The sequence below is a fragment of the Stenotrophomonas terrae genome (assembly GCF_039674165.1).
Classification (GTDB): domain Bacteria; phylum Pseudomonadota; class Gammaproteobacteria; order Xanthomonadales; family Xanthomonadaceae; genus Stenotrophomonas; species Stenotrophomonas terrae_A.
This window is the reverse complement of sequence record NZ_JBDJMY010000001.1, coordinates 1-56,816: the sequence shown is the minus strand read 5'-3', so window position 1 is coordinate 56,816 and position 56,816 is coordinate 1. Positions and strand designations below refer to the sequence as shown.

Genomic DNA, 56,816 nt, shown 5'->3' with positions numbered 1-56,816 from the left:
AGTGCCGAAGATGCCTCCACCCGTATCTCGATATCCGGATGCTGGCCGGTAAAACGGCCCAAGCGCGGCACCAGCCAGGATGCGGCGAAGCTCGGTACCGTGCTTATCGTCAAGGTCTGACGCCCGTTGATCGCCTCGAGCAGCGCCATGCTGTCCTGGATGGTGTCGAATGCGCGGAGCAATGCCGGGTAAACCTGTGCGCCGGCAGGGCTGAGCGCAACCCCGTTGCGGTTGCGGATGAACAGGCTCACGCCGGTGCGCTCGGTCAACAGTTTCAGCTGCTGACTGATGGCACCGGGGCTGACCCCCATCACTTCGGCGGCGGCTTTGAGACTGCCGTGCCGGCCGGTCTCCACAAACGCACGCAACGCCAACAGCGGAAGGACTGCGCCCATGAGTTTGGATTTCCTGACGTTGTGCTTTAGAAAAAATCGGTATTGGCGCGGCCAATCGGCGCTCAGCATGGGCCATTGGACAAAGTAAGAAAAGCTAAATTTATGGATAGCCGGTTACAGGCCAGGCTCGCGCCGTTGAGTGGCGGCCACATTCACACGCCGCTGGGCCAGATGCTGGCCATCGTCGACCCCGTCGGGGCCTTGCTCCGTCTGGATTTCATTGATGACGAGCGCGCGGCGGGTTGCCAGGAGTGGGCGCTGCCGCTGCAACCGGACCCGCATGCGGTAAGCCGTGTGGCTGCCCAGCTTGACGAATACTTCAATGGCGAACGGAAGGTCTTCACCCTGCCATTGGCACCACGCGGAAGCGAATTTCTACGCCGCGAATGGCTGAAACTGGCTGAGGTTCCGTATGCCTCAACCACCACCTACGGTGCGCTTGCACGACAACTGCAGCCGGCCTCGTCGGCCCGCGCCATCGGCCGCGCCAATGCGCTCAATCCGATCTCCATCATCATCCCCTGCCACCGGATCATCGCTACCAATGGTTCCTTGTCCGGCTACAGCGCTGGCCTTCAACGCAAGGCGGCTCTGCTCACACACGAGGCCTCGGCCCGCCAACATATCCTGTTCAACAGCAAGTATCCGTGACCCCAGTTCACATCAGAAAAACTAACTTCTTACGAGAAGGAAAATCGTTTTTTCCAGCACCCGGTGACACCTAGACTGCGGCCATTCCCAGTCCCAGGACGTCAACTGAAATGAACTTTGCAACAACTGCGGGAGCACAGCGATGAGCGCCAACGCCCGCAATCACCGCACACGCGGCTTCGTCCTGATCGGGATTGCCGTCGGCGTGGTCATCCTGCTTGTTCTGCTCGCACTCTTTGATGCCCATCGCAAACGCAGTGCGGCCAGCGCTGCGGCCACTGCCAGCGCACCGTCAGCGGTAGCGGTTGTCGCCGAAGCCGCAAGACGCGAAACACTGCCCAGACAGATCGAAGCAATCGGCACGGTGGTAGCGGACCAGCAGGTACTGGTAGCGGCCGAGGTAGCCGGCCGAATCACGGCACTGCACTTCACCAGCGGCCAGTCCGTCAAGGCTGGCGCAGCATTGGCGCAGCTCAATGATGCGCCGCTGCAACGCGAGCTTGACCGCCACCGCGCGGCGGCAACGCTGGCGGACGCAAGCCTGGCACGCGCGCACCGCCTGAAAGACCAGATCCTTTCACGTGCCGAGTTCGAGCAGCACCAAGCCAGCCATGCCCAGCAACACGCGCAGGTCGCGGAGGTACAGGCGCAGATCGCACAACGACGCGTACGCGCACCATTCGAGGGTGTGCTGGGCGTGCGCCAGGTCAACCTTGGTCAGTTCGTTGAAGCGGGCACACCAATCGCCACGCTGACCGACCTTCGCCATCTGCATGTCGACTTCCGGGTGCCGGAGCGGTTCCTATCGCTGCTGAGCGAAGGTCTGGCAGTACAGCTGAGCGCTGATGGTGTCGCCGACAGCAGCACCATCGGCCGCATCAGCGCCATTGATCCACGCGTGGATCAGAACGATCGCATGGTCACCGTGCGCGCCACCCTGCCCACCGCTGACAAGGGCAAGTTGTGGCCAGGAACCTTCGCCCGGGTGCTGGTAACGCTGCCGCCCGAGCCACCTGCGGTGACGGTACCTGCCATCGCGATCAGCGCGTCGCTGTCTGGCGATTCGCTCTATGTCGTCCGTGACAACAACGGCAAGCCTCAGGCGCATCTGCTACCGGTACAGACCGGCGTGCGCCACGGGGACCGCGTAGCACTGCATAGCGGCAGCCTGCAGGCAGGTGAGCTGGTGGTCACTTCAGGCCAGATCAATCTGCAGGACGGCGCCCAGGTGAGCATGCCTGCCACTGCAGTCCCACCCGTTGCTGCAAGCAAGGGGCAGTGACGATGGCCTTTACCGACTTCTTCATCCGCCGTCCGGTCCTTACCACTGCCTTCGCCCTGCTGATCGTACTGGTGGGTTTGAGCGCACTGCTGGATCTGCCGTTGCGGCAGTACCCGCGCATCGAAAGCGCCGTGGTCACCGTAACCACGGAGTATCCAGGCGCCCCGGCCGACCTGATGCAGGGTTTCGTCACCACCACGCTGGCACAGGCCGTGGCCACCACGCAGGGCGTTGAATACCTCACTTCTTCATCCGAACAAGGGCGCAGCACCATCACCGCCCATCTGCGCCTGAACGCGGATTCCGATGCCGCATTGACCGAGGTGCTGGCAAAGGTCAACGAGGTTCGTTACCTGCTGCCAGAGGATGCATACGACCCGGTGGTCGTGCGCCAGGCACCAGGTGCGATTGGCGTGGTGTACGCAGGCTTCACTGCCCCCAACGGCCAAGCCGCTACTGCTACCACCGACTACCTCATGCGGGTGGCGCGCCCGCGTCTGACCACCGTGGAAGGCGTCGCTGCGGTGAATGTACTGGGCGGACAGACACTGTCGATGCGGATCTGGCTCGATCCGCTGCGGATGGCAGCCCACGGCGTAACCAGTGCCGATATCGACGCGGCCATCGCCGATAACAACTACCAGGCCGCACCCGGCCAGGTAAAAGGTGTGTTGGTCGTATCCAACGTGCGCACCGATACCCAGCTGGACAGTGTCGAAGGCTTCCGCCAGCTGGTGGTGAAGTCAGGCGCCGGTCTGGTGCGGCTGCAGGATGTGGCATCGGTGGAAATCGGCGCGCAAAGCCGCAACCAGACGGCTGGCATGAATGGTGAGGCAGCGGTGTATCTGGAAGTGATGGCCACGCCGGGCGGCAATCCATTGACCATCTCCCGCGAAGTACGCGCGGTACTGGACGGACTCGAGTTGCCGTCGGGCAGCACCATGGCGATTCCGTATGACGTCACGGTGTTCATTGACGCGGCGGTCGGCAACGTCAAGGCCAAGCTGATCATCGCCAGCCTGGAAGTGGTACTGGTCATCTTTCTCTTCCTGGGCTCGGTACGCGCCGTGGCGGTGCCGATGCTGAGCATTCCGCTGTCGCTGCTGGGTGCGGCCGCGATCATGTTCGCACTGGGATTCAGCCTGAACCTGCTGACGCTGCTGGCAATGGTGTTGGCGATCGGCTTGGTCGTGGACGACGCCATCGTGGTGGGGGAAACGTCCATCGTCGAATCGAGGATGGCGAAGCCCCTCGCGCTGCAGCCATCAACGGCGCGCGCGAGATCGCCGGACCGGTGTTGACCATGGCGGCAACCTTGATCGCGGTGTATGCGCCACTCGGTCTGGTTGGCGGGTTGACCGGCGCGCTGTTCCGCGAGTTTGCGTTCACCCTGGCCGCTGCGGTTGTGGTCTCGGCCATCGTCGCGCTGACGATCTCTCCGATGGTGGCGTCCAAGCTGTTGCGCAAAGAACACCCTGGCCGGTTCGGCCAGATCGTGGAGCGGACCACCACGCGCGTAGTGAGCGCCTATCACGATCTGCTTGCACGGCTGTTGCGCGACACCCGCCCGATCCTGCTGCTCGGTGCAGGGGCGCTGCTGTGCCTGCCGGTGCTGTTCAACGGACTGCAATCCGAACTGGCACCCACCGAAGATCAAGGCGAGATCGTCGTGGACATGAAAGCCCCGCAATCGGCCAACCTGGAGTTTCTCGAAAGCCAGTCGGCACGCGTGGCCGCCGCATTGAACAACATCCCGGAGGCCAGGAACACCTACATGGTGCAAGGCGTCGGCAGTGCCCTCAACCTGGGTTGGGGCGGCGTGATGTTGACGCCCTGGGCCGAGCGCGAGCGCACCTCAAGCGAAATCATGAACACGTTGCAGCAAACCTTGGCAGGCGTCGAAGGCATTGCCGGTTCCGCTTATCTACCTACGCCCCTCCCCGGCTCCGCAGGCGGCTTCCCGGTCCAGATGGTATTGGCATCGGCGGCCGGGCACGAAGCGGTGCATACCGCAATGCAGACGCTGGAAGCGGCTGCCGTGGCCAGCGGCAAGTTTGCTTTCGTTGATTCCAACCTCAGCTTTGCCAGCCCCACCGTCAACGTGCGCATCGATCGTTCACGTGCGCATGACCTGGGCCTGAGCATGAAGGAGATTGGCGACACGCTCGCTCGCCTGGTCGGCGAATCCTACGTCAACCGCTTTGGCGCACAGGGACGCGCCTATGACGTGATTCCGCAATCGCCACGTGATCAGCGCTTGACCCCTGAGGCATTGACGCTCTACCACGTACGCAGCGCCGCAGGCACCCAGGTGCCGTTGTCTTCCGTGGTCAGTCTGGAGCACGGCGTGGAAGCCAATGCACTTACCCAGCACAACCAGTTGAACAGCGCCACGCTGGTGGCGGTGCCGGCGGCGGGCGTCACCCTGGGGCAAGCCGTGGAGGTATTGCAGCTCGCCGCAGACAAACTGCCCGGCAGCTATCAGGTCGACTTCCTCGGCGAATCCCGCCAATACCTGCAGGAGCAAGGCGGCTTTGCGATCACCTTTGCGTTCGCTCTGGTATTTATTTTCCTGGTACTTGCAGCGCAGTTCGAAAGTGTCCGCGACCCGCTGCTGATCCTGACCACCGTGCCGCTGGCCGCGTTCGGTGCCCTGATCGCACTGTTCTTCGGCTTCGGCACGTTGAACATCTACACCCAGATCGGCTTGGTGACATTGATCGGCCTTATCGCCAAGCACGGCATCCTGATCGTCGAATTCGCCAACGCGCAGCAACGCAGTCAGGGACTCGACCGTACTGCGGCAGTCCTTGCAGCAGCACGTACCCGCGTTCGCCCGATCCTGATGACCACCGCTGCGATGGTCGGTGGTCTGCTGCCTTTGCTCTTCGCCACTGGTGCCGGTGCCGGCAGCCAACGCGCCATTGCGGTGGTGCTGGTCTCGGGCTTGATCGTGGGCACCACCTTCACATTGTTCGTGCTTCCGGCTGTGTACGCGCGATTTGCCCGGCAGCTGGCACCAACGGCTGCCGCCAACAGCGCTGCCGAGCCGGCATAGCCACAGCCAGCAACCTTCGTTGGCCTGCTCGCCCCGTCACTCGTCGTGTCGTTGACCAGTGATGGCGGCAGGCCGCTTGAACCCTTCCCGCTGCATGCCTGCCCTGACTCCCATCACGGTCGCTTGTCGACAAACCTTCTTCCCCTTCACCCAACGCGCAGTGTCCATCGCGCACGCAATGCCCCTACCTTTAATAAGGACAACCTCATGTCGAATCCGTCGCTTCGTCTGTACACCGACAGTTCGCCTAACGGCTTCAAGATCTCCATCGCGCTGGAAGAGCTGAGCGTGCCCTACCAGGTCCATCACGTCCGCATCGCAGACGGCGAGCACCAACAGGCCGCATTTCTGAAGCTGCATCCGCATGCACGGATTCCGGTTCTGGTGGACACGTCCGCCGGCATCACCCTCTTTGAATCCGCTGCGATCCTGCTGTATCTGGCCGAACGCAGCGGCCGCCTACTGCCGCAGGCGCCGGCACCGCGCTGGGAAGCGATCAGCTGGCTGATGTTCCATTCCGCCAGCGTCGGTCCGATTCTGGGCCAGCGCGTCCACTTCGAGATGTTTGCCGATACGCCGCTACCCGCAGCCATCGAGCGCTATCGCCGTTTGAGCAATGAGTTCTTTGCCACGCTAGACCAGCGCCTGGCTGATCGCCCCTGGCTGGCCGGCGAGGAGTACTCCATTGCCGACATCGCCGGCTTCGGCTGGACCCATATCGCCAATGTCATCGATATGGACTTCAGCCACTACCCGCACCTGAGCGAGTGGCATGCGCGGATTGCGCGACGTCCGGCGGTACAGCGCGGCGTATTGATCCCCGAACCTGCCACCGGCCCGTGAGCGAGATACCGATGACTTACTTGAACGACACTGCAGCAACGTCTGCAGCACTGGTTGGCGCCTCAGCACCGGCTTTCGCCCGGCATCCGGGCTACCAGCGCATGTTCCGCGAAGATGCCTTGAGTCTTGGAGTCTTCCTGCCGCTGCGCTTCTATCGCGGCGAAATGGGCGTGCTTGCAGGCCAGGCGGAACTCGTCAGCCTGCTTGACCGCGTCGGTTTCGCCGCGGTCTGGGTACGTGATGTCCCTTTGTTCGACCCTCATTTTGGCGACGCTGGCCAGCTGTTCGACCCCTTCACCTACCTGGCATTCCTTGCCGCACAAACCGACCGCATTGCGCTGGCCACAGGCAGTGCGATTTTCTCCTTGCGACACCCCATCGACCTGGCAAAGTCAGCGACAACCATCGATCAGCTCTCCGCTGGGCGCCTGGTAATGGGTATTGCGTCGGGCGACAGGCCGGTCGAGTTTCCGGCCTACGGCTTGGACCACGCGCAGCGCGGCGAGCGTTTTGCAGATGCGGTCAGTTATGTGCGCGAATTGATGCAACCGGGCGCAGCCAACATCAGCTCGCGACTGGGCAGCGCCCGTGGGGTGGAACTGCTGCCCAAGCCGGTGGCCGGAGCGGTACCGCTGCTGGTCACCGGCACTTCCCGGCAAACGCTGCAATGGGTGGCAGAGCACGCCGATGGCTGGCTGACCTACCCGGATGCAACCCACCACGCTGCCGGCCCGAAGCGACTGGCCGAGAAGATCCGCGCGTGGCGCGCACTCATCCCCGATGGTGGCTTCCGTCCGCATGTCACCAACGAATGGCTGGATCTGGTCGACGACCCCAACCATCCGCGCACGCCAATCAACGGTGGCTATACCTTGAGGACGGGCCGCAATGGACTGATCGATCTGCTCGGCGAATGGCAACGGGCAGGCGTCAATCACGCCGCGCTGGGAATCCAGTTCTCCGCGCGGCCCGCCGCCGAGGTACTGCAGGAACTGTCAGAGTACGTACTGCCGCTGTTTCCCTCGCATGCGACACCTGCAGTGGCAACGCCACGCTGGTAGCTGCTGTCCTGCCTGCAGGCACTTTGCTCGCGGGCGTGGCAACCATTGCGGCCCCGGCCCGGGAAGCGGCGCGCAACACGGGCAAGCTGTCCTGCCCTGCATAGCGCCTACAACCGCTTCGAAGCCCAAGCCCCAATGCAAGATGGGCCGGTGCCATCACAGCACCGGCCCATCAACGCAACGCCAGAGGGGCGTCACGCGCCCACCGCACTCAGGCAGACAGGCTGGCGTTGTCGATCACGAAACGATATTTGACGTCACCCTTGAGCATCCGCTCGTAGGCATCGTTGATCTCACTGGCAGTGATCATTTCGATGTCGGCCACGATCTGGTGCTTGGCGCAGAAATCCAGCATCTCCTGGGTTTCCGGAATGCCGCCAATCATCGAACCGGCCAGGGTGCGGCGCTTGGTGATCATGTTGAACACATTCGGCGAGGGATGCGGGGTTGCTGGTGCACCAACCAGCACCATGGCGCCATCACGCTTGAGCAGCGCGAGGAACGCGTCCAGATCATGTGGTGCAGCCACAGTATTGACGATCAGGTCAAAACGCTTGCCCTGCGCGGCCATGGCCGCTGCATCGCGTGACACCACCACTTCATCAGCACCCAAGGCGATCGCTGCTTCGCGCTTGGATTCGGACGTGGTGAACGCAACCACGTGCGCGCCCATCGCGCGGGCCAGCTTGATGCCCATGTGGCCCAGGCCACCGATGCCGACCACACCCACCGTCTTGCCCGGGCCGGCATTCCAATGCCGCAGCGGCGAGTAGGTGGTGATGCCGGCGCACAGCAGCGGGGCCACAGCGGCAAGCTGCGCTTCGGGGTGGCCGATACGCAGCACATAGCGCTCGTGCACCACGATTTCCTGCGAGTAGCCGCCCAGCGTCCAGCCCGGCGCATCTTCGGTTACGCCGTTATAGGTGCCGACCATGCCGTCGCAATAGTTCTCCAGGCCGCTGTCGCAATCCTCGCACTGCTTGCAGCTGTCAACGATGCAACCAATGCCGACCAGGTCGCCGGGCTTGAAGCCGCTTACATGGGCGCCCACCGCCGCTACCTTGCCGACGATTTCATGGCCGGGGACGCAGGGGAACTGGGTGCCAGCCCACTCGGCACGCACCTGGTGCAGGTCCGAGTGGCAGACGCCGCAATAGGCGATATCGATCTGCACGTCGTGCGCTCCCGGCGCGCGGCGGGTGATATCCATCGACTCCAACGGCTTGTCGGCGGCATGCGCGCCGTAGGCTTTGACAGACATGGGGAACTCCAACGTTCTAAGGGGGTGGCGCCATTGTCCACCCGGATCACTGGATTGATAAGGTAATCAATGCTTCTAGCCACTATTAGCTGAACTAATCAATCTGACATGCCACACTGCGCCCATGGCACGCCGCAACCTCAACGATCTACTCGCCTTTGTCTGTGTCGCCCGCGAAGGCAACTTCACCCGCGCCGGTGCGCTGCTCGGTGTCTCACAGTCCGCGCTCAGTCAGGCCATCAAGGCACTGGAAGAACGCCTGCAGATCCGTCTGCTCACCCGCACCACCCGCAGCGTGTCGCCAACCCCCGCCGGTGAGCGCCTGCTGGCCGCTATCGGCACCCGTTTTGACGAGATAGAAGCCGAGCTCGATGCCCTCAGCGCGATGCGCGACACCCCTGCCGGCACCCTGCGACTTACCTGCGGCGACCACTCGCTGCAGACCATCCTGCTGCCCAAGCTGTTGCCGTTGATGCACCGCTACCCGGACATCCACATCGAGTTCGATGTCAGCTATGCGTTGCGCGACATCGTCGCCGATCGCTTCGACGCCGGTGTACGCCTTGGCGAGAGCATTGACAAGGACATGATCGCCCTGCCGATCAGCCCGAAAGTCCGCATGGCCGCGGTCGCCTCGCCCGCCTATCTGGAACAGCATCCAGCGCCCAAGGTTCCCGCCGACCTCACCGGCCACAACTGCATCAACATCCGCCTGTCCAGCTCGGGCGGCCTGTATGTCTGGGAGTTCGAGCGCAATGGCCGGCAGGTCAACGTGCGGGTTGAAAGCCAGGCGGTATTCAACACCTCACCGCCCATCGTGCAGGCCGCGCTGGATGGCCTGGGCATCAGTTTTCTACCGGAAGGCGAGTTCGCGCCGTATATCGAGCAGGGCCGGCTGGTGCGCGTGCTGCAGAGCTGGTGCCCGCCCTTCCCCGGCTACCACCTGTACTACCCCAGCCGCCGCCAACATTCAGCCGCGTTCGCGCTGGTAGTGGATGCACTGCGGATCTGAGTATCGCCGCGCACACAGCGAGCGTGTATCGACTGACGCTGCTCGCAACCAACCCGCAATCAAGCGGTAAACACTGCTGCAGGTGCAGCGGCAGATCGGATCAATCCAGCCGGATCGGTGCCCGCAACCGCGCGTTCAAGCGGTCCACCAGCCACAGCAGGCCGCCGCGCCAGAAGCCGTGGATTCTGGCCTGATGGCTGCGGTACAACATGATGTGACTGAACTGCGCAAGCCGGCCGCGTATGGTGCCGCCCTTGAATATGCCGAATTTCCCCAGTGAACCAAAAGCGTCATAGTCGGCCAGGGACACCAATGCACCGAAGTCCCGATAGGTGAAATCTGTCACTTTTTCGCCGTTCAACTGCCTGCGCAGGTTGCGCACCAGATATTGCGCCTGCTGATGCGCCACCTGTGCGGTGGGCGGCAATGGTCGCTCAGCGTCTGGCAAGGTCAGTGCAGCGCAATCCCCTACCGCGTAGATGGCCGGGTCCTTGGTGGTTTGCAGCGTCGGCAGCACCAGCAGCTGGTTGTTGTGGTTGGTTTCCAGCCCGTCCATCTCGGCCAGGAAATTTGGCGCCTTCACCCCCGCCGCCCACACCCGCAATGCGGCCGGCAGCACACCGCTATCCAGCACCAGGCCCTCGGCATTGGCTGCCTTTACCTGCGTACCCAGCATCACCTTGACGCCCAGGCTCTGCAGCCTTGCGCTGGTTGCAACTGAGATGTCCTGCGGAAATGCAGCAAGCAGCCGCGGACCCGCCTCGATCAGATGGATGCTGATCCTGGCAGCCAGGCCCTTCGCGCCGTAGCCTTCGGCCACATCCACCAGCTGCACCAGTTCCGCCGCCAACTCAACGCCGGTGGCGCCGCCGCCGACTATGGCAATGGACAGCGGCTTGCCGTGCGCAAACGACTGCAGCACGCGGATCCGCAGCTCGCGGTTGAAGGCATCGGCCTGTACGCGCGAGTCGATCTTGAAGCAATGACTGGCCACGCCGGGGGTGCGGAAATCGTTGGCCTGGCTGCCGACAGCAATGACCAAGGCATCGTAGGCCGCGCGCCGTGCAGGCACCAGCACGCGCCCGTCAGCACTGCGCACCTCGGCCAGCAACACCTCGCGACGGCTGCGATCCACACCCCACAGCTCACCGGGTTGGTAGCTGAATCCAGCTTCCCGCGCCTGTGCCAGAAAAGTTGTCTGCTGCTGCGAAATATCCCGGGTGCCCGCCGCGATGGTGTGCAACATGGGCTTCCAGACATGGGCGACATCGCTGTCGATAAGCGTTACGGACGCTGCGCCTGGCCAATCACGACCGCGCCGCGCGAGCGAGGTTGCAATCTCGATCCCGGCAACACCGCCTCCAACCACCACAATACGTTGTTGTGTCTGCATCGCATCACTCATAGGAAATTCGCCTCCCTGCCCAGACGGAACACCTTCACTGCGCTTTCAAAGCATCAGTGTTCGAAGTAGGTAATCACCAAGCGGCAATGAAGCCGTCCCTCAACGCCTCGAAGCCTTGGTCCATCTGCCACAGTGCAATCGGCTTGGGCGTCAAGTACTGCAGCGGATCGGCCGAGCAGCACCATCCGTGCGTAGAACCGAATGTCCCCGCATTGAACAACCTCCACCTGCAACCACGTTGGTTTACAGAGGCAAGCCGACCTGCCGGAGCGGCAGCAGACAGCAACGCATCTGCCCCGATAGATGCAGGAACAGCTTGCCTGTTCACGGCAGACAAAACACCGGACCACGGCTGGAAGACTAGGGCTGTTGCTGCGATTTCCGGTAGATGGATACCGGCAGATCCTTGCCTGATTCTGTCAGGGGCAACGGCGGTGGCAGGTGCGCGGCCGATCAGTCCGTCATCGGGCCGCGCCTTGGCTGCAGCACGCTTTGGCGAAGTTCCAGCGCATCGCGCGACGGCGCGACGCCAAACATCCGCTTGTACTCGCGACTGAACTGGGATGGGCTTTCGTAACCCACTGCAAAGGCGATGCCTGCAGCACTCTGCTGGCGAGCGGTCAGTTGCCGCCGCGCCTCCTGCAACCGCAGCCGCTTTTGATATTGCAGGGGGCTCATCCCGGTCACCGCCTGGAAGTGCCGGTGCAGGGAGGACAGGCTCATGCCTACCGCCTTGGCCAGCACTTCAATCCGCAGCGGCTGGGCGTAGTGGCGCCGGATGTGGCTGATGGCATTGCTGATCTTGGACAGGCGGCTGTCCGACAAGGCGAGCTGGCGCAGCATTGCGCCCGGCTCGCCCAGCAACAGCCGGTAGAGAATCTCCCGCTCGATCATCGGCGCGAGCATGCCGATGTCCACGGGCTGACTCAGCAGGCGGACCAGGCGTGTCAGCGGATCCAGCAGGTCCGTTCCCAGCACGCCAAGCGCCATGCCGGCCGAAGGCGGGAGATCAAGCAGCTGTTCGCCCATGTCCAACAGTACAGAGGCAAGCATGACCGGCTCCAGGCTCAGCGCAAGTGCCAGGAATGGCTGTTGCGTGCTGGCCTCGCACACCTCGCCGGTCAAGGGCAGATCCACCGAGGTCAGCGCATAGCGCTCGGCCGACAACTCGAAGGGCTCATCCCCCAGCTGCATGCGCACGCGGCCCTGCGCCACCACCAGCAACCAGGCCTCATACACAGATTCCGACCCGCCACTGACACTGTCAGCACGGGCCAACGCCATCCGCGGAACAGCGGTCTGGTTGAAACCGGCAACACTGTGCCGCGCAATGGCGTGCTGCAGGTCAATCAACGAGGTCATGCGCGGAGCTTAGACAGCGCCGGCAGAAATGAAATGACCGTAGTGCACATTCGCCGTGGCCAGAGTTCGCTTGTCGCGGATTGATGGCACCGACGTTGCCAAATGCATGCGCTGGACCCGTAACCGATCCCTACAGCGGCCGCTGGCCAACTATGCAAGGGGCGGCAGCGCCCCTTGCACGGGCGGTATGGCGGGACGAACTCCACCGTGCTCAACGCATCATTTGCCGTCTGCGCAGGCGCGTGGCATCGACAACCGACACCCCCAACTGCCCTGCCCCTACTCGCGGTCGGCTGCCAGCTCGCACCTCGGCCCAGCGTTCCAGCAAACGGGCGGACATCACCGGTTGCATCCGCAGCGCATCTACTGGCGCCGCTTCCACTCATTTCAACGCCGACTTTCCTTTGCTGTGATGGCGGCGCACCAGTTCTTCCAGGTAGATGTCCAGCGCGGCCCGAGCGTCTTCCGAGGTTTCCTTGTGCTTCAATGCCCAGCTCAAGCGGTCCATCAACACCGGATCGCGACAGTCATCCAGGCTGCTCTCGTCCCATTGCCGCGCTTTACGGTAGCGCTTGGCCCGCTCGGCCTGCGACAAGGGCGTAGCGTAAAGACGTGGCCTGCCCCTGCGCTTTGGCTCCGCGGCATCCTGTTTTTCGCTGTCGCCCTGATCGGCCATCGTCATTTCCTCACCCGTTGACCGCCAATAATAAAGTGATACATCACTTTACGCTTGCCGATCCGGTGATTGACCTTGAAGGTATGCCGATCTTCCATGATAACCCAGCCATAACGCGTGTAACTTCCAGCACTGCATCGCCTTTCCTCGTCTGGCTTGCCGGCATCGCCGCCCCAGCGGAGGAGCCCTCGCCTACACCTCCGGCGTTGCAGAAACCGTTGGCAGCGGCCCACAGGACGTGGCCTGCAGCACCCTTGTGGCAGCTGAAAAAGGGGCCGCAAGGGGCGCGCATCGGTTCCGTGGATGAAATCACGGGATCGGACCCGTCCTAGAAACGTGGCGCACTGAATAAGACGCCAAGTGCTTACTTTGCTGGCAGTACACAAATAAAGTAATGGAAAGCGCGTACCCACCTTTCGTTTTACCTCCTGCCCCGCACGCTGCAGCGTCAAAGCCTCCTCTCTACTGGCCTCTCCCGTTCAACAACTGAAGCCGATCCGCCATGAAGCCACTCACCCTCCGTGTCGTTCTCGCGGACGATCATTCCGCCGTGCGTGCCGGCCTTCAGTACGTCCTTACCTCAAGCGGCACGGTGTCGGTAATGGGCTCTGCACGCAACTCAACCGAGTTGATGGATGTGCTTGCGCGCAACCCCTGTGACGTGCTGATCTCTGATTACTCTATGCCCGGCGGGCGCTACGGCGATGGCATCGCGCTTTTCAAGTTGGTCAAGAAGCGCTACCCCGCCATTAAGATAGTGGTGCTGACGATGCTGGAGAACCCCGGCATCGTGCATTCACTGCTGAGCCTTGGCATCTCCTGCATCCTGAGCAAATCCGACTCGCTCAATCACCTGTTGCCGGCCGTGCACGGCGCATACGCCAACGGGCGCTACCTTTCCCCCACCATCACCGACATTGCCGGCGCGGTGACCTCGGGCAGCTCCGGGGTGCAGATGCTGACAACCCGCGAACTGGAAGTCATCCGCTTCTTTGTCTCGGGCTTGACCGTCAACGAAATCGCCGAACGCCTGAGCCGCAGCAAGAAGACCATCAGCACCCAGAAAGGTGCGGCGATGTTGAAACTGGGGCTCAAACGCGATGTGGACCTGTTGCGCTACGGCATCGAATCAGGCCTGGCCGACGCCGAGATGGGGCCAAGCGCCGCCCGGGCATGACGGCCCGGGAACGACAGAAACCCGGGCAAGGTTGTTTCCCAACCCCGGTGCGACAACTTTTCCGCCACTGGATTGCAGCAAACCAATAAAAACGCAGAATCAATTCCGAAATGGAGTGCGCCAATAGGGACAGGAAAAGTCCGCCTGATTGGGACGGGTCCTATGGCCGCACCTGTGCGCTTGACACACCATGAGCAAATTCCTTGTGCGGCGCCATCCTGGCGCTCGCATGCGTGCTTTGCTTATGAGCTGCGGCCGAGAACACACAGTGATGGACAAGAAAACCGCAGACGTCAGGCGACTGCTGATAGATTTCGCACGTCTCTCCACCATCCAGAAGAACCAGTTTCTGGAAACCCTCAACCTGTTCATGTATGCCTCGCCGCAACGGCGGCGCAAAATCATGATGCAGTGGGAGTCGGGCAAGCTGGGGCTGGATATCGACTGACAGGACCCAGCGCGGAACCGCGGGCTGGACGGCAGGGATTGCCGTCGCTCAGGTTCCGCCTGGCTCCGATGCCGCCGGCGCACCGCCTGATGAGGTAACCAGGCCGTTCTCCATGGCATAGCGCAGCAGATCCACATCCTTCTCGATGGACAGTTTTTCCATCGCATTGGCTTTCTGCGTGCTGATGGTCTTCTTGCTGCGGTGCAGGCGCTCGGCGATTTCGTTGACGGTCAGGCCCGAGGCATACAGACGCACCACCTCGGACTCTCGGATACTCAGTACCCCCGCCGGGTTGCGGCTGCGCCGGTTGAGCTCGATGCTCTGCACCACTTTCTCGATCGTGGGCGAATAATACTTGCCCCCACCATGCGCGGCGTGCACGGCAGGCACCAGATGGGTCAAGGCATCCGACTTGCTGACGATGCACATGACGCCCTGGGTCAGCAGGGTGTGCAACACCGCCGGGTTGTCCAGCATCGTCAGCACCACCAGCTTCACCTGCGGGTGCCGTCTGGCAATCATTCCAAAAAGGGCGATGCCATCGCCAAAATCGCCCGCCGGCATTGCATAGTCCGAGACCACCACGTCACAGGCGACACCATTGAGCAGCGCCATCAACTCGGTGGAATCGGCAGCGGTGCCGACCAGTTCAATCGTGTCTACAGATGACAGCTCGTATTTGACCCCTGCAATCATGCCCGGGTGATCGTCAGCCAAAATCACCTTGATCTTGAAACCACTCATGGTGACGCTCTCCCTGGAGTGCAACGGCAACTGGCCAATCCCAGCCGAGGAAGCCCCCTATTGCATGCAGATTACTTCAGGACAGAATCCATGTCACATCGGTGTTCGAGATAGCGGTTTGTAGGCCAAGACGGCCATTGCAAGCCCACTTGCGCGGCCTGCCACGCCCTCTGCCCGTCGCACGACCTGTCATTTGGCCGCTGCATCATGCCGTTGCGCTCATTGCGCCGTGCCGCCGGTGCAGGTAGTGGCCACCTGCGCCAGCGCACCAGCCTGCGGGCGCGGCGGCAACGCATAGTCAACCCGGCAGATCGGGTTTCCACCTTCATCCTGTATCACGCTCAGGCTGCCGCTTTCCTGCAGGCCGCGCGCGAATACCCTGCCCGCCTGGCCCACCACCCCTACTTCGGCGCCACTGTCGTCCACCACCGCAGCGCCGAACGGCAGGTTGCCGCCGCCGGGTAGTGCCAGTTGCAGCAGTGCCGAGCGGCCGAATGCGGTGTCGAACTTCAGCAACGTGGCGAGCCCGGCGCGCGGCACCACGTGCTGGCTGCTGGTCTTCAATTCGACGTCGGTGGACAGGCCCTTGGGGTCGATCTCGATCCGGTTCACCCGGTAAGGGGACAAGTAGGGAATCGCTGCATAGCCGCGACGGTCTATCTGCACCCCCGCCGCATTCAGTACCCGCGCGCCCTGCGCATCCGGCACGTGCACCAGACCGAAGGTCTCGGAAACCGGCTGCGAGAAGGTAATGCCACCGGCATGGGCGATGATTGCCCCGCGCGCGCTCAGCGATGCCTGCGTGCCCTGCCCGCCAACGCTGGCGCTGCCCGAAAGCACCGCGGCGCGGCCCTGGTAACCCAGGTTCACGCTGGCGGAACGTTCTGCTGACTGGTCGCCACCCCATGCCGCGCGGGCCGAGATACCGTAGGAAAGCGCGTGATCAGCCCCAATTGCCCCGGTCAAGGTGCTCTGGAACTGGCTGCGTCCGTCCTGCAGCTGCGCCACGTTTGCGGTTGCCGTCACTGGCTGCACCTTGCCCAGCGAGAACGTGGCGTTGGCGTAATAGTGCGTGGCCGGACGGTTCTCGCCCGACTGTTGGCGACGCGCCGACAAGCTGTAGCCAACGCCGCGATAGCTGGCGCTGTAACCCAGCGTATAGCTCAGGTCCGAACCGCGGCGGTTCCAATAGTCGGCCAGTGACGCGGTCGCATTCAGGCGACCACCGCGCGCGCCGACCTTCTGCCCGACTGTAAGCGCGGCACGGTTGCGCTGGCGCTGGATGGAATCGAAATCCCCGTCCGCAGGCAGTTCGAGCGCGGCAAGTGCCTCGTTCAACGCAAGGAACCCGGACGTGGAGTAGCGGTGCGCGGCCAAGGTGATGTTGGTGCCGGTTGCCGGCAGCAAGCGGGCGTAGCTGAGCCGATAGCTGGCGCCGCTGAAGCTGCCGCGTCCGGGCAGACGGGTGCCGGCATGGGTGACATCCGCGCCGATGGCGCCCACCGGTGTATTCAGTGCCACGCCCGCCATGGCGGAACGATAGTCCTGGGCCAGCGTGGTGCCGACATAACCGGTGACCAGACTGGAGATTCCGCGCTGCCAGGTTGCCTGCGCGAATGCCGGATCACCTTCGAACGCAGCGCTGCGCACGGTACCGGCCACAACGCTGTAGCGCGAAACCCCGGCGCGCAGCGACTGCGGCACCGACGCGAACGGTACCGAGAACTGCTGCGTGCTGCCATCGGCTTCCTGCACGCTGACCTCCAGATCACCGCCGTAACCGGTGGCGTACAGATCATCGATCTGGAACTCACCCGGCGCGACGGTGGATTCGTGGATGACGATACCGTTCTGGCGGATGGTGACACGTGCATTGCTATAGGCCACGCCGCTTACCACCGGCGCATAGCCGCGCAGCGATTCCGGCAGCATGCGGTCGTCGCTCTCCAGGCGGATGCCACGGAAGCCGGTGCTGTCGAACAGCTCGCCGCTGGTGTAGTCCTCGCCGATGGTCAGCTGCGCGCCCAGCGCGGCGATATCGCGCTTTGCATACGTGGCAATTGCCTGATACTGCCGCTGGCCTGTGTCGCCGATCCTTGCACTTGCGTCATGGCGCAAGCGCCAGCTGCCCATGTTGATACCCATGCCGAGACCAACGTAGCCCTGCGAGGTACGCCCAAAGCCGTTGTCGGCGGTGTAGCCATCGAGTGCGTAGTTGACGAACCCAGTGGATACGCCAGCGTCCCAGCTATCAGGGCTTACATAGCCACGCGGCACGCGCAGCAATGCCACCTGGGGAATGGACAGGTCCAGACGCTGCGCCGGGAAGTCGAAGACATCCAGCGCGCCGTCCACAACGGCATCAATACCGATACAGGCATTGTCGGCAGCCATCGCGGCCAGAACCTCGGCGGAGACACGGCTGAGATCGGTGTGGGTGCGCTGAAGCAGATCGGATGTGATGCATGCCTGCACACGCCCGCTCTCACCTGCGCTGCGGAAGCTGACATCGGCGCGACCGACGCGTTGGTCGTTGACGTGCAGGTCGACCCGGTAATCGCCGGGAGGCGCCGAATCACCGCGTTCGAAGCGTGATATGTCAGCATTGCTTCCTGCGCTGCCGATCAGAAAAGCGCTGTCGAATTCAACCTGCGCTGGGCCACCGCCAGCGGATGCGACCTCGGCGGCCGCAGAGACGCAACCTGCCGACAGGATCACTCCCATCAACAGCACCAGCGGGCGCTGGTAGAACATGCGTGGGCGACGGGCCGACTTGGACGGCACAATTTTCATGCTGCTGTGCCTCCTGGGAATGGCACTGGCACGCTCCACGCACTCAGTGCGCAGTTCGCCAGCGGATAAGGTAGGTACCGCAAAATGTTGCTGTCGCTCGGAGCCGGGCGCTGCCGGCAAACCGGCATATACGCGAACGAACTTGCCCGGACTTGCTTCGCAGGCTAGTTGCCTGACCCGGTGAGCGTGCTGGTGCCGGCTACACCGCTGCCCCAGTCGTTGATCGCGCTGTAGTTCACGACCGCTGAAGCTGACTTGTCGCCGTTGAAATCTGCCAGGCGGAAGCGAGTGCTGGCACCCGGCAGGACATGGCCGGCACCTGCATCGTGTTTCTGACCACCAGCGCTGAAAGACACGCTGCCGAAATTGACGATGTAGGGCGTGGGATTGCTGGCAACCAATGCATGGCCTTGCCCGGCCTCGTCCCGGACCAGCGACCACAGCACACGCGCGGGCGCCTGCTCAGGCGAGCCTTCCAGACCCGCAGGGCGGTACATCAGCTTGATCCGGGTGCGCAACGCGAGCTGCAGGCGGTTCTCTGCCTCGTCACCGGCTTTCGGCGGCACTTCCAGAACGTTCAACCAATACAGACGCTCAACTTTCGACGACGGCAATGGCCCGGTCTTCATCAAGCGCAAGGTCTGCCCTTTGCCCGGATCGAGACGGAACATCGCAGGGGTCAGCACAAACGGTACATCCACATCTTCCGGCGCCATGCCGGCGTCGCCATCGTCGAGCCAGGCTTGAACCAAGGCGGGCGTGGCGCCGTCATTGCTCAAGCTGATGCTTACTTCATTCTGCTTCTCGGGAAAAATAACCCGCGTGGTTCCAATCACAACCCCGGCATTCGCGCCGGCGCTAACTCCAAGCATTGCAAGTGCCAGTGCAGTCAAGCTGATACGAAGAGATTTCTTCATCGTCCCACCCATTCGAAAGAGTTGTTGATCACCATCGGTGCGGGGCACCATCCGCCGGCAGCGCTCATTTACCCGCTGCCGGCGGCTGAGACTTACTCGTAGCTCATCGTGTACTGGACATGGCTGTTGACTGCACCTGCAGTGGCGCCGCCCAGCGACTGGTACTCGACGAAGTAATTGAGCATGACAACGCCCGGACCGATCTCGACCCACTGGGAGTTCTGCGAAGCCGCTTCGGCACCGGCAAAAATCTTCTCCTGCTTGTCGTTGAGCAGGCTCAGCTCGACGTTCTCGGCGCCGGCACCGCCAATGATCAGATTGCCGGTTTGCGGATTGACGGTCTCGCCCGCTTCAAAGAACGTGGAGACTCGACCCGAAGTCGGATTGCACTCGGTGAGCTCGATGTTGAAACCGGTACGACCCGCGGTAGCACCCGCATCTGCCAAGGTGGTGGTACTCACCGGCGGCAGCGCCACCATGAAACTGCTCGCGCTGCCACCGCCGTTGATCTTGCAGGTGCTGGCGCTGATGTTCCCCGTGAAATGGATGGAGCCGTCCGAGGCATGCGCGCGGCCGCCAAAAGCGAGAGCGGTTGCGGCGACAGCGATGGCGGCTAGAGAGAGGTTCTTCATCGTTACTTTTCCTATGTCTGTGTGTGAATTTACTGACGCGAAAAGAAGTAGAAATCTGATTGCTTTTGTTCGCCCTTCCCGCACGACAATCCTAGGTGCAAGGCCTCGGACAGGTAATCGGACCAATCCTAAAATTTGAGACAGCCTAGTCACCGAGTCAGCCCAGCTCCAGCAGAAGCCCTCTGGCCGTTCTTTTTCAGCTGATTGCAGCCTTCCCCACCGTTCTTCGGCAGCGCTGTCGATAGCGAAGATTCAGCTTTCTGGCAGCGGTTCGTCCCGTGTCGCATGCCTGCCTGGGCGAGCACAAACACCAGCCGACCCATGCGCGTCGGATCTCATGGCATCCGTTGTTGCCAACGCTCTGCGGCTGGCGGAAACGCTGGTTGACGGAAGCACTAGTTTGAACACCTTCGGATCAGTGCAATGCTCGAGCTGCGAGCACTTTTGGACGCCCATAACAAACAGCCCCCGACCATATGGCCGGAGGCTGCGAAAACAATAATCACGAGGAGATCAGCTGGCGCGCACCGCCCGATTGCCAATGCCGCAAGCGCACGCTGAGCTCACGGCATAAGGATCGGCACTACGTTCAGCGCTGCTCGGCAATGTAACGTGCGTAGTCAGCCTTCGGCATCGCCTGCCCGTGCAGGTAACCCTGGGTGGTGTGGCAACCGAGGCTGCGTACCATGTCCAGATCGCGGTAGGTCTCCACGCCTTCAACCACCACCGTCGCCACCATCTGCCGCGCCATTGCAATGGTGCTGGCCAGCAGGCAGCGCGCATGGGCGTGCTCGCGTGCCTCCACCAGCATGCTGCGGTTGATCTTCAATTCATTGAACGGCACCTGCAGCAGCCGGTCCAGTGAGGAATCGCCACTGCCAAAATCATCGATTGCGCAATTGAAACCACGCAGGCGCAGCTGGGTGACCGCACCGGCCAGCGCCGGATTGCAGAGCTCACCGCCGTCTTCGGTGATTTCTATCACCACCCTGCCCGGGTCCACGCCTGCATGGTAGGCATGATCAGCTATGCTCTGCGCCCAATGCACGCCGGCCGCCACCCGGGCCGGCACATTGACGGCAGTCAGCAGCGATGAACCTGGACCTTCGGCAGCAATGCCGTCGAACGCGCAGGACAGCATGTAGTCGGTGAACGGCTCAAGCAGGCCAGCGCGTTCAAACGCCGGCAGGAATTGTGCAGGTGCCAACACCGAGCCATCGGGACGGTGCCAGCGCGCCAGCACCTCGGCGCCGCGCAGCAGCCCGGTAATGGCACAGTGCTGGGGCTGGAAATAAGCTTGGATCTGCTGCTCCAGCAAGGCACCGCGCAGCTCGTCGCTGGAGAACACCGGCTGCAATGACATCGCCGCTGCGCTGCGGGCGTCGGCCACGGTCTCGGTCGAAACGGCGACGATGCTTTTGATCTGCTCCGGCTTCAGGGGCTTGCGCAATGCAGCCACTACGTTCAGGCCGCGATGCGCCGCATAGGCGGACGCAGCATTCAAGATGCGGCTGGGTTGGCTGCTCACCACCGCCAGACGGGCCGATTTGCAGCGTTCGGCCAACAGGTCGATCACCTGCAGGCCAGTGAGGTCGACGATATCCAGATCAAGGATGACCAGATCCCAGCTGCGCTCCCGCAGCGCCGCGACGGCGCGGTCACCATCCAGGGCAGAAACGACTTCAGACACCCCTGATTGACGCAGCACTTTGGCCATCGGAAGATGCTGCAGTTCGTTACCGTCGACCACCAGCGCATTGTTGATCATCCGGGTATCCGGTTGGGGCGATGCAAATTTGGCAATAGCGTTCATGGGGGATGTCTCCACGCCAGGAGCGGCGGTATCTGGGAAGGATGTGTTTTCGATGGGGCCATTGTTCCAGCGCAATGCTCACCGCTACATCAGCCAAGTCCGAATATTCATCCGGCACGCTTCGGACAAGGCCGTGACACAAGGTTTTTCAGTGCAGCAACCGGCAGCAGCCACTACTGAGTGAAATCTCAAATGGTCTCCGATACGGGTACCGCCACAGGCGAAGCAGGGTCCCAATCATCCGGTCGCGCGAATGCACTCAAACTGCTGAGCCGCCATCAGCGTGGCCTGCTCTATGGCGGCGGCATCATCACGACTCTCATCCTGGCCGCCGTCACTGTCGTGGTCATCCATTCGCAGGTTCGCGACTACATCGCCGAACGCCACACCGACCAGACCAGCCGCCGCATCGCCCTGCAGTCCACGCTTGCCGTCCGCGAGGGCGCGTTGCGGATCACCACCGCGCAGGAGGAATACGCCTGGGAGTCGCGGCAGAACCCTGATCCGGATCTGCTGCGCAGGTTCGCGGACAACAACGGCCGCATGACCCTGCAGCGCTCGGCAAATTCGCCGCATGTGCTTGTAGTCGCCGATCTGGAAGGCGATCAAACCGCCAGCTATGGCCCGTATCTCAAGCTTGCCGACGAAGTCAGCCACCAGGCAGGCACCTTCGCCCGCGCGCTGAGCGCATCCATCTACTTCCACAACCCGGAGCAGACCTTCCTCGGCGCCGGCCCTCTGCCGGACGCCAACCTGCCCGCCGCACTGGCGCGGGAAGCCAATTCGGCGCTGATCCAACGCCTGGTGCCTGAGCAGGACGTGACCTTCAAGGCCAGCCGCCCCGCTCCAGCGCAGTCGGCTGGGCCAGCCTGGCTGCCGGTGTCGGTGGATCCACTCAGTGGCAAGCCCTCGCTGCATCTGCGCCAGGTCGCCAGCAGCGACGCCGGCCCGTTCGCGGTATTCATCGCCTCCTACCCGCTGGAACTGGTCACCCCGCTGCTCGACGCCTCGCAGGTAGACGAGTTCTGGATAATCGCCAATGCCGATGGCGAATTGTTTCTTGGCAACAGCCAACCCGGTGCCGCAGAGCTGACGCGTCTGCCCATCGCGCGTTGGGCTGGTGCAGCGCCGCCGGGCAACAAAGGCCGGTTCGAAAACAAGGATGGGCGCTTCGTCGCCACCGAGATGATTTCAAGCGCCAATGCGGGTTGGCAACTGATCCACACCTTCTCCTGGCGGACGATCCTCGCTGCGCTATGGCCCACCCTGCTGGCCTACGTTGCGGCGATGCTGCTCGCTATCACCATTGTGTGGGCCGCGCTTCTGCTGATCGACAGAAAGGTATTCCGCCCCGGCTATGTGCGTTCAGAGCGGATCGTGGAAAGCGAGAACCTGAACCGGACCATGGTGGAAGCAGCGCCGTCCGGCCAGGCCCTGCTCTCCCTGGCCAGCGGCGAGGTGTTGCTGAAGAACGCGGTGATGACCGGCTATGCGCAGCAGCTGCCGACTGTTGCGGTACCGTTGCACCAGCAGTTTCTGGACGCGTTCCATCGCCACGGTGCTGGCACGGTCGCCTCGCCCGGCATTGAACTTGCGGTCCAGACCGAAGACGGCAATGAGTGTGCGCTGCTGGTAAGCATCGTCCCAACCAAGTACCACGGGGAGGATGTGCTGCTATGCAATTTCACCGACATCACCCTGCGCAAGAAGGTGGAGCAGGAACTGCAGAATGCCCGCGCCGCTTCGGAAGCCGCCAACCAGGCCAAGTCGACTTTCCTGGCAATCATGAGCCACGAGATCCGCACGCCGATGAATGCCATCCTCGGCAACCTGGAGCTGCTGGAACGGACCTCATTGGACGCCCCGCAGCGCAGCCGACTGCACGCTGTCACTTCGTCTTCCGCTGCCTTGCTGAACATCATCAACGACATTCTGGACTTCTCCAAAGTGGAGTCCGGGCAGATGACGGTCGAGTCGATACCCATCGACCTGAGGCAAATCGCGCAGCAATCGATTGCGATGTTCACGCCGATGGCGCACGCCAAAGGGCTGGCCGTCGATCTGATCGTTGATGATGCGCTGCACCCGCATTACCTGGGCGACCCCACCCGCCTGCGCCAGATCATGTTCAACCTGATCAGCAACGCCATCAAGTTCACCGAAACCGGCGACGTACTGGTCGAACTCTATCTGCAGGATGACGGCAATCCCGATTCCGCCCTTGTGCTCGGGGTGAGCGACACCGGCATCGGCATGACGGCGGAGCAGCGCGAATCCCTGTTCAGTACCTTTTCCCAGGCCGATTCAACCATCGCCCGGCGCTACGGTGGCACCGGCCTCGGGCTTGCGCTGTGCAAGCGGCTGGCCGAACTGATGGGCGGCACCATCCAGGTCAGGAGCGAACCCGGCAAGGGCAGCACGTTCATGGTGAACCTGCCGCTGCAACCCGCCAGCGGGGAGATGCTGGCAGATGTCGCGCCAGCGGCCGTCGTTGTTCAGACGGGTGCCGCGCTGCATGTGCTCGTGGTCGACGACCACCCCGCCAACCGGAAACTGCTGCAGATGCAGCTGGAGACCCTGGGCTGCAGCGCCGACACCTTCGAAGACTGCGGCGCGGCAATTGCCGCCTTCACCCAACAGCATTACGACCTGATCCTCACCGATCTCAACATGCCCGGCATGGACGGCTACACCTTCGCCAGCTGCCTGCGTAACCGCAAGGTAGCCACGCCGATCATTGCGGTCACCGCGCATGTTTCCGACCGTGACCGGCAGCGCAGCCAGGAAGCCGGCATCAACCGCATCCTCATCAAACCGGTATTGCTGGAAACCCTGCAGAACGCCTTGTCGCAGATTTCGGACAGCGCTCCGTCAGCCGACAGCGGGCGCGGGCGCGTCGATATCAGTCGCGGCCCGCTTCCCGACGAGGTACATGCGCCATTGCTCGCCTCACTGGACGAGTCGCTCGTTGCCATCAGGCACGCACTGCAGCCAGCGCTGGGCGCATCACCGACAATGACCCGCGAACATCGTGCCGACATCATCGGCAAGCATCTTCACTCACTGCGCGGCGCCTTTGCGTTCATCCACGAAGCAGACATCGCCGGCAGATGCGCGGCAATGGAAGCACTGCTGGAACAACAGCGTCTGAGCGAGCTGGAAGTGGCACTCACCGAATTCGATGCCCTGGCCCACGCCGCCTTGGCGCGCAGGCAGCAATGACCTGCCGTTGTCAGCAGAAGCGGATCACCATGCTCACGGGTAGCTGAGTGTGAAGGTCGCCCGTCCATTCGCAGTGCCCGGTTCAATGACTGCCGCCGTCTGCAGGTAACGTGCCGTCAACGGAATGCGGAACAAACCATTGCCAGCATGCCCGGCAGACCATTGATTGATTGCGCCCACCGCAGAAGAGTCCGGCCCGAATTTCAGCACCTGGTCATCCTTGAGCACCTGGATCGCTACACCCTTGGCACTGGACGCCGCGCTCAGCGCCATCCGGTCGCTGCGGTTGAGGGGATTGCCCGCATCGGTGATCGTTGCCGCAACCTGCAGCAAGCCCGCCGCATGGCCGCCACCGCACATCAGATCGATGGAGAACGGCCTTGCGGGCGAGGAACTACCCACACCATCGAATGCACTGACCTGAACATTGCCCAGAAACGCGTCTACGGCCGGTGTCGCCACCTTGCAGGTTGGTTTTTGCGGCGAAATGGTCACCGCGCTCCTTAAACGTACCGACCACCACTTGAATCCATCCGCTGCAGGAACCGAGGCTTTAAGCACCTCGCCCTGCAGCGTGCCGGAACCGGTGATGTCGCCGATCTTGATGATCTCCAGGCTCAGGTAGCTCAGGTTGGGAGGCCAGATATCTCGTCCGTAAAGATACGTGCGCGGATAAAACTGACCCGTTCCGTACCCTATACGTAGGCCTATTCCGGCAATGCCGGTCGTGTGGATGTTCTGGCCAACGTCAACACCGGTAGTTACCTCCCATATCGTCAAGGTACCCTCCGGGGCCACGTTCTCGCAGGTAATGGAGGTGGGCTGTTGCAGCTCGAACCATCCGGATCGCTTTGCCAGAACGGTTCCGTCGGGCACATCCGGATCGATGGTTACAGTGGAAAGGCCGCCAACGTAGGTCAAGGCAGGTTCGCCCGTATCCGACTTGCAGGTGATCGCGGCCCAGGCACTGGATGGCAGTGCCGTCGTCGCCAGCAAAGCGGCGAGCAGAACGGGAAACCAACCTCGGACATTCATATCGAATCTGCTCCTTTCGGGGGTTATTCGGTTGCTGCCGGTGCCTCACGTGGCCCAACAGGCGCAACAAAGAGGGCTCTCCGCTCGACAATGACTGCGCGGACCTGCGCGTGACCAACAAGGCAGGTGTGAACACCACGCAGCACATCACTAGCTGGCGCTGCTCGCCCGACACCTGCCCGCAAAGGCTGCGGATTCGTCCATGACCACGCAACAAAGCGTAGGCGGCGGCCGGATTGACCGACATAAGACAAGTCCCAAACCGAGTTGATAACGCTGCGACCCGTCCGAGCGCCGGCGTGAATTCACGACAGCACTGGCCACGCGTTCCTCCGTAAAAACCGCCACGCAAGGGCTGACAGCGCCATCGCAGCGATGGTGCTCATCGAGCATCCCCGACGCATCGCCACCACTGGCGCATGCAGCGCTGCCAGACCGCCTAGCGACAGGCCTGCTGGACCCGATTGTCCCAGCCGCTGGACATGGCGAAGTCACGCTTCAACCCGGCTTTGGCGTAGGCCTTGTCGCGCGCCACCCGCGTACGCTCACAGACGTCCTGGGGCCGCGGTGCCACCGCTTGCCGTCGCAGGTTGCGCGTAGCGGCCCCGTTTCTGCCCCGCGGCCCCTGCCGCAACTGCTCACGCAGCACTTCAAGACGCGCCAGCGCTGCCGCGTCCACCGCTTCGGGCGTCGCGCGCCATCGCTTCAATTCCCTGCCGATGCAGGGTTCGGACTGGTAGACGACTGCGCCGCCCGTCGCGCACTTGTAGACCGCAGGCCCAGCCGGCGCGGCCACGGCTGCAATCAGCAGCAGACAGGAAAGCGTGTGCACACCGGATGCCTTGTTCAGCCCTCTCAGCACCCAAGCTGACAGGATCGCGGCATCACCGCAGCCAGCGATCACGAAGTTGCTTTGTCAGGCTTCGCCTTTTCATCGGCAACCCGCAGAACCGGCTTCATCAGTCCAGTCTCATTGCATGAAGAAATTTCTTCACAAACTGCTTGCGGGAAAAAAGAAGGCCCGTTATGATTTCGTTCTCGGCAGCAACGCAACAACGCTTCACGGGGCCATAGCTCAGCTGGGAGAGCGCCTGCATGGCATGCAGGAGGTCAGCGGTTCGATCCCGCTTGGCTCCACCAAATCCGGACATTAGGCCGTCTGGATTGTCGACAATTTGATGAGTATAACGCGTCCCCATCGTCTAGAGGCCTAGGACATCACCCTTTCACGGTGGCGACCGGGGTTCGAATCCCCGTGGGGACGCCATTCATCAGGTACAAACGGACCCAGCCGTATCGGGTCTTTTTTTATCGGAGCAATCTTCCCAAAAGATTGCACGGAAGAAGAAAAAGCTTCCAATTCGATAAAAAGCCGCTATAATGGCGGGCTAGCAACAACGCGGGGCCATAGCTCAGCTGGGAGAGCGCCTGCATGGCATGCAGGAGGTCAGCGGTTCGATCCCGCTTGGCTCCACCAATTCAGGCATTAGGCCGTCTGAATATACAATTTGAGTTTTAAAGATTACGCGTCCCCATCGTCTAGAGGCCTAGGACATCACCCTTTCACGGTGGCGACCGGGGTTCGAATCCCCGTGGGGACGCCAACTTTAGAAAGCTCCGAGCAATCGGAGCTTTTTTTTGTCTGTTGTTTGAAGCAGCAATGCCCTGCCCGCTCAACCCGTACCAGGCGATTCGTTATTCGATCCGGTCCTTCAGCGGCGCTGCATCCAATCAAGCCGTTTCGAGCACCTGACCGCCAACACCAACGTGCGGAATGGCCCGCATACGCGAATCATCCATGGCATTGCCGACCACATCTGCTGCCCACCACGAGTCGCCGTTTTACGCTGGATGAGTTCGACTGACCGATTGTCCTGGGCGCGCATCCAGGCATCTCCATGCCGGCCGCAGCCAACCTCAGCAACACAGGGCGAACGGATAAGCCCAGCAGGCAGCAGCGCACACAACTGCCCAACCATCATCGACAGCACACCTGCTGCGCCAACATACTTCCCCCAGCTGCCATCCAGCAGCCACACGGGGAATTCGATGAACAAGAAAGCACTCGCCATCTTGCTGGCTGGAGCGCTGTTGTCTTTTGGCGGCACGACAATGCACGCCCGTCATCTGTTTGCCGAACGCCCGCAAGCACCCGATCCGTCCAGCGGCAAGTCAATCGAGTTCAAGGTCAAAGGATCCGACCGGATTGTTTTCATCACGCGGCGCGACAGGATTCAGCACTGGTCGATCCTGGGCTTGGGCGCAGCGTTGTTCCTGCTGGGCGCCAAAGGCGGTGCGCTGCAACGCAGCCAGGATGCATAGCTGGGAACGCGGTCCATTGGCCATCACCTGGTGCGCACCGCACGTCCTGCGAGAACAGTGAGCTCAAAGGCTGGAGGGCAGTCGAGTGCCCGGTGACAACTTCTCGGTTGAAGAAGTCGCTCTCATCGGTGTGGCATATGGATGCATTGCCGGGAAAGCCCCTGCCGAGCATGGCTCGGCACTACACGCTGCGCGATTGGGCTCCTGGATCCATGCACGCGGGCCGCACCGGCAGGCCAAATTCCAGACAAAGAAAAAGGCACCTAAGTGCCTGTTTTCTCTGGTGCCGAAGGGGGGACTCGAACCCCCACGCTTTTAAGGGCGGCGGATTTTGAATCCGCTGCGTCTACCGATTCCGCCACTTCGGCTGGCAGGAGCGGAATTATAGCGGAGCTTTCATCACTTGGGCATACCTTGGCTGAAAATATTTGTGTAATACCTGTTTCGGCGAGTGGCTATACTTCATCCGGGTTTGATACAGGGGCAAACGATGGGCTCACTCGAAGGTACGAGGGTGCTGGTCGTGGAGAACGACGAGTTGAACGCCATGCTGCTGCAGATGCAGCTGGAGATCGAAGGCATGCAGGTGGACGGCGTCGCCGCCTCGGTCAGTGCTGCGCTGAAGATGATCGATGAGCTGCAGCCACAAGTGGTGTTTCTGGACTATTGGCTGGCAAGCAATGAAAACAGCAGCGCGGTTGCCGAATGCCTGAGGCAACGCGGCACGCCTTTCCTTGTTGCGACCGGGATGGATATCAATCAACTACCCGACGTATTCGACGCCGGGGTAAAGCTGTCCAAGCCCTATACCAGCAGCGACCTCAGCCAGGCACTGCAGCGCGCTCTTGCTCCGGCTTGAGTTTGTGGGAGCGGCATAAGCCGCGAAGCAGACAATGCTGAAACATCGGGCACCATGTGGCCCGATGACGTATCTGCTTCGCGGCTTACGCCGCCCCTACACCCACACTGCTCTGACTCAGCTACCGCGCTTGGCCCGTGCAAACGCATCGGCCAATGCGCTATTGGCCGGTGCCGCAGCTGCGGCCGGTCGGCCGCCACCATTGCCTGCATTGCGCTGGCCGCGCTGATCCCTGTCGCGCCCCGCGCCAGCAGCACGCCCCTGCCCTGCAGCCCGCTCGTCACGCTCGGCTTTTTTCGCCGGCGCAGGCGCATCTTCCAGACGCCGGGTCAGGGCAATGCGCTTGCGCGGCACGTCCACCTCCAGCACTTTGACCTTGACGATATCGCCGGCCTTGACCACATCGCGCGGGTCTTTGACGAAGGTATCCGCCAACGCGGAAATATGGATCAGACCATCCTGGTGCACGCCGATATCAACAAAGGCGCCGAACGCGGCGACGTTGCTGACCACGCCTTCCAGGATCATGCCTTCGCGTAGATCCTTGATGTCCTCGATGCCCTCGGCAAAGCGCGCCGCCTTGAACTCGGGGCGCGGATCGCGGCCGGGCTTTTCCATTTCCTTGAGGATGTCGCGCACGGTCGGCACACCGAACTTGTCGTCGGTGAACTGCTCGGCTTTCAAACCGCGCAGGTAGCTGCCGTCGCCCAGCAATGCCTTGATAGGCCGCGCCGCGGCGGCGACGATGCGCTCAACCACCGGATAGGCTTCCGGGTGCACGGCTGAGGCGTCCAGCGGCTCATCACCATCGGCGATGCGCAGGAAGCCGGCGCATTGCTCGAAGGTCTTCTCTCCCAGCCGCGACACCTTGAGCAGATCCTTGCGGCGCTTGAACGGGCCGTTCTCGTCGCGGTGGCGAACGATGTTCTCGGCCACCGTGGACGACAGACCGGACACACGGGTCAACAAGGCGGCCGATGCGGTGTTGACGAATACACCCACCGCGTTCACGCAGTCCTCCACGCGCGCGTCCAACGCCTTGGCCAGCCGGAACTGATCCACGTCGTGCTGGTACTGGCCCACGCCAATGGCCTTGGGCTCGATCTTGACCAGCTCGGCCAGCGGATCCTGCAGCCGGCGCGCGATGGAAACCGCGCCGCGCAGCGATACGTCCAGGCCCGGAAATTCCTTGGCCGCGAACTCCGAAGCCGAGTACACCGAGGCACCGGCCTCACTGACTACAACCTTCTGCAGCTTGGGATTGGCACAGGCAGCAATAGCCTCGCCCGCCAGCTTGTCGGTTTCGCGGCTGGCAGTGCCGTTGCCGATCGCGATCAGTTCAACGTTGTGCTTGATGCACAGCTGTTTGATCGTCTGCAGCGACTGCTCCCACTGCCGGCGCGGTTCATGCGGATACACCGTATCGGTGGCCAGCAGTTTACCGGTGGCATCGACCACGGCGATCTTGCAGCCCGTGCGGATGCCCGGATCCAGGCCCAGCACCGCCTTCGGTCCAGCGGGCGCGGCCAGCATCAGATCCTTGAGGTTGTCGCCGAATACCGTGATCGCCTCGGCCTCGGCTTTCTCGCGGGCCTGGTTGAACAGGTCCAGCAACAAATGCATATGCAGCTTTGCGCGCCAGGTCAGACGGCAGGCATCCAGCAGCCAGCGGTCGGCCGGCCGTTCCTTGCTGGCGATGCCGGCGCTGCGTGCCACCCGGCCTTCTGCGTATTGATGACCGGCTTCGGCATCACTGCCCGGGTCCAGCTCAAGAAACAGGAACTCCTCGCGGCGCGCGCGGAACAAGGCCAGCAAGCGGTGCGAGGGAATCTTTGCAAGCGACTCGGCATGGTCGAAGTAGTCGCGGTACTTGGCACCTTCTGCTTCCTTGCCCTCGGCAACACGGGCACGGATGATGCCGTTGTCGGCCAGCCAGCTGCGCAGTTCGCCAACCAGCGCAGCGTCCTCGCCCCAGCGCTCCATCAGGATTGCGCGCGCGCCTTCCAGTGCAGCCTTGGTATCAGCGACGCCCTTTTCGGCATCAACGAAGCCGGCCGCGTAGACCTGCGGGTCCAGCATCGGATCGTTGAGCAGGCCATCGGCCAACGGCTCCAATCCTGCCTCGCGCGCAATCTGCGCACGCGTGCGGCGCTTGGGCTTGTAAGGCAGGTAAAGATCTTCCAGCCGCGATTTGGTATCGGCAGCCATGATCTCGCCACGCAGCACGTCATTGAGCTTGCCCTGCTCTTCAATGCTGGCCAGCACCGTGCTGCGGCGGTCTTCCAGCTCGCGCAGGTAGCTGAGCCGGGTTTCAAGATTACGCAACTGGGTATCGTCCAGACCGCCGGTTACTTCCTTGCGGTAGCGGGCAATGAACGGGACGCTGGCGCCTTCATCCAGTAATGCGATGGCGGCCTTGGCCTGGGCGGACTGTGCGCCGATCTCGTCGGCGATTGTCTGCGCGATCTGCTGCGCGAGCTTGATGTCTTGCATTGCCGGTGCGGTAGCCACGTTGACGGGAGCTGCCATTCTGGCAATGCGCGGGGCTGGGGGAAAGCCGTTGACAGCACGCGCCGGACCTGTCGCCGACGCGTGCGCCTGAATACTCAGGCCAAGTGCTGATTCAGCCGCTGGCTGGCGATGTCCTCACGCAGGTCTTCCAGCACCATGACGCGCATCGGCACTCTGCCGCTCACGCTCATCATCCGTTCGACGTAAATTTCCGGGCCATGCTCGGTATCTGCGCGGGTTTTGCTGAAGCCGTAGGGCAACACACCCTTATCGCCATCCTTGCTGCCACCGATATAAAGAACAATTGCCATGGTGGTTCGTACTCCTGTTGGATCTGTTTGGATCTGTAACAGGGGTAACGATACGCGGGGACACGTTACAGAGTTGTACACAAAAGGTTGGCGTTTGATGTCAGCGTTCAGCACAGCGCCATCACAGGTTTTTCAGCTGCGCGTAGGCCACCAGCCACGGCCCAGCATCGCGTAGCGGTCCGCCGCGCGCTCGAACGGATTACGCACGCTCACACCACCGCACAACAGGTACACCGGCAGGAACAAGGGCCCCAGTACCAGGTACTGGAAGACATGCGCACGTTCGTGGTCACCCAACCGCACGCGCGGATGTTGGCAGCGGCCAGCGCGGTGTTCGTAGGTCAGGCACAGGCCGTCCAGATCGTCGCCGGTGTGCAGGATCACCATGCCGAAGGTGATCGCCCCGCCCGGCCCCCAAGGCCAGCGCCGGAATACCAATGCGCACTCGCTGCTGCTCCACCGCGCGCGCGCGCCAGCAACGCATCCCAGCCCGCCGGCGATCAAACCGATCAGGGTATTGGGCGAGGTCCATAGACCGCCCAGAATGCGCAGCCACAGCGGCGGCATTGAAAGCTGCATCCGCTTCAGGCCGGCGAGACAACTTTGGCGGGCACAGCCTGCATCAGCCGGCCGGCGCGCGCAGGCGCCGCAGCTGCTGCAGGAACCAGGCCGAGGCGTCCTGCTCGGGCACGCCCGCACAGGAAACCCGATAGGCCTTGCCGCTCATGCTGCTGCGGCTGGCGGCACGGTCAATGAACTGCTCGCTGTTGTCGACCATGTCGCGCTTGAGCAGATAGTCGTACTTGCGTTGCAGGTGCCCACGCGCGGCCGCACCTTCATACCAGGTGCCATTGCGCTGGAAGCGGCAGCCCGAGCTTTCCAGGGCCTGCATCAAGCCATTGATCTCGCGCTGGGTGGCGGCACTGGGTGCAGCGCTGGCCGGGGCGGCAATGGCAGCCAGTGCAACTGCGAGCAAAAGATTGCAGAGTTTTCTCATGTGCGTTCGCTCAACCAGTCATTGATGGCGCCCGGCACTTCGCGCTGGGCGCGCCCGGAAACATAAATACCGATATGGCCGCCTCGGAAACCCAGCTCGGTGTAATCCGCGCTGCCCACCTGCGCCTGCATCGCCCGCGAAGCAGCCGGCGGCACCAGGTGATCCTGTTCGGCATAGATGTTCAGGATGGGCATCTGCAGTTGCGCCAGATCCACCGGCTCCTCACCAATGCGGATGCTGCCGTGCATCAGCCCATTGCCTTGATAGAACTGCTTGACGAACTGGCGGAACGCCTCGCCGGCAAGATCGGGTGAATCGAAGATCCACTTCTCCATGCGCAGGAAGTCTTCCAGCGCCTGCTTGTCGTCGAGGATGTCCATCAAGCCGACGTACTTCTGCACGTTCAAGCGGAACGGCTTGAGCATCAGGTAGCTGGCATTCATCAGGTCGGCCGGGATATTACCCAGCGTATCGACGAACAGGTCCACATCCACATGCCGTGCCCAGTGCGAGAGCATGTTGTCGGCGGTATGGAAGTCCACCGGCGTCACCATGGTGATCAGGTTCTGCACCTTGTGCTGGCGCAGGGCGGCATAGCAAAGGGCGAACACGCCGCCCTGGCAGATGCCGAGCAGGTTGACCGGCGCACCATCGCGCTGCGCGCGCAGGTGATCAACAGCACCATCGATGTAGCGCAGCAGATAGTCCTCCAAGGTCAGGAAGCGCTCGGAGCGATCCGGGTATCCCCAGTCCAGCACGTAAACGTCCTGGCCCAACGCCAGCAACTTCTGCACCAGCGAGCGGCCGTCCTGCAGGTCAACCATGTAAGGACGATTGACCAACGCGTAGACGATCAACAAAGGCGGCTTGCTGGTGTCGGCCTGGTCATTGACGAAGCGATAAAGCTTGACCTTGCCATCGCTCCACACCTCCTGGCGCTCGGTGAAGCCGTAATCCACGTCTTCCACGCCGGGCAACAGCTTCAGGCCATCAACCAGCTTGCGCTGCCACTGCAGGGTTTCCTGCAGCAGATCGTCATTGCCAAACCCGAGCGGACCCTTCATTTCGCTTTCCCGCGACGCGCCGGTGCCGGCTTGGTTGCAACGGCTGCCTTCCTGGCGACTGGCTTCCTGGCTGCGGCCTTGCTCGCTGCAGCTTTGGGCGGCACGTTCTTCGCAGCCTTCTTGGCGACTGCCTTCAACGGCTTGCCTGGAGCTGGTTTCACTGGCTTCGCAGCCGCCTTGCGGGGAGCGCCCGCCGCAGCTGCTGCGGCCGACTTTGCAGCTGTAGCCTTTGTTGCTTTTTCCGCTTTGCCCGTCGCTGCCGGCTGTGCGGTAGCGCTGACCGGCTGGGTTGCCGCGATCAAGCGCCGAACCTGCCGTTCCAGTTCGGCAATACGACGATGCGCGGCATCCATTTCAGTTCGCGTCGGAACGCCCATGGCGTCGCAGGCACGCTCCAGCTCGCTTTGCGAGGCCGCGCGCAAACGCATCTGCGCGTTGGCCAGCTCGCCATAGATACGCTGGAAATCCTCGGACAGCGCCACCTTGGCATAGGCCTCTTCGGCCGCATCGATCCACAGATCGAACATCGCCCGCGCACTGGTCAGCTGGCTGCCCGGTACTTCGTGCTCGCCCAGCTTGGCTTCGAAACGCTTGAATGCATCTTCCAGAACCTCGCGGATCGTATCCACATAGGCTTCTGCACGGGCTTGGTATTCCTGCTGGGTTTTCAGCAGTGCCTGCCAACGCGCCTGATGCTCGCGGGCCGGCCCGAAGGCAGGCGCGTTCAACCAATCGGCGCCACCAAAGCCACTCTGCGCAGCTTTGGCGAACTCACGCAGCCAGGGCTGATCGTTCAGGGCATTACCGCCGCGTGCGGCACCCAACATCCACTGCAGCAGATCCTCACCCTGCCCTGCCTGCACTGCTTCCCGCCAAGCCCCGGCCACTTCCGCCGCCGAGGTGTCACGGCCGGCAAAGCGCGCGGCAACCTGCTGCATCATGCCCAGCCAATCGCCGGCCTGGTGCTGGAAACGCGCCCCCAGTGCCTGTACTTCGGGGGGAGTGTCGGTGCTTACCAGGCGGGTCCACTGCGCGATGCTCTCGCGCCAGGGGAAGTCCGCGCCTGCTGCCGCAGCCGGGCCTTGCATGGACTGTGACCACGCATCCCAATAGCCGCGCATGCTGGCTTCAAAATCCGCATTGTCGTTGTTGCCTGGCGCCGCCATCGTCTACTCCCCGAATACCCGGCGATGATAGCAATGCGGCCGGCCTGCCGGCGTCAGGGCTTGGGAATGCGCAGGGTCTTGCTGATCATCAGCGAGCCGGACAGCGCAAACAGCAGGACCAGCGGATGCAGCTGCCACGGGCCCAGTTGCCAGCTGCCGCCCCATAGCGCCGGGCCGATCGCGTTGAAATGGGCAGCCAGGGCCAGCACGATCACCAGCGCCAGGCTGGTGGGAATGGGCGTGCCTTCGAAGTACGGCACCTTGTCCGATTCGCCGGCGATCTCTTCGGCGGTCACGTTGTAGCGCGCCAGGCGGCTGACGCCGCAGCACACGAAATAACTCAGGATCAGCCAGTCCCAACCGCCCTGCATGCCACAGGCATACGCCAGCGCCGCCGGCGCCACGCCAAAGGAAATGATGTCGGCCAGCGAATCCAGCTCGCGGCCCAGCGTCGATGAAGATTGCCGCCAGCGCGCAACCCGCCCATCGAGCGCATCGAAAATGAAGGCCAGTGGAATCAGCGCCATGCCAAACATCAAAAAGCCGCGCTGGCCGTCCTGCAGGAAGCGCATCGCCGCGAACACCGCGCCGGTGCCGCAGAACGCGTTGCCGAGGGTGAACCAATCCGCAAGCTGGAACTCACGGAGCATCGAGAAATGGCGTTTCATGGGAACTCACGGTGCATTGACCCGCACAGGGTACCGCGAGCAGCTGAATGCTGGACAGTACAGGCGCCAGGGCCGCCGAAGGCTACCCGCCCGCCCCTGAGGTCACCGGCCGGCTTGGCGGGCGCACCCCCGTTCACACACGATGGCTCCCAACCGCCACTGCGGGGATGCCGCAGCGCGGCAGGCACATAGCCTGCCGCCACCCGCACCCAGGCATTACAGGCGCGTATAGCACCACGATTGCATGCGCCCGTCGCGGTACGGCATCACCCCATGGAACGGCCGTGGATCCTGGTCGAACACCAGCGGCAGGAAGTGCCGGTCGCCTTCCCACAGCGGCAGGGATTCGAGCTGATCCACTGCAACCCATTCCAGCGTGCCTTCCGGGTTGGTTTCCATCGGCGTGCCGGTGTAGTCATCGATGACGAAGATGAAGGCGAACCAGTCCTCGCCGTTCTTGCCGAAGCCCGGCCAGCTGATGCTGCCGCGCAGACGGGTGGTGCCGCACTCGATGCCGGCCTCTTCACGGATCTCGCGATGCATGCAGGCAAGGATGTCCTCGTCGGTTTCCATCTTGCCGCCCAGCCCGTTGTACTTGCCCAGGTGCATATCACCGGGGCGGGTGTTGCGGTGGATCATCAAGGCCTTGCTGCCGTCGGCAGACAGTACGTAGCCGAGCGTGGCCATAATCGGGGTGTACGGCATAGCGACAACCGGAACCAGAGGGGCACGCAGTATGACCGATGCGCGGCGCAGGCCTCAGCCTGGCAGCACGTCCATGCGCCGCATCGGCACCACGGTATCGTCCACCCGTCGCAGCGTGGCCACGCTGTGGCCGCGTTCGGCCAGATATTCCAGCCATTTCCCAAGGAAGGTGTTCATGCGCATGCGATGGCTGATCAGCGCTTCCGGCGGCGGGTACATGCCCATCACGTCCTGCCAGCGCCGGCCCACGTAGCAATGCGTGGTTTCGGCCTGGCGTGCGTCGCGGTACAGGCGCACGAACGCTGAAGGGTCGGGCTCACCGGTGACCGGGTCGCACAGGTCATAGGTCAAACGCAGCTCCACCGTGTAGCGGTGGCATTCGATCACGTCCAGGCGCAGATCCAGGCCATCACCGATGCTGGACAGGTGGCTGCCTACATGCAGCCGGTCCGGTGCGAACAGCCGCATCAGGTGATCGTGGTTTTCCGCATACAAGCCCATCAACCAGCTCAGCCGGCTGAGCCTGGGGATGCGATCGATGCGGGAAAGTGCGCCTGCCATTGGCTGATCGTACACGCCGGGAGGTGTCGGGCGCAGCAACGACGATCCGTTGTAGTGCCGAGCCATGCTCGGCAGGGGCTCTACCAATGACCGTTGTAGTGCCGAGCCATGCTCGGCAAGGCCTCTACCAATGACCCAAGAGCATTGCAGGAGCACCATAAGCCGCGAAGCCTGCGTCAATGAAGCCGCTGGGCCAGCTGCAAATCCCGAGAACCATCAGCTTCGCGGCTTACGCCGCTCCCACAAAGCAAATCCTAAGGCCAACCTGGGTTTGCCGGTAACGCCTCTGCCGAGCATGGCTCGGCACTACCGGTGACCCAAGGTCATTGCAGGAGCGACGTAAGCCGCGAAGCCTGCGTCAGTGAAGCCGCAGGACCAGCTGCAATCCCGTTGAACCATCAGCTTCGCGGCTTACGCCGCTCCCACAAGGAAAATCCAAGGCCAATCTGGGTTTACCGGTAATGCCGCTGCCGAGCATGGCTCGGCACTACCGGTGATCTTTGCTTAGAACATCTCGCGCTGAAGGCTCAAGGTGCTCAGCACCTTGCTGGAAATCTCTTCGATCGAGGTGTGGGTGGTGCTCAGCGTTGGAATGCGCTCCATGCGGAACATGGTTTCGGCCGCGGTGACTTCGCGCTTGCAGGTCTCGAAGCTTGCATAGCGGGAATTGGGGCGCCGCTCCTGGCGGATCTGCTGCAGGCGTTCCGGATCGATGGTCAAGCCGAACAACTTGTTGCGATACGGGCGCAGACGCGGCGGCAGGCGGTCCTGCTCCAGATCCTCCTCGGTCAACGGGTAGTTGGCCGCGCGGATGCCGTAATGCAGCGCCAGATAGATGCAGGTCGGGGTCTTGCCGGCGCGCGATACCGCCACCAGCACCACATCGGCCTCGTCGTAGTTCACCGCGATGCCGTCGTCGTGACTCAGCGCGAAATTCATCGCATTGATGCGCCGGTGGTAGGTTTCGAAGTCGACCATGCCATGCGCCTGGCCCACCTTGGAGTGCCGGGCGGAGCTCAGTTCCTGCTCCAATGGCCCGATGAATGGGGCAAAGACATCCAATACCAGCGCCCCGCTCTCCTCCAGAATCATCCCCAGGCTGGAATCCACGCAGGAACTGACCACGATCGGGCGCACCTGGTAGCGCTCGCCAGCAGCGCGGATACGCGCCGCCGCCTCATGCGCCTTGTCGGCATCGTCCACGAAAGACATGCGATCAGTAACGAAACTGAAGCCATTGAACTGGGTCAACAGGCTGTGACCTACGGTTTCGGCGGTGATGCCGGTACCGTCAGAAACATAGAAAACCGGCCGGATTGCCGTCATGAGAGCTCCCTTCAGAATGTGATCCTGACCACAGGTCAAGCGTGATGGCCTAGCCTGTCCCGGAAAAGACAAGCACAAGACAAAGTATTGTCACAAGCTTGTGCGGCTTCGGTGTGCACTGCATCATATTGGCTTCTTCCTACGGACGTGGCCATCCCAAGCCCGCCACGGGCGATGGCCTCAACGGAGCATCGCGCTTGAACGAGAATATCCTGTGGTTGCATGAGCTGCGCTTGGCCGATCTGGCCCGCGTAGGTGGCAAGAACTCCTCGCTCGGGGAGATGATCGGCAACCTTGCCGGTCTTGGGGTGTCTGTCCCCGGTGGTTATGCAACCACCTCCGAGGCGTTCAAGGACTTCATTGCCCATAACGACCTGTCCAAGCGCATTTTCGACAAGCTGGCCACGCTGGACGTGGAAGATGTCGCCGCCCTGACCGTTGCCGGCAAGGAAATCCGCAACTGGGTGATCGACGCCCCGCTGCAGCCACAGCTGGACCAGGACATCCGCGCCGCTTACGAAAAGCTGAGCGCAGAGAACGGTGGCGGCGATATCGCCGTAGCCGTGCGCTCCTCGGCGACCGCCGAAGATCTGCCGGACGCCTCGTTCGCCGGCCAGCAGGAAACCTTCCTCAATGTCACCGGTGCCGACGACGTCGTGCACAAGGTCAAGGAAGTGTTCGCCTCGTTGTACAACGACCGCGCCATCGCCTACCGCGTGCACCACGGCTTCAAGCACGAAGACGTGTTCCTGTCCGCCGGCGTGCAGCTGATGGTGCGTTCGGGCGTAGGCTCCTCCGGCGTGCTGTTCACCCTGGACACCGAGTCCGGCTTCCGCGACGTGGTGTTCGTCACCTCCTCGGTCGGCCTGGGCGAGATGGTCGTGCAGGGCGCGGTCAATCCTGACGAGTTCTACGTCTACAAGCCCAGCCTGCATGCCGGCAAGCCGGCCATCCTGCGCCGTTCGCTGGGTTCCAAGGCCATCCGCATGGTCTATTCGGACGTCCCGGGCGAGCGCGTCAAGATCGAAGACACCCCGGCCGAGCAGCGCAACACCTTCTCGATCAGCGATGAGGACGTGCAGGAACTGTCCAAGCAGGCGCTGGTCATCGAAAAGCATTACGGCCGCCCGATGGATATCGAGTGGGCCAAGGACGGCGTCAGCGGCAAGCTGTTCATCGTCCAGGCCCGCCCGGAAACCGTGAAGTCGCGCGCCAAGGCCACCCAGATCGAGCGCTATGCGCTGCAGGAAAAGGGTGAAGTGATTGCCGAAGGGCGCGCAGTTGGCGCCAAGATCGGCGCTGGCGTGGCCCGCGTGGTCAAGTCGCTGGAAGACATGGCCCGCGTGCAGCCTGGAGACGTTCTGGTCGCCGACATGACCGACCCCGATTGGGAGCCGGTGATGAAGCGCGCGTCGGCGATCGTCACCAACCGTGGTGGCCGCACCTGCCACGCCGCGATCATCGCGCGTGAGCTGGGCGTGCCGGCCGTGGTCGGCTCGGGCAACGCTACCCAGCTGATCCAGGACGGCCAGGAAGTCACCGTCAGCTGCGCCGAAGGCGACACCGGCTTCATCTACGCCGGCAAGCTGGCCTTCGACCGCACCACCACCGATCTGGGCAACATGCCGCCGGCACCGTTGAAGATCATGATGAACGTGGCCAACCCGGAACGTGCCTTCGACTTCGGCCAGCTGCCGAACGCCGGCATCGGCCTGGCCCGTCTGGAAATGATCATCGCCAGCCACATCGGCATTCACCCGAATGCGCTGCTGGAATACGACCGTCAGGATGCCGCCACCAAGAAGAAGATCGACGAGAAGATTGCCGGCTACAAAGACCCGGTGAGCTTCTACGTGGACCGTCTGGCCGAAGGCATCGCCACCCTGACCGCCTCGGTTGCACCGAACCCGGTGATCGTGCGCCTGTCGGACTTCAAGTCCAACGAGTACGCCAACCTGATCGGCGGCAACAACTACGAGCCGCACGAGGAGAACCCGATGATCGGCTTCCGCGGCGCCAGCCGTTACGTTGACCCGAGCTTCTCCAAGGCGTTCGCACTGGAATGCCAGGCTGTGTTGCGCGTGCGCAACGAAATGGGCCTGGACAACCTGTGGGTGATGATCCCGTTCGTTCGCACCCTGGAAGAAGGCCGCAAGGTCGTCGAGGTGCTCGCTGCCAACGGCCTGAAGCAGGGCGAGAACGGCCTGAAGATCATCATGATGTGCGAAGTGCCGTCCAACGCACTGCTGGCTGATGAGTTCCTGGAAATCTTCGACGGCTTCTCGATCGGCTCCAACGATCTGACCCAGCTGACCCTGGGCCTGGACCGCGATTCCTCGATCGTCGCGCACCTGTTCGACGAGCGGAACCCGGCAGTCAAGAAGCTGCTCTCGATGGCGATCAAGAGCGCGCGTGCCAAGGGCAAGTACGTCGGCATCTGCGGCCAGGGCCCGTCCGATCACCCGGATCTGGCCGAATGGCTGATGCAGGAAGGCATCGAGTCGGTGTCGTTGAACCCGGACACCGTGGTCGACACCTGGCTGCGCCTGGCCAAGCTGAAAGCCAATAGCTGATCGAGCTGTTGATGCATGACGACAAAACCCCGCCTTGGCGGGGTTTTGTTTTTCTGCAAGGCGACGACGATTTTGGCTGCTTTTGTGGGAGCGGCATAAGCCGCGAAGCTGGTAGTGCCTGAAGACCGCAAAAGCCAACCCCTCCCCAACCCTCCCCTTTGCTGCGCAAAAGGGAGGGGGCAGAGCTGTAGGAGCGGCGTAAGCCGCGAAGCCACAGATCAATCAGGTCACAGGCATGCCGGTGATTTCAGCATTGCCAGCTTCGCGGCTCACGCCGCTCCTACAAACAAATGCCGCTGCTGCAAACCAATGCCACCCCTACAATCGGGTGCTAGCTGCTCACACCAGCTCCGCCGCTGCAGCCACCACATCGGCATCACCCGGCAACACCAGCAAGGCTGCACCGGCCAGAGGCGTAAAGGTGTCCACGCCGGTTACCCGCCGCAGCGGCACCTGCGCAAGCCCGGCCTCCACCAATGCAGTGATCACACCCTCGCCCACCCCGGCGCTGTGGCGGCCTTCGTCGAGCACGATGATGCGCTTGGCCCCCTTGGCCTGTGCGGCGATATAGCTGGCATTGAGCGGCACCAGCCAGCGCAGGTCCACCACCCGTACCTTCCAGCCATGCTGCTGCTCGATGGCCTTGGTCGCGCGCAGCGCCATCGGCACGCCATTCCCATAACTGATGATCAGCAGGTCGTCATTACCCTCGCCATAGACCCGGCCTTCGCCCAGCACCAAGGCCTGATCCGGCGCCGGGTACGGGAACAACCACTGCCCATCACCGGCGGTGTAAAGGTCCTTGGTCATGTACAACGCGATCGGCTCAAGGAACACGCTGACCCGCCCATCCACCTTGGCAAGGGCGGCGAGCGTACGCAGCATTGCCGCGGCGTCATCGCCGCGCGACGGGCAGCCGACCACCAACCCGGGAATATCGCGGATGGCGGTGATCGAGTTGTCATTGTGGAAATGCCCGCCAAAGCCCTTCTGGTACCCCAGCCCGGCGATGCGGATCAGCATCGGGTTGCGGTATTGGTCATTGGAGAAGAACTGCAGCGAGCAGGCCTCGCCGCGCACCTGATCGATGGCGTTGTGCAGATAGGCCAGGTACTGGATTTCCGGCAGCGGCAACATGCCCATGTTGGCAAAGCCCTGGGCCATGCCCAGGATCATGGTTTCGTCGAGCAGGGTATTGAACACCCGGCGCGGACCGAAGGCCTTCTGCAGCCCCTTGGTAACCGTGTACACGCCGCCTTTCTGCGCCACATCCTCGCCGAACAGCAGGGTCTCCGGATACTTGGCGAACAGATCGTGCAGCGCCTGGTTGATCTGTACGGCCAGATGTTTGGCCGGTTGATTCTCCGGCAGGCCGGCCTCACTGCCGAACACCTGCAGACGGCGCTCGGCATGGTCCGCACGGGTCGCCTCGGCCTGCACCTTGTCCGGCGTATACGGCGCCAACGGTCCAATCACATCCTGCAACTCGGTCAGACGCGGGCGCTTGTCGGCGTCCTCGGCGGCGGCGAAGCAGCGTTGGCGGGTGTGCTCGTACAAGGCCAGCACCTCGGTTTTGTCCATCAGACCCGACTCGATCGCGATCTGCGCCGAGCGCAGCAGCGGATCGCCCGCTTCCACCGCGCACAGTTCCTCCAGGGCCCGCCATTCGATCTCGAAATCGGTGCCGGCATGGCCCATCAAGCGCGTGGTGCGCAGATGCAGGAAGGTTGGCCGCCGCGTACGCCGGCAATGCTCCACGGCGCGCTGTACGTCGGCGTAGCCCGTGGCCAGATCCAGACCGTCGGCCTGGAAGTAGTCCAGCCCCGGCCGCTGCCGGAAGCTTTCACCAATCCAGCCCGCAGGCGTCTTTACCGAAATACCGATGCCATTGTCCTCGCAGACGAACAGCACCGGCGCCGGCAGCTTCTGGAAGCTGCTCCAGGCTGCGGCATTGAATGCGGTCTGCGCGGTAGCGTGGTTGGCCGAGGCATCGCCGAAGGAACAGATGGTGATGCTGTCATCGGGAATCGGCAGGCCCTGCCCCAGCCGTTTGCCGGCTTCAATGGCCATCGCCGTGCCCAGCGCCTTGGGCAGGTGCGAGGCGATGGTCGAGGTCTGCGGCAGCACCCACAACGGCTTGCTGCCCCATACCTTATGGCGGCCGCCGCTGGCCGGGTCATCCTTGCTGGCCGCAAATGACAGTGCCGAATCCATCACCGGGTCCATGCCCGGCAACTTGCGGAAACGCTCGGCCATGAAGCCGCCAGAACGGTAATGCAGGAAGGCCGGATCGGTGTGCCGCGCAGCCCGCGCCACCATCGCATTGCCTTCGTGGCCGGACGAGCCAATCGTGTAGAAGACCTTGTTCTGCACCCGCAACACGCGCGCCATCAAATCCAGATGTCGGCTTATCAGCTGCGACTCGAACACTTCACGGAAGCCCTGCGCATCCAATGCACTCCCGGGCAGAACCGGCGCCGCCGGCTGCGGGCCCTGGTCCGGGCCCGGCGCCAGCGCACTGACGAATTCAATGAAATTGGTGTCGCAGATCTCGGCGCGGTTCAAGCCCTTCATACGGGCCGGGATGGGATTCGGTACACGAGCAAACATGCAGACAGGCTCCACAGCAAACAAGTGATGGGACGGAATCAGGCGTCAAGCAAGGATGGTCACGCGGCGAGTATCGGCAGGAAGCCGGGCTGGGCCTGCACCGCCTGCAGCCAGCGCTGGATGGCCGGATACGGCGCCAGGCCGATGCCACCGTCTTCGGCGACCGCGGTATAGGCAAACAAGGCGATATCGGCCACGCCATAGTCGGGGCCGGTAAACCAGGGATTGTTCTGCAGGTGGCGTTCCATCACCGCCAGGGCAGCATGGCCACGCTCGCGCAGGCCGGGCAGTTCATCGCGGCGCGCCGAGTCGGCAGGCGTCCAGATGCTGATAAAGCGGGCGACGGCGATATAGGGTTCGTGACTGTATTGTTCGAAGAACATCCATGACAGCGCCTGCGCCCGCTGCCAACCATCGGCCGGCAGGAACGGCGTGCCTTCGGCCAGCCAGAACAGGATGGCATTGGATTCGGCCAGCACCCGCCCGTCGGAGCGCTGCACCAGCGGCACTTTTCCGTTGGGATTGAGTGCGAGGAATTCGGGGGTGCGGGTCTGGCCTTGCGCACTGTTCACCTCGACCCAGTCGTAGCGCGTGCCCAACTGCTCCAGCAGCAACCTGACTTTATGGCAGTTGCCCGACGTGGACATGCCGTACACCCGCAACCCCGCACCCGTAACGCTCACCGATCCACTCCCCGCTACCGACTGGCAGACGACAGCGTCCATCTGAACGGATCACGGGTGCTCCGGTAAAGCTGCGACCGCAGCAAAAACCCCGCTCAGCGGCGCGCCATCCACGCCTGCCGGGATTGCCCCCACACATCCACCTCGATATCGGCCGGTGCCGGCAGCCGCGCCTGGCGCAGCAGCTCCGCACCAAGCTTGCGCGCCACCGCTACCGAGTTGACGTTGGCCGGAACGATCGTATGAATCACTTCCTGCCAACCCAGCGCATCGAATGCCCAATCCATGCTCGCCCGCGCCGCCTCGGGCGCGTAACCGCGCCCCCAGAATTCCGAAGCGATGCCCCAACCCACTTCTGTCCCCGGCCACCCATGCGGCTGCCAGGGCCCGACCCGGCCAACCCAGCGCCCGCTGCTTTTTTCGATCACCGAGAACATCGAATAGCCGAGCAGCTGCCAGCTACCGGTCAGCGCCGCCAGGCTGCGCCACGCCACCGAGGGCACCTGCACGCCGCCCAGATGCTGCATGGTCACCGGGTCGGAACAGAACGTGGCGAACGCGTCGAAATCCGCTGCAGTCGGTGGCCGCAGCAACAGGCGCTCGGTTTCCAGTTGAAGATCAAAAATGCTCATCGGCACTCCAATGGAACAGGATCACGAAGACGCCGAGCTTGCGCTGAGCCGCCGAAAGGGTCAAACCCACGGCCGACGGTAACCGGGGAGGAGCGCTGCATCTTCCTGGGCCAACTCACTGCCACTTGTTTGTGGGAGCGGCGTAAGCCGCGAAGCTGACATTGCCCGCTCACTACCGGGCCACCCGCCGCGCTTGATGGGATGCGTGCTTCGCGGCTTACGCCGCTCCCACAAACAATAAATCCGCCACCAGCCCTGTAGCCCAACAACCCAGAAGGCCGGCTTGCGCCGGCCTTCGTTGAAATCAATCAGCAGCGTGGCTTACTGGCGGTTGTCCGCCGGCGCCATTGCCGCGGTCTGCGTCACCAGCTGACCATTGATCACCGGCAGGCGATCGCTGGCCGGCTTGTCCTGCATGCGCACGGTCTTCTCGGCACCTTCATAACGGTAGGTCACATCGTAACCGACGGTCTGGTTGGCATTGCCCAGCGATACGCGCTCACCCGGACGGCTGTCCATGCGCATCGTGCCGGTGCTGCCATCGGGCTTGCGGTAGCTGACGTTGTAGCCGGTGATGCGGCTGGACTCGGCCGTACGCTGCTCGGTGTGGCACTGGCGCTCGGTTCGGTTGACCACGCGGCCACCGACGTGGCGCTTGTCGACCTGGTTGCCGATCACGCCGCCGGCCACGGCACCGGCAGCAGTTGCGGCCTTCTTGCCATTGCCGCCACCGACTTGGTTGCCGAGCAGGCCGCCGATCAGGGCACCCGCGACGGTGCCGCCAACATTGCCGTCGCGCTCGGGCAGACGCTCCTGCACCACCACGTCCTCGCAGACTTCATGCGGGGTGCTGGTGGTGGAGCTTTCGCGGATCGGGTCACTGCCGGTGACCGTGCCGTAAACGCGCTCCTTCTGCGTCACCGGTGCAACCTTGAGCACGTCGGCGTACTGCAACTGCGGCTCGGCCGGGGTTTCCACCTTGCCGGTGAGGGCAGCGTCGTCCACCTGCGGCGAGGTGTCCAGCATCGGGCGGGCGCTCTCGGCCAATGGCGCAGTGCTGCTCTTGTCGCGGCCCTGCATGAAGGCGGCGGTGGCGATGCCACCAACCAGCAACGCGCCGGCGGCAACCAAAACGGTCGTGGTTGTGCTCTTCATGATCTGTCTCCGTGCGGCTGACCGCGTTTGTCTTGGGTGAATTCCAGCATGAGCTAGCTGAACAGAGGCCAGTATTTCTGTCACCTCCCTATCGAAATCATTCAACTCGTCGCAATATTCGCCCTGCTGGCCCGGATCCTGTGGGGCTGGCTGGTTCCCTCTCCATCTGGATATGCCATGTCGAGCATGATGTTGTCGCCGTTTCTGGTATGGGCCCGCAAGCTGCGCTACCCCACGCTGTTCAAGCTGACCGGTGCGTTGTTCGTCATCAGCATGCTGTTGCCTGACCCGATTCCGTTTGTCGATGAGATCCTGTTTGGCCTCAGCACCTTGCTGCTTGCCAACTGGAAGCGACGCAAAGACCCGGTCGAACCACCGATCCTGCCGGGCAAGCGTTGAGCCGTGCTGCTGGTCGACAGCCATTGCCATCTGGATGCCGCTGAGTTCGACCGCGATCGCGAGGCGGTGATCAGCCGCGCCGGCGCTGCCGGCGTGGGTGTGCAGATCGTACCGGCGGTGACCGCCGCCGGCTGGCCCAAGTTGCGCGAGGTCTGCATGGCGCAGCCTGGCCTGCATCCGGCCTACGGCCTGCACCCGATGTTTCTGCCCGAACACCGTCCCGAACACCTGCAACAGCTGCGCGACTGGGTGCAGCGTGAGACGCCCTGCGCCATCGGCGAATGCGGGCTGGATTTCTTCGTCGACAATCTCGACCCGGCCGAGCAGCGCCTGTACTTCCAGGCCCAGCTTGAACTCGCCCGCGAGATGCAGCTGCCGCTGATCGTGCATGCCCGGCGCGCGCTGGACGAAGTGATCCAACGCATCCGCCGGGTCGGCAAGCTCAGTGGCGTGGTGCACAGCTTCTCCGGCAGCCCCGAGCAGGCCCGGCAGCTGTGGGACCTGGGTTTCATGATCGGCCTGGGCGGCCCGCTCACCTATCCGCGCGCCAACCGGCTGCGCGGCCTGGTCAGCAAGATGCCGCTGGAGTTCCTGCTGCTGGAAACCGACGCCCCGGACCAGCCGGACGCCGGCATCCGCGGCCAGCGCAACGAGCCGGCACGGCTGCGGCAGATTCTCGAAACTGTTGCCGAGTTGCGCCAACAAGCTGCAGCGGAAATCGCCGCGCAGACCACGGCCAATGCGAAGCAGCTGTTCAAGCTGCAGTAGTGTCGCCCGCCGCTTGTAGGAGCGGCGTCAGCCGCGAAGCTCGTAGTGGCTCAGCCCACCGCAGTTATGGAATTGCAGCATCCCTGGGGTTACCGGCCTTCGCTTGGCGGATAGATCGCCGGCTTCGCGGCTGACGCCGCTCCTACAATCCAAACGCAATCACATTTTCTATGCGCGCTTCTTGAGCAGCATCTCCAACGCCTTGCCTACCGCCACGAACGCAAACGCGCCGGTGATGTGGGTGGCTGCGCCCAGGCCGCCGCCGCAATCCAGCTTCAGGGCCTCGTCCGGGCCCAGGTTTGGCCGCAGGCCGCAGACACTGCCATCGGCCTGCGGGTACTTCACATTTTCCAGTGAATAAATCGCCGGCACGCCAAAGTAGCGCTGCGCGTTCTTCGGGAAATTGAAATCACTGCGCAGCTTCTTGCGGATCAACGCCATCATCGCGTCGTGCTCGGTACGCGACACATCACGCACCCGCACCAGGGTCGGATCGGTACGCCCGCCAGCCGCGCCGACGGTGATCAGCGGCAGCTTGCGGCGCCGGCACCAGGCAATGGTTTCCACCTTCACCCGGAAGCTGTCGCAGGCATCGATCACCAGGTCGAAGCCACGGTCCAGCAACTCGGCCATGTTGCCGGTGGTCAGGAAGGCCTCCACCGCCTCGACCTGCACATCCGGGTTGATCGCACGGCAGCGCTCGGTCATCGCCAAGGCCTTGTTGCGCCCGTACTGCCCGGCCATCGCCGGCAACTGGCGGTTGGTATTGGAAACACAGATGTCATCGGCGTCGATCAGGCAGAGCTGGCCGACGGCCGAGCGTACCAATGCCTCCACTACCCACGAGCCCACCCCGCCCATCCCGACCACGGCGACCTTGCAACCGCTCAGGTGGGCAATGCTACCTGCCCCGTAAAGCCGGTCGATGCCGGCAAAGCGCTCACGCAATTCTTCTTTCATCGGCGCATTTTACGGCCTGCCCCGCTCCGCCGCGAGCCGCTGCCAGCGGGCTCAACCGCGTTGCCGCCATCATGACGCGGTTATCGCCTGGGGCCCTGCATAATGGGGGCCAGTCGCCGCCCTTTGCCATGTAGCCCGGAGCCAACGCAATGTCCGACCCCGCACCCGTTCGTAAACCCTCCACCGCTTCGCGCTATCTGTTCGTCCTGATCGCCGGCCTGTTGATCGGTGTGATCGCCACGGTGATGGGCATGCGCGCCCTGCAGGCCCGCCAGGATCATTTCCCGGACAGCCTGATGACGGTGATGGCCAAGCAGGCCCAGCTGCTCGGCGAGAGCCAGAAGCAGAACCGCTGCAGCGTCGCCGACACCACGCCGCGCCTGCAGACCCTGCGCGCCCTGGCCAACGATCTGGAAACCGCCTTCCCCGGCCTGCGTGATGACGAGCGCTTCCAGCAACACGCCAGCCGCTTCCGTGCCACCTTGAATGACGCGCTTGCCAAACCACCGGCAGATTGCGCAGCGCTGGCTGCTGCGGTGCAAAAAATCGGCAGCGACTGCAAGTCCTGCCATCAGGATTTCAAGTAAGTAAGCACTGCTTCAACTAGGTAAGCATGGTCTTCACACCTGATTGGCCCTCCATTCACATGTAAAACCGCACGATCTTCGCCGCAGGTCACGCACGTGTACCCAATTCCCCATCTGGCAAGGAGAGACACCATGAAGATCCAACTGATCGCTGCAGGCGCAATTGCCAGTCTGGCGCTGGCCGGTTGCGCCACGTCGCCCGGTTACGGTGGCAGCTACAACAATGGTGGCAACTACGGCAGCAACAACAACGGTAACTACAACCAGAACCGTTGCACCGATTGCGGCATCGTTACCCGCATCGACACCGTCGCTTCGGGCCGCACCGCACCCAGTGCAACCGGCGCGATTCTGGGTGGCATCGTCGGCGCTGTAGCCGGCCATGAAATCTCCGACAAGACCGGCGGCAGCAAGGGCAACCAGAACATCGCCTCCGTCGCGGGTGCCGTGGGTGGTGCCCTGGCCGGTAACAAGATCCAGCAGAACGTCACCGGCAACTCCTATGACATCCAGGTGCGCATGGACGATGGCCGCGTGATCGTGGTCAACCAGAAGGACCTGGGCGGCATCCGCGAGAACACCTATGTGCGCGTGGTCAATGGCCGCGTGGTGATCCGCTGAGCTGCCAGCGTCATGCTTGAAAAAAGGCCCGCTTGCGCGGGCCTTTTTTTGGCTGGACGGCCGGCCGGATCAGACCGGTTGTACGGCGTCAGCCTGCAGGCCCTTCTGGCCCTGCACGACGGTGAAGGTGACCTGCTGGCCTTCCTTCAGACTTTTGAAGCCCTGGGTCTGGATGGCGCGGAAGTGTACAAACACGTCCTCACCATTTTCACGGCTGATGAAGCCGAAGCCCTTGGCGTCGTTGAACCACTTGACGGTACCGGTTTCGCGATCAGACATCTCGACAACTCCCTGTAACTCTCTCGTTTGATGGTTACGCCCGGTAAGGCGGCTGGTTGCAAGGAGGAAGCGAGGTGCAACGATGTAGCAAATCCTTAGATCTACCCATCAGGCCACGATTCACGGTGACCTTGCCAAGCTCAGCGGCTGCAACTTAACTCGGGCCAAATCAAATTGCAACACCGCGTAACAAGCTAAAGTCAACCCCTATTGGACCCCCTTCAGAATACATATGGACTATTCATTCATCTTCTACCTGGTCGGCGCCCTGCTGGTCCTGGTCGGCATAGCCGGCATCATCCTGCCCGCGCTGCCAGGGGTACCGCTGGTTTTCGTCGGCCTGCTGCTGGCGGCCTGGGGTGACGGCTTCAACCGGGTTGGCTGGCTGCCGCTGGTGGTACTGGGCGTGCTCACGGTCATTTCCATTGTCGTGGACGTGATTTCCACGATTGCCGGCGCCAAGAAGGTCGGCGCCAGCAAGCTGGCCCTGATCGGCTCGGCCATCGGCACCGTTGCGGGCCTGTTCTTCATGCCCATCGGCCTGTTCGTGGGCCCGTTCATTGGCGCGCTGGCCGGCGAATACCTGCACGGCCGCCAGCTTGGCCAGGCCACCAAGGTCGGCTTCGGCACCTGGCTGGGCATCGTCCTGGGCGTTGCACTCAAGCTCGGCCTGGCCATCACCATGGTGGGCGTATTCGCCCTGGCGTGGTTTTTCTGAATGGCGCCTTGACTCCCTCTGGACAGGCGAATCACCGACAATCCAAAGCTTGTCACTGACGCCGATGGGCCACACCCCGTGATTGCCCTGGCCCGGCCACCCCACCGCGACCGGATGGAACCTATGCATACCCGAGCCCTTCCTGCTGCCTTGCTGCTCATCCTGAGCGGCGCCAGCGCCTCCATCTACGCCCAGGAGTCGTTGACGACCCCAGCTTCGCCACAGGCCTGCTTCGCACTGGAGACCGATGTCGCCCGCCTGGCCTGCTATGACAACGCGCTCGGCCGCACCGCGCCGGACACCCGCGCCGCCGATGCCGCCGCCGCTGCAGCCCAGCAGGCGCGCAAGGAGGCCAAGGCCACCGCCAAGGAACTGGACGAGCCCGTGCCACGCCGCAACGAGCTGTTCGCCCATGACGAACTGGCCTCGGCCGCCGCCAATGCCGGCCGTGGCTCGCTGCTGGACAGCCGCTGGGAGCTGGCCAAGGACTCCAAGCTGGGCCTGTACCAGCTGCGCGCCTACAAGCCGGTGTACCTGCTGCCCGCGTTCTGGAGCAGCAAGCCGAATGAAATGCCGCATTCGCCCAACCCCAACAACACGGTCACCGAGTCCGAACAACTGGACAGCACCGAGCTGAAGTTCCAGCTCAGCTTCAAGACCAAGGTGGCCGAGAACCTGTTCGGCGACAACGGCGACATCTGGGTGGGCTATACCCAGAGCTCGCGCTGGCAGTCTTACAACAGTGAGCTGTCGCGCCCCTTCCGCGAGACCAACTACGAGCCGGAAGTGATGCTGACCTTCCGCAACGGCTATTCGCTGTTCGGGTGGAACGGCCGCATGACCGGCGTCAGCCTCAACCATCAGTCCAATGGCCGCAGCGACCCGCTGTCGCGCAGCTGGAACCGGGTGGTGATGAATGTTGGCCTGGACCGCGAAAACTGGGCCATCATGCTGCGGCCCTGGTACCGCATCCCGGAAGGGCGGCGCGACGACAACAATCCCGATATCGAGGATTACATGGGCCGCGGCGACGCCACCCTGGTCTACAACCGCAATGGTCACGAGCTGGCCATCACCGGCCGCCACTCACTGCGCAGCGGCGACCGCGCGCATGGCTCGCTGCAGATGGACTACGGCTTCCCGATCAACAACCTGTTGCGCGGCCATGTGCAGGTATTTGATGGCTACGGCGAGAGCATGATCGACTACAACCACCGTGCCACCTACATCGGCGTCGGCGTCTCGCTGCTGGAGTGGTTCTAAGCCATGCAGGCGACCATCTGGCACAACAACCGCTGTTCCAATTCGCGCGGCGCTCTGGCCTTGTTGCAGGAGGCGGGCGTCGAGACCGAGGTGATCAACTACCTGGACACGCCGCCCTCCCCGGCGCAGCTGCGTGAGCTGCTCGATGCCATGGGCATGCCTGCGCGTGACCTGCTGCGCAGCAAGGAGGCCGCTTACTCGGAACTGGGCCTGGCCAGCAAACTCGATGACGAGGCCGCGCTGATCGAGGCGATGAGCCGGCACCCTGCCCTGATCAACCGCCCCATCGTACGTACCGCAAAAGGCACAGCGTTATGCCGGCCACCGGAAACCGTGCTCGCACTGATCAGCTGAAGCAGCGGGACGCAAACCAGCGCCTTGCCGCAGCACCCGCTGCGGCAGGGCCACTCATTGCTTTCCGGCAATGGCCTGCACGATCGCATCGTAGAGTTCTTCAAAACTCTGCCGCGGCTGGAACAACTGGCCGTTGATGAAGAACGCCGGCGTACCGGTCACCCCACTGCGCACGCCGCTCTCGATATCGCTCTGGATGCGTGCCAGGTTGTGGTTGTCATCCATCGCCGCCGCCAGGCCTTCCTCAGGCAGGCCCAGCTCCCGCATCAACTCGCGGTACACCACCTCGCCCAGCTGCTGCTGGCTGCGGAACAGCGCATCGTGCGCCTCCCAGAACTTGCCGTGGGCAGCGGCGTACTCGGCAGTGATCGCCGCTGGCAGCGCCTGCGGGTGCGACTGCACCAGCGGAAAGTTGCGGAACACCAGGCATAGCTGCTCGCCGAAGCGCTGCTGCAAACGCTGGACCAGCGAGAACGCCTCGCCGCAATAAGGGCATTGGTAGTCGGCGTATTCCACCAACACCACGGCTGCATCCAACCGCCCCTGGACATGGTCATTCGCACTTACCGGAACGCTCAATCCGCTCATCCATCAACTCCAGACAAATCCCGGCATGCCGGCCTGACGCCCAGCGCATGCCCACTGCCTGCAAGCCTAACGCCGGGGCTGCCCAGCCCGCGTGAAGTGCAGCACCGCCCCACTTCCACCATTCAGCGGACGCAGGCAGAATCGGCCGCTATACGACAGGAAGTCCACAATGGCCCGTACCCGCCGCTCATTCTTTGCCTATGGTTCTGCGCTGCTCGGGGTACTGAGCCTGCTTGCGGTTGCCTGCTTCCACTTTCCCGAGCTGCTGACCAGCCGGGAATTCCGCGCGGTCTACAACGAACAGTTTGCCCGCCACCTGCTGCTGATCGGCCTGGCCACCGCCTTCATCATGGGTACGCTGGCGATCCTGCGTGATCGCAACAAACGCATCGCCACCCTCGGGGTTGGCAGCGCCACGCTGGCGGTCCTGCTCGGCGGCAGCAACGTGCAGTTCGATGCCATCGGGCAGACACCTTACTCGCTGGGGCTGGACTGGTTCGTGCTGTCGCTGTTCTTCTCGGCGCTGGTGTTCGTGCCGCTGGAGCGCTACCTCGGCAAACGCGAACTGTCGCCGCTGCGGCCGGGCTGGCGCACCGACGTGGCCTACTTCTTCATGAGCCACGTGCTGGTGCAGTTCATCCTGATCCTGGTCACCGCCTCCACCTCGACGATTGCCGGGTTGGCCGCCTTTCCCTCGCTGAAACAGGCCATCCAATCGCTGCCGGTCTGGGCCCAGTTCCTGATTGCGGTTTTCGTAGCGGATATGGCGCAGGCGCTGCTGCATCGCACTTACCACAACATCCCCTGGCTCTGGCGCTTCCACGCGGTGCATCATTCCAGCCGGCACATGGACTGGCTGGCCGGCTCACGCGTGCATTTCGTCGAGATCGTACTGACCCGCAGCGCGGTGCTGCTGCCCTTGCTGATCCTGGGTTTCTCGACCCCGGCGGTAAACGCCTATGTGATCCTGGTTGGCCTGCAGGCTGTGTTGGCCCACGCCAATCTGGGCATCCGCTTCGGCTGGCTCGAATACCTGCTGGTGCTGCCGCGTTATCACCACTGGCATCATGCGCGGCAGCAGGACTACATCGACGTCAACTACGCCATCCACCTGCCGCTGGTGGACATGCTGATGGGCACCTTCAAGCTACCGCGCGATCAGGCGCAGTGGCCGCAGGAATACGGCGTCATGAAGCTGGAAACCGTGCCCAACGGCATCGTCAAACAACACTTGATGCCATTCCAGGGCGGGCGCAAGTTCGACGATCACGTGGATTGAATCGTCCCGGCTTCCGCTTTTTGAAGGAGCGGCGCACGCCGCGAAGCTCGGCTTGCATGCAGGCAACCGCTGCGCATGCTCACAACCAGTCGTTGATTCCCTCACGCCGGTACACCTCGGCAAACGCGGGCCGCGCCTTCATGCGGGCGGCATGCGCAGCGAGCACCGGCCAGCTGTCGGTCGGGCGTGGCATGTTGCGGCTCCAGCGCATCAACATGGTCAGCATGAAATCCACCACCGACAGTTGTTCACCGAGCATGTAGGGGCCATGCGCCGCGAGGTGGTCGGCCGCCCGCTGCCACGCCGTTTCCAGTTGTACGCGGGCACGCTGCTTGACCTCGGCCGCGCTTGCCGGCCCGGCCGGTTCGTCCGGGTAGAACCAGCTGCGATACGCCGGCATCAGCGTGTACACACAGAAGCAGATCCAGCGGTAGTAATCGCCGCGCGCACGGCTGGCTGTCGCAGGCGCGAAACCGGCTTGCGGGTACAGGTCGGCCAACTGCATGGCAATGGCAGCAGACTCCGTCAACACCTGGCCATCGATGATCAGCGCCGGCACGCGACCGGCCGGATTGATCGCCAGGAACGCCGGCGATTTCTGCTCATCGCGTTCGAAATCCAACTGCCGCAGTTCGTGCTCGATACCGAGTTCGATCAACAACCAATGCACGACCAATGAAGCGGTACTTTGCGATCCATACAGGACAACTGACATGCGCTGATTTCCCGGCGAGTGAAGCGGCATTCTAACCGCGCCGTTTCGGCGGCTGGGAGAACAGGTAGTGCCGAGCCATGCTCGGCAGGGGCCGTATCGACCAAGCTGCAGGAGTTAAGCAAGCCGCAAAGCCAGTGAAGCAACAACAGCAGCTAAGGCCGAAAGCACCCCTCCCCAACCCTCCCCTTGCCTGCGGCAAAGGGAGGGAGCAGGTAGTGCCGAGCCATGCTCGGCAGGGGCCGTATCGACCATGCTGCGGGGGACACAGGCTCTGCTCTACGCAGCAGCGACTTGAATCCTCGGATTCAGTTGCAGCTGGCCATGCAACTGTTCAGACGATCACCGCATACCGACGCGGCCGAGCGGTTCTGGCAGAACGCCTGTGAGGTCTGGCAGGCGCCGCGGAGTTCAGGATTGCTGATCTTGTCGCATTGGTTGTTTTTGTTCGCCTCACCGCAGTCGCCGTAGTTGCCCGGATTCGCCGTGCAGCGCTGGTAGGTGGTCTGGCAATAACTCACGCAGGCGGCGGGGTCATTGCGCGGCGGCTCGCGCCAGCCACCTCCGCTGGAACAGCCAGCCATCGCCAGCAGTACAGCTGCCAAGCCTGCCCACATCCGTGTATGCATGTCCGCTATCCCGAAATGAAAACAGCCCGAGCATACGCCCGGGCTGTCTCATTGCCATCCCTCGTCGAGGAATGTGCTGGCTTATTCCACGATCACCGGAATCTTGCCGATACGCGCCTGCCATTCGCGCGGGCCAGTCTTGTGCACCGACTCGCCGGTGGAATCCACCGCAACGGTCACCGGCATGTCCTGCACGGTGAACTCGTAGATTGCTTCCATGCCGAGGTCAGCGAAGCCAACCACCTTGGAGGCCTTGATCGCCTTGGACACCAGGTAGGCCGAACCACCCACGGCCATCAGATACGCCGACTTGTTGTCACGGATCGCCTCGATCGCAGCCGGGCCGCGTTCGGCCTTGCCGACCATGCCCAGCAGGCCGGTCTGCTCCAGAATCTGGCGGGTGAACTTGTCCATGCGGGTAGCCGTGGTCGGGCCGGCCGGGCCCACCACTTCGTCACGCACCGGATCGACCGGGCCGACGTAGTAGATGAAGCGACCCTTCAGATCCACCGGCAACTGCTCACCGTTGTTGAGCATCTCGACCATGCGCTTGTGCGCGGCGTCGCGACCGGTCAGCAGCTTGCCGTTGAGCAGCAGGGTCTGGCCCGGCTTCCATGCAGCCACTTCTTCCGGGGTGATATTGTCCAGGTCGACGCGGGTGCCCTTGGACGAGTCGTAGGTCAGCTTGGGCCAGTCTTCCAGCGACGGCGGGTCCAGCATCACCGGGCCGCTGCCGTCCAGGGTGAAGTGGGCATGGCGGGTGGCAGCGCAGTTCGGGATCATCGCAACCGGCAGGTTGGCGGCGTGGGTCGGGAAATCCTTGACCTTGATGTCGAGCACCGTGGTCAGGCCACCCAGGCCCTGTGCGCCGATGCCCAAGGCGTTGACCTTTTCGTACAGCTCCAGGCGCAGCTCTTCGGCACGGTTGGAGGCGCCACGGGCCTGCAGATCGGTGATGTCGATCGGCTCCATCAGCGATTCCTTGGCCAGCAGCATCGCCTTCTCGGCGGTGCCGCCGATGCCGATACCGAGCATGCCCGGCGGGCACCAGCCAGCGCCCATGGTCGGCACGGTCTTGAGCACCCAATCAACGATGGAATCGGACGGGTTGAGCATGGCGAACTTGCTCTTGGCCTCGGAACCACCGCCCTTGGCGGCAACAATCACGTCGACCGTATTGCCCGGCACGACCTTGACGTTGACCACGCCCGGGGTGTTGTCCTTGGTATTGGTGCGCTTGCCGGCCGGGTCAGCCAGCACCGAGGCGCGCAGCTTGTTGTCCGGGTAGGCGTAGGCGCGGCGGATGCCTTCATTGGCCATGTCCTCCACGCCCATGGTGGCGTCGTCCCAACGCACGTTCATGCCGATTTCCAGGAACACGGTGACGATGCCGGTGTCCTGGCAGATCGGCCGGTGGCCTTCGGCGCACATGCGCGAGTTGATCAGGATCTGTGCGATGGCCTCTTTGGCCGCCGGCGACTCTTCGCGCTCATAGGCGGCAGAGAGATTCTTGATGTAGTCGGCCGGGTGGTAGTACGAGATGTACTGCAGCGCGTCGGCGACGGACTGGATGAGGTCTTCCTGCTTGATCGATGTCACGGGCTTGCTCGCTTGCTGAAGGCTGGCGGGGGTTCAGCCGCCCATTTTACGCCTTGGCGCGCTGCAGCGCTGCCCGCCCTTGGTTGTAGGAGCGGCGTCAGCCGCGAAGCCAGTGGACGGACAGATGCCC

The 56,816-nt window shown here is 62.9% G+C and carries 52 protein-coding genes, 5 tRNA genes and 1 pseudogene (1 of these 58 running past the window's edge); 24 read left to right on the top strand and 34 right to left on the bottom strand.

Features of this window, described 5'->3' with window-relative positions; translation table 11 throughout:
* Positions 1-395, bottom strand: the beginning of a protein-coding gene (locus ABE493_RS00295; protein ID WP_346496152.1) for a LysR substrate-binding domain-containing protein. 505 nt of this gene lie to the left of the window's left edge; 395 of the gene's 900 nt are visible here — the first part of the coding sequence; it begins with the start codon at positions 393-395; its stop codon lies off the left edge, out of view.
* Positions 396-470: 75 nt separating this feature from the next.
* Here ABE493_RS00295 and ABE493_RS00290 point away from each other — a divergent pair, with 75 nt between their 5' ends.
* The 5 genes and pseudogenes from ABE493_RS00290 (at position 471) to ABE493_RS00265 (ending at position 7,290) form a co-directional block, all read left to right on the top strand.
* Positions 471-1,046 carry a methylated-DNA--[protein]-cysteine S-methyltransferase gene (locus ABE493_RS00290; protein ID WP_346496150.1) on the top strand — a complete coding sequence of 192 codons (576 nt, stop codon included), beginning with the start codon at positions 471-473 and terminating at the stop codon, positions 1,044-1,046.
* Between the two features lie 142 nt (positions 1,047-1,188).
* On the top strand, positions 1,189-2,328 hold the full coding sequence (locus ABE493_RS00285) for an efflux RND transporter periplasmic adaptor subunit (protein WP_346496148.1): 1,140 nt from the start codon (positions 1,189-1,191) through the stop codon (positions 2,326-2,328).
* 2 nt (positions 2,329-2,330) lie between these two features.
* Positions 2,331-5,386, top strand: a pseudogene (locus ABE493_RS19395) (efflux RND transporter permease subunit).
* Positions 5,387-5,593: 207 nt separating this feature from the next.
* A complete protein-coding gene (locus ABE493_RS00270) occupies positions 5,594-6,229 on the top strand; it encodes a glutathione S-transferase family protein (protein WP_346496144.1) in 636 nt (211 codons plus the stop codon).
* Between the two features lie 11 nt (positions 6,230-6,240).
* A complete protein-coding gene (locus ABE493_RS00265) occupies positions 6,241-7,290 on the top strand; it encodes an LLM class oxidoreductase (protein WP_346496142.1) in 1,050 nt (349 codons plus the stop codon).
* Between the two features lie 211 nt (positions 7,291-7,501).
* Here the strand turns inward: ABE493_RS00265 and ABE493_RS00260 are convergent, their stop codons facing one another.
* Complete coding sequence (locus ABE493_RS00260) at positions 7,502-8,551, bottom strand: NAD(P)-dependent alcohol dehydrogenase (protein WP_346496140.1); 1,050 nt, start codon at positions 8,549-8,551, stop codon at positions 7,502-7,504.
* 124 nt (positions 8,552-8,675) lie between these two features.
* Here ABE493_RS00260 and ABE493_RS00255 point away from each other — a divergent pair, with 124 nt between their 5' ends.
* A complete protein-coding gene (locus tag ABE493_RS00255; RefSeq protein ID WP_346496138.1) occupies positions 8,676-9,563 on the top strand; it encodes a LysR family transcriptional regulator in 888 nt (295 codons plus the stop codon).
* A gap of 100 nt (positions 9,564-9,663) precedes the next feature.
* Here ABE493_RS00255 and ABE493_RS00250 read toward each other — a convergent pair whose 3' ends face one another.
* The 3 genes from ABE493_RS00250 to ABE493_RS00240 all read right to left on the bottom strand — a co-directional run bounded on the left by ABE493_RS00250 (position 9,664) and on the right by ABE493_RS00240 (position 13,012).
* The gene (locus ABE493_RS00250; RefSeq protein ID WP_346496136.1) at positions 9,664-10,968 is read right to left on the bottom strand and encodes an NAD(P)/FAD-dependent oxidoreductase; all 1,305 of its coding nucleotides are present in this window, start codon (positions 10,966-10,968) and stop codon (positions 9,664-9,666) included.
* 453 nt (positions 10,969-11,421) lie between these two features.
* Positions 11,422-12,330: an AraC family transcriptional regulator gene (locus ABE493_RS00245; RefSeq protein WP_346496134.1), complete on the bottom strand. Its 909-nt coding sequence runs from the start codon at positions 12,328-12,330 to the stop codon at positions 11,422-11,424.
* 382 nt (positions 12,331-12,712) lie between these two features.
* Positions 12,713-13,012 carry a hypothetical protein gene (locus ABE493_RS00240; protein WP_346496132.1) on the bottom strand — a complete coding sequence of 100 codons (300 nt, stop codon included), beginning with the start codon at positions 13,010-13,012 and terminating at the stop codon, positions 12,713-12,715.
* Positions 13,013-13,508: 496 nt separating this feature from the next.
* Here ABE493_RS00240 and ABE493_RS00235 point away from each other — a divergent pair, with 496 nt between their 5' ends.
* Entirely contained in the window at positions 13,509-14,183 is a 675-nt protein-coding gene (locus ABE493_RS00235) for a response regulator transcription factor (protein ID WP_346496130.1), read from the top strand.
* Between the two features lie 271 nt (positions 14,184-14,454).
* The gene (locus tag ABE493_RS00230; protein WP_156455709.1) at positions 14,455-14,631 is read left to right on the top strand and encodes a hypothetical protein; all 177 of its coding nucleotides are present in this window, start codon (positions 14,455-14,457) and stop codon (positions 14,629-14,631) included.
* A 48-nt stretch (positions 14,632-14,679) separates the two neighbouring features.
* On the opposite strand, the gene ABE493_RS00225 is transcribed toward ABE493_RS00230, so the two are convergent.
* From ABE493_RS00225 to ABE493_RS00205, 5 genes are all read right to left on the bottom strand, one after another.
* On the bottom strand, positions 14,680-15,375 hold the full coding sequence (locus tag ABE493_RS00225; protein ID WP_346496127.1) for a response regulator transcription factor: 696 nt from the start codon (positions 15,373-15,375) through the stop codon (positions 14,680-14,682).
* Between the two features lie 219 nt (positions 15,376-15,594).
* The gene (locus ABE493_RS00220; protein ID WP_346496125.1) at positions 15,595-18,168 is read right to left on the bottom strand and encodes a fimbria/pilus outer membrane usher protein; all 2,574 of its coding nucleotides are present in this window, start codon (positions 18,166-18,168) and stop codon (positions 15,595-15,597) included.
* Between the two features lie 164 nt (positions 18,169-18,332).
* Positions 18,333-19,136 carry a fimbrial biogenesis chaperone gene (locus ABE493_RS00215; protein ID WP_346496123.1) on the bottom strand — a complete coding sequence of 268 codons (804 nt, stop codon included), beginning with the start codon at positions 19,134-19,136 and terminating at the stop codon, positions 18,333-18,335.
* 41 nt (positions 19,137-19,177) lie between these two features.
* A complete protein-coding gene (locus ABE493_RS00210; RefSeq protein WP_346496121.1) occupies positions 19,178-19,717 on the bottom strand; it encodes a fimbrial protein in 540 nt (179 codons plus the stop codon).
* A gap of 589 nt (positions 19,718-20,306) precedes the next feature.
* The gene (locus ABE493_RS00205; protein ID WP_346496119.1) at positions 20,307-21,530 is read right to left on the bottom strand and encodes an EAL domain-containing response regulator; all 1,224 of its coding nucleotides are present in this window, start codon (positions 21,528-21,530) and stop codon (positions 20,307-20,309) included.
* Between the two features lie 180 nt (positions 21,531-21,710).
* On the opposite strand from ABE493_RS00205, the gene ABE493_RS00200 reads away from it, so the two are divergent.
* On the top strand, positions 21,711-24,752 hold the full coding sequence (locus ABE493_RS00200) for an ATP-binding protein (RefSeq protein ID WP_346496117.1): 3,042 nt from the start codon (positions 21,711-21,713) through the stop codon (positions 24,750-24,752).
* 33 nt (positions 24,753-24,785) lie between these two features.
* Here the strand turns inward: ABE493_RS00200 and ABE493_RS00195 are convergent, their stop codons facing one another.
* Together ABE493_RS00195 and ABE493_RS00190 are read right to left on the bottom strand one after the other, a co-directional pair.
* Positions 24,786-25,787: a fimbrial protein gene (locus ABE493_RS00195; protein WP_346496115.1), complete on the bottom strand. Its 1,002-nt coding sequence runs from the start codon at positions 25,785-25,787 to the stop codon at positions 24,786-24,788.
* Between the two features lie 439 nt (positions 25,788-26,226).
* On the bottom strand, positions 26,227-26,691 hold the full coding sequence (locus ABE493_RS00190; RefSeq protein ID WP_346496113.1) for a hypothetical protein: 465 nt from the start codon (positions 26,689-26,691) through the stop codon (positions 26,227-26,229).
* Between the two features lie 160 nt (positions 26,692-26,851).
* Here ABE493_RS00190 and ABE493_RS00185 point away from each other — a divergent pair.
* From ABE493_RS00185 to ABE493_RS00170, 4 genes are all read left to right on the top strand, one after another.
* Positions 26,852-26,927, top strand: a tRNA-Ala gene (locus ABE493_RS00185).
* A 51-nt stretch (positions 26,928-26,978) separates the two neighbouring features.
* Positions 26,979-27,054: transfer RNA gene (locus ABE493_RS00180), tRNA-Glu, on the top strand.
* 134 nt (positions 27,055-27,188) lie between these two features.
* Positions 27,189-27,264 (top strand) — tRNA-Ala (locus tag ABE493_RS00175).
* 51 nt (positions 27,265-27,315) lie between these two features.
* Positions 27,316-27,391 (top strand) — tRNA-Glu (locus ABE493_RS00170).
* Positions 27,392-27,499: 108 nt separating this feature from the next.
* On the opposite strand, the gene ABE493_RS00165 is transcribed toward ABE493_RS00170, so the two are convergent.
* A complete protein-coding gene (locus ABE493_RS00165; RefSeq protein ID WP_346496111.1) occupies positions 27,500-27,844 on the bottom strand; it encodes a hypothetical protein in 345 nt (114 codons plus the stop codon).
* On the opposite strand from ABE493_RS00165, the gene ABE493_RS00160 reads away from it, so the two are divergent.
* Positions 27,837-28,109, top strand: a complete 273-nt coding sequence (locus ABE493_RS00160; RefSeq protein WP_346496109.1) for a hypothetical protein — start codon at positions 27,837-27,839, stop codon at positions 28,107-28,109. The genes ABE493_RS00165 and ABE493_RS00160 overlap by 8 nt on opposite strands.
* Positions 28,110-28,390: 281 nt before the next feature.
* Here ABE493_RS00160 and ABE493_RS00155 read toward each other — a convergent pair.
* A tRNA-Leu gene (locus tag ABE493_RS00155) sits at positions 28,391-28,477 on the bottom strand.
* 122 nt (positions 28,478-28,599) lie between these two features.
* Here ABE493_RS00155 and ABE493_RS00150 point away from each other — a divergent pair.
* The gene (locus ABE493_RS00150) at positions 28,600-28,968 is read left to right on the top strand and encodes a response regulator (protein ID WP_346496107.1); all 369 of its coding nucleotides are present in this window, start codon (positions 28,600-28,602) and stop codon (positions 28,966-28,968) included.
* Positions 28,969-29,085: 117 nt separating this feature from the next.
* Here ABE493_RS00150 and ABE493_RS00145 read toward each other — a convergent pair whose 3' ends face one another.
* From ABE493_RS00145 to ppsR, 10 genes are all read right to left on the bottom strand, one after another.
* Complete coding sequence (locus ABE493_RS00145; protein WP_346496443.1) at positions 29,086-31,461, bottom strand: Tex family protein; 2,376 nt, start codon at positions 31,459-31,461, stop codon at positions 29,086-29,088.
* A gap of 113 nt (positions 31,462-31,574) precedes the next feature.
* Positions 31,575-31,790 carry a hypothetical protein gene (locus tag ABE493_RS00140; RefSeq protein ID WP_062166038.1) on the bottom strand — a complete coding sequence of 72 codons (216 nt, stop codon included), beginning with the start codon at positions 31,788-31,790 and terminating at the stop codon, positions 31,575-31,577.
* Between the two features lie 132 nt (positions 31,791-31,922).
* Positions 31,923-32,357 carry a hypothetical protein gene (locus tag ABE493_RS00135; protein ID WP_346496105.1) on the bottom strand — a complete coding sequence of 145 codons (435 nt, stop codon included), beginning with the start codon at positions 32,355-32,357 and terminating at the stop codon, positions 31,923-31,925.
* A 55-nt stretch (positions 32,358-32,412) separates the two neighbouring features.
* Entirely contained in the window at positions 32,413-32,787 is a 375-nt protein-coding gene (locus ABE493_RS00130; RefSeq protein ID WP_346496103.1) for a DUF5329 domain-containing protein, read from the bottom strand.
* On the bottom strand, positions 32,784-33,851 hold the full coding sequence (locus ABE493_RS00125) for a class III poly(R)-hydroxyalkanoic acid synthase subunit PhaC (RefSeq protein ID WP_346496101.1): 1,068 nt from the start codon (positions 33,849-33,851) through the stop codon (positions 32,784-32,786). Before ABE493_RS00125 ends, ABE493_RS00130 begins: the two co-directional genes overlap by 4 nt.
* Positions 33,848-35,017 carry a class III poly(R)-hydroxyalkanoic acid synthase subunit PhaE gene (phaE, locus tag ABE493_RS00120; RefSeq protein WP_346496099.1) on the bottom strand — a complete coding sequence of 390 codons (1,170 nt, stop codon included), beginning with the start codon at positions 35,015-35,017 and terminating at the stop codon, positions 33,848-33,850. The genes ABE493_RS00125 and phaE overlap by 4 nt, the downstream gene beginning before the upstream one ends.
* A 53-nt stretch (positions 35,018-35,070) precedes the next feature.
* Positions 35,071-35,685 carry a CDP-alcohol phosphatidyltransferase family protein gene (locus ABE493_RS00115; protein ID WP_057628346.1) on the bottom strand — a complete coding sequence of 205 codons (615 nt, stop codon included), beginning with the start codon at positions 35,683-35,685 and terminating at the stop codon, positions 35,071-35,073.
* 216 nt (positions 35,686-35,901) lie between these two features.
* A complete protein-coding gene (locus ABE493_RS00110) occupies positions 35,902-36,390 on the bottom strand; it encodes an NUDIX hydrolase (protein ID WP_346496097.1) in 489 nt (162 codons plus the stop codon).
* A 54-nt stretch (positions 36,391-36,444) separates the two neighbouring features.
* Positions 36,445-36,951, bottom strand: a complete 507-nt coding sequence (locus ABE493_RS00105) for a DUF1249 domain-containing protein (protein ID WP_346496095.1) — start codon at positions 36,949-36,951, stop codon at positions 36,445-36,447.
* Between the two features lie 504 nt (positions 36,952-37,455).
* Positions 37,456-38,277: a posphoenolpyruvate synthetase regulatory kinase/phosphorylase PpsR gene (gene ppsR, locus ABE493_RS00100; protein WP_346496093.1), complete on the bottom strand. Its 822-nt coding sequence runs from the start codon at positions 38,275-38,277 to the stop codon at positions 37,456-37,458.
* A 197-nt stretch (positions 38,278-38,474) separates the two neighbouring features.
* Here ppsR and ppsA point away from each other — a divergent pair, with 197 nt between their 5' ends.
* Positions 38,475-40,850, top strand: coding sequence for a phosphoenolpyruvate synthase (gene ppsA / locus ABE493_RS00095; RefSeq protein ID WP_346496092.1), 2,376 nt, complete (start codon positions 38,475-38,477; stop codon positions 40,848-40,850).
* 339 nt (positions 40,851-41,189) lie between these two features.
* On the opposite strand, the gene ABE493_RS00090 is transcribed toward ppsA, so the two are convergent.
* The 4 genes from ABE493_RS00090 to ABE493_RS00075 form a co-directional block, all read right to left on the bottom strand.
* The gene (locus ABE493_RS00090; RefSeq protein ID WP_346496090.1) at positions 41,190-43,460 is read right to left on the bottom strand and encodes a thiamine pyrophosphate-dependent enzyme; all 2,271 of its coding nucleotides are present in this window, start codon (positions 43,458-43,460) and stop codon (positions 41,190-41,192) included.
* Positions 43,461-43,519: 59 nt separating this feature from the next.
* Positions 43,520-44,143, bottom strand: coding sequence for a glutathione S-transferase family protein (locus tag ABE493_RS00085; RefSeq protein WP_346496088.1), 624 nt, complete (start codon positions 44,141-44,143; stop codon positions 43,520-43,522).
* Between the two features lie 95 nt (positions 44,144-44,238).
* On the bottom strand, positions 44,239-44,775 hold the full coding sequence (locus tag ABE493_RS00080; protein ID WP_346496086.1) for a GNAT family N-acetyltransferase: 537 nt from the start codon (positions 44,773-44,775) through the stop codon (positions 44,239-44,241).
* Positions 44,776-45,096: 321 nt separating this feature from the next.
* A complete protein-coding gene (locus tag ABE493_RS00075; RefSeq protein ID WP_346496084.1) occupies positions 45,097-45,930 on the bottom strand; it encodes a glycine zipper 2TM domain-containing protein in 834 nt (277 codons plus the stop codon).
* Between the two features lie 177 nt (positions 45,931-46,107).
* Here ABE493_RS00075 and ABE493_RS00070 point away from each other — a divergent pair, with 177 nt between their 5' ends.
* Together ABE493_RS00070 and ABE493_RS00065 are read left to right on the top strand one after the other, a co-directional pair.
* Positions 46,108-46,329: a DUF6116 family protein gene (locus ABE493_RS00070; RefSeq protein ID WP_346496082.1), complete on the top strand. Its 222-nt coding sequence runs from the start codon at positions 46,108-46,110 to the stop codon at positions 46,327-46,329.
* A gap of 3 nt (positions 46,330-46,332) precedes the next feature.
* On the top strand, positions 46,333-47,097 hold the full coding sequence (locus tag ABE493_RS00065; protein WP_346496080.1) for a TatD family hydrolase: 765 nt from the start codon (positions 46,333-46,335) through the stop codon (positions 47,095-47,097).
* A 168-nt stretch (positions 47,098-47,265) separates the two neighbouring features.
* Here the strand turns inward: ABE493_RS00065 and ABE493_RS00060 are convergent, their stop codons facing one another.
* Positions 47,266-48,057: a tRNA threonylcarbamoyladenosine dehydratase gene (locus ABE493_RS00060; RefSeq protein ID WP_346496078.1), complete on the bottom strand. Its 792-nt coding sequence runs from the start codon at positions 48,055-48,057 to the stop codon at positions 47,266-47,268.
* A gap of 149 nt (positions 48,058-48,206) precedes the next feature.
* On the opposite strand from ABE493_RS00060, the gene ABE493_RS00055 reads away from it, so the two are divergent.
* Positions 48,207-48,644: a cytochrome c gene (locus tag ABE493_RS00055; protein WP_346496076.1), complete on the top strand. Its 438-nt coding sequence runs from the start codon at positions 48,207-48,209 to the stop codon at positions 48,642-48,644.
* A 132-nt stretch (positions 48,645-48,776) separates the two neighbouring features.
* Entirely contained in the window at positions 48,777-49,265 is a 489-nt protein-coding gene (locus ABE493_RS00050; protein WP_346496074.1) for a glycine zipper 2TM domain-containing protein, read from the top strand.
* Between the two features lie 69 nt (positions 49,266-49,334).
* On the opposite strand, the gene ABE493_RS00045 is transcribed toward ABE493_RS00050, so the two are convergent.
* The gene (locus ABE493_RS00045) at positions 49,335-49,544 is read right to left on the bottom strand and encodes a cold-shock protein (protein ID WP_054658958.1); all 210 of its coding nucleotides are present in this window, start codon (positions 49,542-49,544) and stop codon (positions 49,335-49,337) included.
* Between the two features lie 232 nt (positions 49,545-49,776).
* Between ABE493_RS00045 and ABE493_RS00040 the strand changes: the two genes are divergently transcribed.
* The 3 genes from ABE493_RS00040 (at position 49,777) to arsC (ending at position 51,879) form a co-directional block, all read left to right on the top strand.
* Complete coding sequence (locus ABE493_RS00040; RefSeq protein ID WP_346496071.1) at positions 49,777-50,262, top strand: DUF456 domain-containing protein; 486 nt, start codon at positions 49,777-49,779, stop codon at positions 50,260-50,262.
* 123 nt (positions 50,263-50,385) lie between these two features.
* On the top strand, positions 50,386-51,525 hold the full coding sequence (locus tag ABE493_RS00035; protein ID WP_346496069.1) for a phospholipase A: 1,140 nt from the start codon (positions 50,386-50,388) through the stop codon (positions 51,523-51,525).
* 3 nt (positions 51,526-51,528) lie between these two features.
* A complete protein-coding gene (gene arsC / locus ABE493_RS00030) occupies positions 51,529-51,879 on the top strand; it encodes an arsenate reductase (glutaredoxin) (RefSeq protein WP_346496067.1) in 351 nt (116 codons plus the stop codon).
* Between the two features lie 54 nt (positions 51,880-51,933).
* Here the strand turns inward: arsC and ABE493_RS00025 are convergent, their stop codons facing one another.
* Positions 51,934-52,467, bottom strand: coding sequence for a DsbA family protein (locus ABE493_RS00025; protein ID WP_346496065.1), 534 nt, complete (start codon positions 52,465-52,467; stop codon positions 51,934-51,936).
* A 169-nt stretch (positions 52,468-52,636) separates the two neighbouring features.
* On the opposite strand from ABE493_RS00025, the gene ABE493_RS00020 reads away from it, so the two are divergent.
* Positions 52,637-53,746, top strand: coding sequence for a sterol desaturase family protein (locus tag ABE493_RS00020; protein ID WP_346496063.1), 1,110 nt, complete (start codon positions 52,637-52,639; stop codon positions 53,744-53,746).
* Between the two features lie 79 nt (positions 53,747-53,825).
* Here the strand turns inward: ABE493_RS00020 and ABE493_RS00015 are convergent, their stop codons facing one another.
* From ABE493_RS00015 to ABE493_RS00005, 3 genes are all read right to left on the bottom strand, one after another.
* On the bottom strand, positions 53,826-54,461 hold the full coding sequence (locus ABE493_RS00015) for a glutathione S-transferase family protein (RefSeq protein WP_346496061.1): 636 nt from the start codon (positions 54,459-54,461) through the stop codon (positions 53,826-53,828).
* 305 nt (positions 54,462-54,766) lie between these two features.
* Positions 54,767-55,087, bottom strand: coding sequence for a hypothetical protein (locus ABE493_RS00010; protein WP_346496059.1), 321 nt, complete (start codon positions 55,085-55,087; stop codon positions 54,767-54,769).
* An 81-nt stretch (positions 55,088-55,168) separates the two neighbouring features.
* Entirely contained in the window at positions 55,169-56,686 is a 1,518-nt protein-coding gene (locus ABE493_RS00005; protein ID WP_346496058.1) for a fumarate hydratase, read from the bottom strand.
* Positions 56,687-56,816: the final 130 nt, after the last annotated feature.

Bases quoted from the DNA above. Each gene is read 5' to 3' on its own strand.
- ABE493_RS00285 (WP_346496148.1), top strand. From the start codon at position 1,189: ATGAGCGCCAACGCCCGCAATCACCGCACACGCGGCTTCGTCCTGATC.
- ABE493_RS00270 (WP_346496144.1), top strand. From the start codon at position 5,594: ATGTCGAATCCGTCGCTTCGTCTGTACACCGACAGTTCGCCTAACGGC.
- ABE493_RS00265 (WP_346496142.1), top strand. From the start codon at position 6,241: ATGACTTACTTGAACGACACTGCAGCAACGTCTGCAGCACTGGTTGGC.
- ABE493_RS00260 (WP_346496140.1), bottom strand. From the start codon at position 8,551: ATGTCTGTCAAAGCCTACGGCGCGCATGCCGCCGACAAGCCGTTGGAG.
- ABE493_RS00255 (WP_346496138.1), top strand. From the start codon at position 8,676: ATGGCACGCCGCAACCTCAACGATCTACTCGCCTTTGTCTGTGTCGCC.
- ABE493_RS00250 (WP_346496136.1), bottom strand. From the start codon at position 10,968: ATGAGTGATGCGATGCAGACACAACAACGTATTGTGGTGGTTGGAGGC.
- ABE493_RS00245 (WP_346496134.1), bottom strand. From the start codon at position 12,330: ATGACCTCGTTGATTGACCTGCAGCACGCCATTGCGCGGCACAGTGTT.
- ABE493_RS00240 (WP_346496132.1), bottom strand. From the start codon at position 13,012: ATGACGATGGCCGATCAGGGCGACAGCGAAAAACAGGATGCCGCGGAG.
- ABE493_RS00235 (WP_346496130.1), top strand. From the start codon at position 13,509: ATGAAGCCACTCACCCTCCGTGTCGTTCTCGCGGACGATCATTCCGCC.
- ABE493_RS00230 (WP_156455709.1), top strand. From the start codon at position 14,455: ATGGACAAGAAAACCGCAGACGTCAGGCGACTGCTGATAGATTTCGCA.
- ABE493_RS00225 (WP_346496127.1), bottom strand. From the start codon at position 15,375: ATGAGTGGTTTCAAGATCAAGGTGATTTTGGCTGACGATCACCCGGGC.
- ABE493_RS00220 (WP_346496125.1), bottom strand. From the start codon at position 18,168: ATGAAAATTGTGCCGTCCAAGTCGGCCCGTCGCCCACGCATGTTCTAC.
- ABE493_RS00215 (WP_346496123.1), bottom strand. From the start codon at position 19,136: ATGGTGCCCCGCACCGATGGTGATCAACAACTCTTTCGAATGGGTGGG.
- ABE493_RS00210 (WP_346496121.1), bottom strand. From the start codon at position 19,717: ATGAAGAACCTCTCTCTAGCCGCCATCGCTGTCGCCGCAACCGCTCTC.
- ABE493_RS00205 (WP_346496119.1), bottom strand. From the start codon at position 21,530: ATGAACGCTATTGCCAAATTTGCATCGCCCCAACCGGATACCCGGATG.
- ABE493_RS00195 (WP_346496115.1), bottom strand. From the start codon at position 25,787: ATGAATGTCCGAGGTTGGTTTCCCGTTCTGCTCGCCGCTTTGCTGGCG.
- ABE493_RS00160 (WP_346496109.1), top strand. From the start codon at position 27,837: ATGAACAAGAAAGCACTCGCCATCTTGCTGGCTGGAGCGCTGTTGTCT.
- ABE493_RS00150 (WP_346496107.1), top strand. From the start codon at position 28,600: ATGGGCTCACTCGAAGGTACGAGGGTGCTGGTCGTGGAGAACGACGAG.
- ABE493_RS00145 (WP_346496443.1), bottom strand. From the start codon at position 31,461: ATGCAAGACATCAAGCTCGCGCAGCAGATCGCGCAGACAATCGCCGAC.
- ABE493_RS00140 (WP_062166038.1), bottom strand. From the start codon at position 31,790: ATGGCAATTGTTCTTTATATCGGTGGCAGCAAGGATGGCGATAAGGGT.
- ABE493_RS00135 (WP_346496105.1), bottom strand. From the start codon at position 32,357: ATGCCGCCGCTGTGGCTGCGCATTCTGGGCGGTCTATGGACCTCGCCC.
- ABE493_RS00130 (WP_346496103.1), bottom strand. From the start codon at position 32,787: ATGAGAAAACTCTGCAATCTTTTGCTCGCAGTTGCACTGGCTGCCATT.
- ABE493_RS00125 (WP_346496101.1), bottom strand. From the start codon at position 33,851: ATGAAGGGTCCGCTCGGGTTTGGCAATGACGATCTGCTGCAGGAAACC.
- phaE (WP_346496099.1), bottom strand. From the start codon at position 35,017: ATGGCGGCGCCAGGCAACAACGACAATGCGGATTTTGAAGCCAGCATG.
- ABE493_RS00115 (WP_057628346.1), bottom strand. From the start codon at position 35,685: ATGAAACGCCATTTCTCGATGCTCCGTGAGTTCCAGCTTGCGGATTGG.
- ABE493_RS00110 (WP_346496097.1), bottom strand. From the start codon at position 36,390: ATGCCGTACACCCCGATTATGGCCACGCTCGGCTACGTACTGTCTGCC.
- ABE493_RS00105 (WP_346496095.1), bottom strand. From the start codon at position 36,951: ATGGCAGGCGCACTTTCCCGCATCGATCGCATCCCCAGGCTCAGCCGG.
- ppsR (WP_346496093.1), bottom strand. From the start codon at position 38,277: ATGACGGCAATCCGGCCGGTTTTCTATGTTTCTGACGGTACCGGCATC.
- ABE493_RS00090 (WP_346496090.1), bottom strand. From the start codon at position 43,460: ATGTTTGCTCGTGTACCGAATCCCATCCCGGCCCGTATGAAGGGCTTG.
- ABE493_RS00080 (WP_346496086.1), bottom strand. From the start codon at position 44,775: ATGAGCATTTTTGATCTTCAACTGGAAACCGAGCGCCTGTTGCTGCGG.
- ABE493_RS00075 (WP_346496084.1), bottom strand. From the start codon at position 45,930: ATGAAGAGCACAACCACGACCGTTTTGGTTGCCGCCGGCGCGTTGCTG.
- ABE493_RS00070 (WP_346496082.1), top strand. From the start codon at position 46,108: ATGTCGAGCATGATGTTGTCGCCGTTTCTGGTATGGGCCCGCAAGCTG.
- ABE493_RS00060 (WP_346496078.1), bottom strand. From the start codon at position 48,057: ATGAAAGAAGAATTGCGTGAGCGCTTTGCCGGCATCGACCGGCTTTAC.
- ABE493_RS00055 (WP_346496076.1), top strand. From the start codon at position 48,207: ATGTCCGACCCCGCACCCGTTCGTAAACCCTCCACCGCTTCGCGCTAT.
- ABE493_RS00050 (WP_346496074.1), top strand. From the start codon at position 48,777: ATGAAGATCCAACTGATCGCTGCAGGCGCAATTGCCAGTCTGGCGCTG.
- ABE493_RS00045 (WP_054658958.1), bottom strand. From the start codon at position 49,544: ATGTCTGATCGCGAAACCGGTACCGTCAAGTGGTTCAACGACGCCAAG.
- ABE493_RS00040 (WP_346496071.1), top strand. From the start codon at position 49,777: ATGGACTATTCATTCATCTTCTACCTGGTCGGCGCCCTGCTGGTCCTG.
- ABE493_RS00035 (WP_346496069.1), top strand. From the start codon at position 50,386: ATGCATACCCGAGCCCTTCCTGCTGCCTTGCTGCTCATCCTGAGCGGC.
- arsC (WP_346496067.1), top strand. From the start codon at position 51,529: ATGCAGGCGACCATCTGGCACAACAACCGCTGTTCCAATTCGCGCGGC.
- ABE493_RS00025 (WP_346496065.1), bottom strand. From the start codon at position 52,467: ATGAGCGGATTGAGCGTTCCGGTAAGTGCGAATGACCATGTCCAGGGG.
- ABE493_RS00020 (WP_346496063.1), top strand. From the start codon at position 52,637: ATGGCCCGTACCCGCCGCTCATTCTTTGCCTATGGTTCTGCGCTGCTC.
- ABE493_RS00015 (WP_346496061.1), bottom strand. From the start codon at position 54,461: ATGTCAGTTGTCCTGTATGGATCGCAAAGTACCGCTTCATTGGTCGTG.
- ABE493_RS00010 (WP_346496059.1), bottom strand. From the start codon at position 55,087: ATGCATACACGGATGTGGGCAGGCTTGGCAGCTGTACTGCTGGCGATG.